The 57,671-nt window shown below is 40.8% G+C and carries 51 protein-coding genes and 3 pseudogenes (1 of these 54 running past the window's edge); 16 read left to right on the forward strand and 38 right to left on the reverse strand.

Features of this window, described 5'->3' with window-relative positions:
• A pseudogene (locus tag B9T38_RS17010) lies at nucleotides 1–310 on the reverse strand (transposase); the annotation flags it as partial.
• Between the two features lie 63 nt (nucleotides 311–373).
• Nucleotides 374–538, reverse strand: a pseudogene (locus B9T38_RS12310) (Dps family protein); the annotation flags it as partial.
• A gap of 535 nt (nucleotides 539–1,073) precedes the next feature.
• Between B9T38_RS12310 and tatA the strand changes: the two are divergent.
• Genes tatA through tatC form a run of 3 tightly spaced genes read left to right on the forward strand, consistent with a single transcriptional unit; the run spans nucleotide 1,074 to nucleotide 2,517 of the window.
• Nucleotides 1,074–1,295, forward strand: a complete 222-nt coding sequence (tatA, locus tag B9T38_RS12315; protein WP_086197086.1) for a twin-arginine translocase TatA/TatE family subunit — start codon at nucleotides 1,074–1,076, stop codon at nucleotides 1,293–1,295.
• 17 nt (nucleotides 1,296–1,312) lie between these two features.
• Nucleotides 1,313–1,750, forward strand: a complete 438-nt coding sequence (tatB, locus tag B9T38_RS12320) for a Sec-independent protein translocase protein TatB (RefSeq protein ID WP_086197087.1) — start codon at nucleotides 1,313–1,315, stop codon at nucleotides 1,748–1,750.
• Complete coding sequence (tatC, locus tag B9T38_RS12325; protein ID WP_086197088.1) at nucleotides 1,747–2,517, forward strand: twin-arginine translocase subunit TatC; 771 nt, start codon at nucleotides 1,747–1,749, stop codon at nucleotides 2,515–2,517. The genes tatB and tatC overlap by 4 nt, the downstream gene beginning before the upstream one ends.
• 928 nt (nucleotides 2,518–3,445) lie before the next feature.
• Here tatC and B9T38_RS12335 read toward each other — a convergent pair.
• The 8 genes from B9T38_RS12335 to B9T38_RS12380 form a co-directional block, all read right to left on the reverse strand.
• Nucleotides 3,446–3,778: a hypothetical protein gene (locus tag B9T38_RS12335; RefSeq protein WP_004973783.1), complete on the reverse strand. Its 333-nt coding sequence runs from the start codon at nucleotides 3,776–3,778 to the stop codon at nucleotides 3,446–3,448.
• Between the two features lie 27 nt (nucleotides 3,779–3,805).
• A complete protein-coding gene (locus B9T38_RS12340) occupies nucleotides 3,806–5,116 on the reverse strand; it encodes an NAD(P)/FAD-dependent oxidoreductase (RefSeq protein WP_086197090.1) in 1,311 nt (436 codons plus the stop codon).
• Nucleotides 5,117–5,544: 428 nt separating this feature from the next.
• Complete coding sequence (locus tag B9T38_RS12345; RefSeq protein WP_086197091.1) at nucleotides 5,545–5,862, reverse strand: hypothetical protein; 318 nt, start codon at nucleotides 5,860–5,862, stop codon at nucleotides 5,545–5,547.
• A 254-nt stretch (nucleotides 5,863–6,116) separates the two neighbouring features.
• A complete protein-coding gene (gene cydB, locus B9T38_RS12355; RefSeq protein ID WP_086197093.1) occupies nucleotides 6,117–7,121 on the reverse strand; it encodes a cytochrome d ubiquinol oxidase subunit II in 1,005 nt (334 codons plus the stop codon).
• Complete coding sequence (locus B9T38_RS12360) at nucleotides 7,118–8,563, reverse strand: cytochrome ubiquinol oxidase subunit I (RefSeq protein ID WP_086197094.1); 1,446 nt, start codon at nucleotides 8,561–8,563, stop codon at nucleotides 7,118–7,120. Before B9T38_RS12360 ends, cydB begins: the two co-directional genes overlap by 4 nt.
• Before the next feature lie 260 nt (nucleotides 8,564–8,823).
• Nucleotides 8,824–9,234 (reverse strand): DUF2946 family protein, encoded by a 411-nt coding sequence (locus tag B9T38_RS12370; protein ID WP_086197096.1) that lies wholly within the window; start codon nucleotides 9,232–9,234, stop codon nucleotides 8,824–8,826.
• A gap of 249 nt (nucleotides 9,235–9,483) precedes the next feature.
• Nucleotides 9,484–10,356: an MBL fold metallo-hydrolase gene (locus B9T38_RS12375; protein ID WP_086197097.1), complete on the reverse strand. Its 873-nt coding sequence runs from the start codon at nucleotides 10,354–10,356 to the stop codon at nucleotides 9,484–9,486.
• 49 nt (nucleotides 10,357–10,405) lie between these two features.
• On the reverse strand, nucleotides 10,406–10,753 hold the full coding sequence (locus tag B9T38_RS12380) for a rhodanese-like domain-containing protein (protein WP_086197098.1): 348 nt from the start codon (nucleotides 10,751–10,753) through the stop codon (nucleotides 10,406–10,408).
• Between the two features lie 345 nt (nucleotides 10,754–11,098).
• On the opposite strand from B9T38_RS12380, the gene B9T38_RS12385 reads away from it, so the two are divergent.
• The 3 genes from B9T38_RS12385 to B9T38_RS12395 all read left to right on the forward strand — a co-directional run bounded on the left by B9T38_RS12385 (nucleotide 11,099) and on the right by B9T38_RS12395 (nucleotide 12,503).
• On the forward strand, nucleotides 11,099–11,569 hold the full coding sequence (locus B9T38_RS12385) for a DUF2946 domain-containing protein (protein WP_121523964.1): 471 nt from the start codon (nucleotides 11,099–11,101) through the stop codon (nucleotides 11,567–11,569).
• Nucleotides 11,570–11,824: 255 nt separating this feature from the next.
• Entirely contained in the window at nucleotides 11,825–12,085 is a 261-nt protein-coding gene (locus tag B9T38_RS12390; protein WP_086197163.1) for a helix-turn-helix domain-containing protein, read from the forward strand.
• Nucleotides 12,086–12,203: 118 nt separating this feature from the next.
• Nucleotides 12,204–12,503, forward strand: coding sequence for a NifB/NifX family molybdenum-iron cluster-binding protein (locus tag B9T38_RS12395; protein ID WP_086197100.1), 300 nt, complete (start codon nucleotides 12,204–12,206; stop codon nucleotides 12,501–12,503).
• 262 nt (nucleotides 12,504–12,765) lie between these two features.
• On the opposite strand, the gene B9T38_RS12400 is transcribed toward B9T38_RS12395, so the two are convergent.
• From B9T38_RS12400 to B9T38_RS12425, 6 genes and pseudogenes are all read right to left on the reverse strand, one after another.
• Nucleotides 12,766–13,509 (reverse strand): SDR family NAD(P)-dependent oxidoreductase, encoded by a 744-nt coding sequence (locus B9T38_RS12400; RefSeq protein WP_086197164.1) that lies wholly within the window; start codon nucleotides 13,507–13,509, stop codon nucleotides 12,766–12,768.
• Nucleotides 13,510–13,576: 67 nt separating this feature from the next.
• Nucleotides 13,577–14,197, reverse strand: a complete 621-nt coding sequence (locus B9T38_RS12405; RefSeq protein ID WP_086197101.1) for a class I SAM-dependent methyltransferase — start codon at nucleotides 14,195–14,197, stop codon at nucleotides 13,577–13,579.
• Nucleotides 14,198–14,226: 29 nt separating this feature from the next.
• Complete coding sequence (locus tag B9T38_RS12410) at nucleotides 14,227–14,562, reverse strand: carboxymuconolactone decarboxylase family protein (protein WP_086197102.1); 336 nt, start codon at nucleotides 14,560–14,562, stop codon at nucleotides 14,227–14,229.
• A gap of 52 nt (nucleotides 14,563–14,614) precedes the next feature.
• On the reverse strand, nucleotides 14,615–15,010 hold the full coding sequence (locus B9T38_RS12415; RefSeq protein ID WP_086197165.1) for a rhodanese-like domain-containing protein: 396 nt from the start codon (nucleotides 15,008–15,010) through the stop codon (nucleotides 14,615–14,617).
• Between the two features lie 239 nt (nucleotides 15,011–15,249).
• On the reverse strand, nucleotides 15,250–16,032 hold the full coding sequence (locus B9T38_RS12420) for a sulfite exporter TauE/SafE family protein (RefSeq protein ID WP_086197103.1): 783 nt from the start codon (nucleotides 16,030–16,032) through the stop codon (nucleotides 15,250–15,252).
• Between the two features lie 70 nt (nucleotides 16,033–16,102).
• Nucleotides 16,103–16,252 (reverse strand): annotated as a pseudogene (locus tag B9T38_RS12425) (MBL fold metallo-hydrolase); the annotation flags it as partial.
• Nucleotides 16,253–16,397: 145 nt separating this feature from the next.
• Between B9T38_RS12425 and B9T38_RS12430 the strand changes: the two are divergent.
• On the forward strand, nucleotides 16,398–16,718 hold the full coding sequence (locus B9T38_RS12430; RefSeq protein WP_086197104.1) for an ArsR/SmtB family transcription factor: 321 nt from the start codon (nucleotides 16,398–16,400) through the stop codon (nucleotides 16,716–16,718).
• A 90-nt stretch (nucleotides 16,719–16,808) separates the two neighbouring features.
• Here the strand turns inward: B9T38_RS12430 and zigA are convergent, their stop codons facing one another.
• Genes zigA through B9T38_RS12445 form a run of 3 tightly spaced genes read right to left on the reverse strand, consistent with a single transcriptional unit; the run spans nucleotide 16,809 to nucleotide 19,205 of the window.
• The gene (gene zigA / locus B9T38_RS12435) at nucleotides 16,809–18,041 is read right to left on the reverse strand and encodes a zinc metallochaperone GTPase ZigA (protein WP_086197105.1); all 1,233 of its coding nucleotides are present in this window, start codon (nucleotides 18,039–18,041) and stop codon (nucleotides 16,809–16,811) included.
• A 14-nt stretch (nucleotides 18,042–18,055) separates the two neighbouring features.
• Nucleotides 18,056–18,466: a Fur family transcriptional regulator gene (locus tag B9T38_RS12440; protein WP_086197106.1), complete on the reverse strand. Its 411-nt coding sequence runs from the start codon at nucleotides 18,464–18,466 to the stop codon at nucleotides 18,056–18,058.
• On the reverse strand, nucleotides 18,459–19,205 hold the full coding sequence (locus B9T38_RS12445) for a D-Ala-D-Ala carboxypeptidase family metallohydrolase (protein WP_086197107.1): 747 nt from the start codon (nucleotides 19,203–19,205) through the stop codon (nucleotides 18,459–18,461). The genes B9T38_RS12440 and B9T38_RS12445 overlap by 8 nt, the downstream gene beginning before the upstream one ends.
• Nucleotides 19,206–19,359: 154 nt before the next feature.
• Between B9T38_RS12445 and fur the strand changes: the two genes are divergently transcribed.
• The 6 genes from fur to thrS all read left to right on the forward strand — a co-directional run bounded on the left by fur (nucleotide 19,360) and on the right by thrS (nucleotide 25,079).
• Nucleotides 19,360–19,776 (forward strand): ferric iron uptake transcriptional regulator, encoded by a 417-nt coding sequence (fur, locus tag B9T38_RS12450; protein ID WP_086197108.1) that lies wholly within the window; start codon nucleotides 19,360–19,362, stop codon nucleotides 19,774–19,776.
• Nucleotides 19,777–19,878: 102 nt separating this feature from the next.
• Entirely contained in the window at nucleotides 19,879–20,784 is a 906-nt protein-coding gene (folE2, locus tag B9T38_RS12455) for a GTP cyclohydrolase FolE2 (protein ID WP_086197109.1), read from the forward strand.
• A complete protein-coding gene (gene hisI, locus B9T38_RS12460) occupies nucleotides 20,778–21,197 on the forward strand; it encodes a phosphoribosyl-AMP cyclohydrolase (protein WP_086197110.1) in 420 nt (139 codons plus the stop codon). The genes folE2 and hisI overlap by 7 nt, the downstream gene beginning before the upstream one ends.
• A 29-nt stretch (nucleotides 21,198–21,226) precedes the next feature.
• Nucleotides 21,227–21,787: a gamma carbonic anhydrase family protein gene (locus B9T38_RS12465; protein WP_086197111.1), complete on the forward strand. Its 561-nt coding sequence runs from the start codon at nucleotides 21,227–21,229 to the stop codon at nucleotides 21,785–21,787.
• Nucleotides 21,777–23,132: a dihydroorotase gene (locus tag B9T38_RS12470; RefSeq protein WP_086197112.1), complete on the forward strand. Its 1,356-nt coding sequence runs from the start codon at nucleotides 21,777–21,779 to the stop codon at nucleotides 23,130–23,132. Before B9T38_RS12465 ends, B9T38_RS12470 begins: the two co-directional genes overlap by 11 nt.
• Before the next feature lie 36 nt (nucleotides 23,133–23,168).
• Entirely contained in the window at nucleotides 23,169–25,079 is a 1,911-nt protein-coding gene (gene thrS / locus B9T38_RS12475; protein ID WP_086197113.1) for a threonine--tRNA ligase, read from the forward strand.
• 529 nt (nucleotides 25,080–25,608) lie between these two features.
• Here the strand turns inward: thrS and B9T38_RS17135 are convergent.
• The 3 genes from B9T38_RS17135 to B9T38_RS12490 form a co-directional block, all read right to left on the reverse strand.
• Complete coding sequence (locus B9T38_RS17135; protein WP_171263236.1) at nucleotides 25,609–25,767, reverse strand: transposase; 159 nt, start codon at nucleotides 25,765–25,767, stop codon at nucleotides 25,609–25,611.
• Between the two features lie 195 nt (nucleotides 25,768–25,962).
• Nucleotides 25,963–29,418, reverse strand: coding sequence for an MASE3 domain-containing protein (locus B9T38_RS12485; protein WP_086197114.1), 3,456 nt, complete (start codon nucleotides 29,416–29,418; stop codon nucleotides 25,963–25,965).
• A 206-nt stretch (nucleotides 29,419–29,624) separates the two neighbouring features.
• Complete coding sequence (locus B9T38_RS12490) at nucleotides 29,625–31,187, reverse strand: sensor domain-containing diguanylate cyclase (RefSeq protein ID WP_086197115.1); 1,563 nt, start codon at nucleotides 31,185–31,187, stop codon at nucleotides 29,625–29,627.
• 460 nt (nucleotides 31,188–31,647) lie between these two features.
• Between B9T38_RS12490 and B9T38_RS12495 the strand changes: the two genes are divergently transcribed.
• Nucleotides 31,648–33,396 carry a hypothetical protein gene (locus B9T38_RS12495; RefSeq protein ID WP_086197116.1) on the forward strand — a complete coding sequence of 583 codons (1,749 nt, stop codon included), beginning with the start codon at nucleotides 31,648–31,650 and terminating at the stop codon, nucleotides 33,394–33,396.
• Nucleotides 33,397–33,647: 251 nt separating this feature from the next.
• On the opposite strand, the gene B9T38_RS12500 is transcribed toward B9T38_RS12495, so the two are convergent.
• The 5 genes from B9T38_RS12500 to B9T38_RS12520 all read right to left on the reverse strand — a co-directional run bounded on the left by B9T38_RS12500 (nucleotide 33,648) and on the right by B9T38_RS12520 (nucleotide 47,005).
• A complete protein-coding gene (locus B9T38_RS12500) occupies nucleotides 33,648–36,482 on the reverse strand; it encodes a DUF11 domain-containing protein (RefSeq protein WP_086197117.1) in 2,835 nt (944 codons plus the stop codon).
• Between the two features lie 23 nt (nucleotides 36,483–36,505).
• Nucleotides 36,506–37,573, reverse strand: coding sequence for an OmpA family protein (locus tag B9T38_RS12505; RefSeq protein ID WP_086197118.1), 1,068 nt, complete (start codon nucleotides 37,571–37,573; stop codon nucleotides 36,506–36,508).
• 3 nt (nucleotides 37,574–37,576) lie between these two features.
• Nucleotides 37,577–43,603 carry an SdrD B-like domain-containing protein gene (locus tag B9T38_RS12510; RefSeq protein ID WP_086197119.1) on the reverse strand — a complete coding sequence of 2,009 codons (6,027 nt, stop codon included), beginning with the start codon at nucleotides 43,601–43,603 and terminating at the stop codon, nucleotides 37,577–37,579.
• Nucleotides 43,604–43,691: 88 nt separating this feature from the next.
• Entirely contained in the window at nucleotides 43,692–46,493 is a 2,802-nt protein-coding gene (locus B9T38_RS12515; protein WP_086197120.1) for a beta strand repeat-containing protein, read from the reverse strand.
• Between the two features lie 41 nt (nucleotides 46,494–46,534).
• Entirely contained in the window at nucleotides 46,535–47,005 is a 471-nt protein-coding gene (locus B9T38_RS12520) for a hypothetical protein (protein WP_086197121.1), read from the reverse strand.
• Nucleotides 47,006–47,517: 512 nt separating this feature from the next.
• Between B9T38_RS12520 and B9T38_RS12525 the strand changes: the two genes are divergently transcribed.
• Both B9T38_RS12525 and B9T38_RS12530 read left to right on the forward strand, forming a co-directional pair.
• Nucleotides 47,518–48,327: a DUF6502 family protein gene (locus B9T38_RS12525; RefSeq protein WP_086197122.1), complete on the forward strand. Its 810-nt coding sequence runs from the start codon at nucleotides 47,518–47,520 to the stop codon at nucleotides 48,325–48,327.
• A gap of 269 nt (nucleotides 48,328–48,596) precedes the next feature.
• Nucleotides 48,597–49,073 (forward strand): hypothetical protein, encoded by a 477-nt coding sequence (locus B9T38_RS12530; RefSeq protein ID WP_143222717.1) that lies wholly within the window; start codon nucleotides 48,597–48,599, stop codon nucleotides 49,071–49,073.
• A gap of 89 nt (nucleotides 49,074–49,162) precedes the next feature.
• On the opposite strand, the gene B9T38_RS12535 is transcribed toward B9T38_RS12530, so the two are convergent.
• The 11 genes from B9T38_RS12535 to B9T38_RS12585 all read right to left on the reverse strand — a co-directional run.
• Nucleotides 49,163–50,224, reverse strand: a complete 1,062-nt coding sequence (locus B9T38_RS12535) for an ArsO family NAD(P)H-dependent flavin-containing monooxygenase (protein WP_086197124.1) — start codon at nucleotides 50,222–50,224, stop codon at nucleotides 49,163–49,165.
• A 110-nt stretch (nucleotides 50,225–50,334) separates the two neighbouring features.
• On the reverse strand, nucleotides 50,335–51,039 hold the full coding sequence (arsH, locus tag B9T38_RS12540; protein WP_086197125.1) for an arsenical resistance protein ArsH: 705 nt from the start codon (nucleotides 51,037–51,039) through the stop codon (nucleotides 50,335–50,337).
• Nucleotides 51,040–51,048: 9 nt separating this feature from the next.
• Entirely contained in the window at nucleotides 51,049–52,089 is a 1,041-nt protein-coding gene (gene arsB / locus B9T38_RS12545; protein WP_086197126.1) for an ACR3 family arsenite efflux transporter, read from the reverse strand.
• Nucleotides 52,090–52,100: 11 nt separating this feature from the next.
• A complete protein-coding gene (locus tag B9T38_RS12550; RefSeq protein WP_086197127.1) occupies nucleotides 52,101–52,571 on the reverse strand; it encodes an arsenate reductase ArsC in 471 nt (156 codons plus the stop codon).
• Nucleotides 52,572–52,577: 6 nt separating this feature from the next.
• Nucleotides 52,578–52,898 (reverse strand): metalloregulator ArsR/SmtB family transcription factor, encoded by a 321-nt coding sequence (locus B9T38_RS12555; protein ID WP_086197128.1) that lies wholly within the window; start codon nucleotides 52,896–52,898, stop codon nucleotides 52,578–52,580.
• 191 nt (nucleotides 52,899–53,089) lie between these two features.
• Nucleotides 53,090–53,329, reverse strand: coding sequence for a thioredoxin family protein (locus B9T38_RS12560; RefSeq protein ID WP_086197129.1), 240 nt, complete (start codon nucleotides 53,327–53,329; stop codon nucleotides 53,090–53,092).
• A gap of 19 nt (nucleotides 53,330–53,348) precedes the next feature.
• Nucleotides 53,349–54,371, reverse strand: coding sequence for a permease (locus B9T38_RS12565; protein ID WP_086197130.1), 1,023 nt, complete (start codon nucleotides 54,369–54,371; stop codon nucleotides 53,349–53,351).
• Nucleotides 54,372–54,659 (reverse strand): ArsR/SmtB family transcription factor, encoded by a 288-nt coding sequence (locus B9T38_RS12570; RefSeq protein ID WP_086197131.1) that lies wholly within the window; start codon nucleotides 54,657–54,659, stop codon nucleotides 54,372–54,374.
• Between the two features lie 117 nt (nucleotides 54,660–54,776).
• Nucleotides 54,777–55,211 (reverse strand): arsenate reductase (glutaredoxin), encoded by a 435-nt coding sequence (gene arsC, locus B9T38_RS12575; RefSeq protein WP_086197132.1) that lies wholly within the window; start codon nucleotides 55,209–55,211, stop codon nucleotides 54,777–54,779.
• Between the two features lie 341 nt (nucleotides 55,212–55,552).
• Nucleotides 55,553–56,317, reverse strand: a complete 765-nt coding sequence (locus tag B9T38_RS12580) for a fimbrial biogenesis chaperone (protein WP_086197133.1) — start codon at nucleotides 56,315–56,317, stop codon at nucleotides 55,553–55,555.
• On the reverse strand, nucleotides 56,314–57,671 hold the 3' portion of the coding sequence (locus tag B9T38_RS12585; RefSeq protein ID WP_086197134.1) for a fimbrial protein. Its footprint extends 190 nt past the window's final position; only the last 1,358 of its 1,548 coding nucleotides appear in the window; its start codon lies beyond the right edge, outside the window — the gene reads right to left on this strand; it ends in the stop codon at nucleotides 56,314–56,316. The genes B9T38_RS12580 and B9T38_RS12585 overlap by 4 nt, the downstream gene beginning before the upstream one ends.

The raw sequence follows: 57,671 nt of genomic DNA on the forward strand, positions 1-57,671 counted from the left end.
ATGTGCTGATTGTCCTGAATAAAGGCGTACCTCATTTGGACTGGCTTGCGAAGTACACCGCGGCCTTTTTTAATATGTCTCTTTCTTCAGTGACCCTTTGCAGCTCTTTTTTTAACTTTGCCAATTCTGCACTTGGATCAGTAGATTCTGTTGTCTTGGGTTGCTGTGGATCATAACGTTTAATCCAGGCATATAAACTATGTGTGGTGGTTCCTAAACGTGCAGCAACTTCGGTCACACTATGACCTTTCTCAGTGACTTGTTTTACTGCTTCAATTTTGAATTCTTCAGGATATCGTTTACTGCTCATAAGCACCTCGTTAATTAGCCATTTTATCTAACTAAAAGGTGTCTACAAAATCGGTGGCTATTCAAACTGTGGTCCGGTGACATTCCAGTGAAAATTATGAGTCATCAAATATAAAGTGTAACTATCAGCGAGTAATCGGGATAAACCTTCGACAATTTTTGCGCGATTATCTTGAGAGATACCAATATCAATTGCTGCCATTTTGGCTTGTTTTTTTTGGCTGCACATAATCAAATTCCTAATGTTTTGAAATGTAATTAGATGACCATAACACTGTTAGATATACAATTTAAAGCAGAAGATAACAAATTATTTATACTTATTATAACATTTTCAAACAAGTACGATTAGTTCTACTTTTTAGAAAGAAAAGCATCAATATTTTAATTGAAAACGTGGTTCCTAGAATCCTGTTTATTCAAATATAGCGAAATTCTAAAAATCATAGCACAGGAGTATTTTCATAAAATATCATTGCACAAGGTTTTTAATATGATACCAAATTAAGTAATCAGCTATACAGTACTAGTATTAAGCTAAATGATGTCTTCGTGCTGATCATCGGATGTAAAGCTCATATATTGAAATATCCAATCATGCTTAATAGCACTTATTGAGAAGTACTATACTTAATAATCAAGGTGCCTTAAACAAATTTCAGCTACGAACAATGTTCAGCTTTCCTTTCAAGCCTGTGCTGAATGACATATACTTAAAATGGCAAGTAATTACGATATAAAACAAAATTATAGGAGAAATAAGGATGGCAGGATTATCTATTTGGCACGTAGTCATTTTTGCAATTGTAGTGATTCTTTTATTTGGCACATCAAAACTTAAAAATTTGGGTAAAGATGTCGGTGGTGCCATTAAGGATTTTAAAAAATCGATACGTGATGATGAATCATCAGTAAAACTGAACGAACAACATAGTCTAGAACAGAAGCATCAGAACAATAACGATACAACAACCAGCAAAAACTGAGTGGATGGAGGGGTCAAATGCTGAATGTAGGCGTGACGGAACTGCTGGTATTTGGCATCATTGCTCTATTGGTGCTGGGTCCTGAAAAATTGCCAGAGGCCGCTCGTTTTGCTGGAAAATGGTACGGCCACCTCAAACGCTTGATCAGTAATGTCCAACATGATATTGATCGTGAACTTCGACTGTCGGAACTACGTGAAGAAATGCAGAACGAAATGCAACGTCTGCACGAGTTGGAACAGCAAATGCAGAACCAGATGCAACAGTTACAGCATGATAAAATCATGACCGATGACCAACAAACGCAGGTCAAACTCGATAATCAGCAAAATAACTTTCCAGTCTATAAATTTCTTGAATCCAAGCCACTGTCCTTATTTACCCAAACCGGTTCTCAAACTCAACAACTTACTCGGCTTCATAAACAGAGCAACCAGATCAGGGAAATGGCATGAAATCCAAAACTACACCACCAAATGTGGAGAAGCAGATTACGCTACAGGATATGCCAATCACCCAGCATTTGATTATCTTGCGCCAGCATCTGATTAAAATTATCGGGTTACTGATTGTACTCTTTTTCTGCCTGTTACCCTTCGCCAATCAAAGTTATCAGTGGCTGTCTGAACCACTACGTGCACAGTTGCCAATAAATTCCTCAATGATTGCCACTGATGTCACGGCAACCTTCATGGCACCATTTAAACTGAATTTTTTTATAGCCTTGATGATTGCCATGCCGTTCATCCTCTATCAATTCTGGGCGTTTGTAAAACCAGCCCTATATCAAAGGGAAAGAAATCTGGCTTTGCCGCTATTGCTAGGTAGTATCGGAATGTTTTATACAGGGATTGCTTTCGCCTACTTCATCGCCCTGCCATCCATTTTACACTTTTTTATCAGCGTTTCCCCGGACACGGTAGCACCGATGACTGACATCAACAGTTACTTGGGCTTTTGTTTAAAGTTATTTTTGGTGTTTGGAATAACCTTTGAAATTCCGATTCTGACCTTAATTCTCATTCTGATCGGAGTGGTCAACACAGAACAACTGATAGATAAACGTAAATTTATTATTGTCGGCTGCTTTTTTATCGCCATGTTTGTCACGCCACCGGATCCATTATCTATGATTATGCTCGCTATTCCGATGTGGCTGCTGTTTGAAACAGGTTTGTTCTTTGGTAAGTTAATTGAGAACAAAAAGATCCATCATGCATAGACTTTATATAAGAACTATATAAATTATTTATTGACAATCTTCAGATTGATTACCAAGAGATATTAGCTGGATGTTTACTTTTTTCGTTCAAAAAAAAAAAATACATAACTTAAGAGAAGGCGTATACTTTATAATAACAAATAGAATCACCTAGGAGCAGACAAATGCCTCTCAAATTTGTAATCCGATTCGCGAGTATTTTGTTTTCATTATTAATTCTGGTTGTTATCGCGACTCAATTTTTATTTTCAAGTAAGGTAACAACGGACATATGGATCATTTCATTTCCTATTATTTTGGCTATTCCAATCTTGACATCTATTGTTTTTGCAAAAAATGATGAATTCAGTATCCATTCTATGGATTAATGTATTTATATGAATTGATAAAGTAATGTCCTAATCACTGAAAAGCTCATTACAAGGTGGGCTTTTTTATTGTCCAATAACAAGAAGAAATAGGATGTACTGAGAATTAATCAATGGTTGTTAAGTCTGGATAAGAGTAAAATGGGTACATTGAGTGCAACAATGCACAAGCCTGTATATCTGTGTTATGGCATGCTAAAATATCAGACCGTATATCGGTCAAATAATCTCAAAGCTTGATTGACGGTCAAGACCATATTTCACCTCAATCATGGCAAATTCTATCTCGACATCATCATTAATCACCGCAAGTATTGTTTCACATACACTGGATTTCACCCAGTCTCTATAACCTTTAAGATAGTATTCCTTTACCTAATTCTGGAGGTAAATCACGCCAGGGACTACCGGTTCGAGCAATCCACTCAGTACAGATTTAAGAAATAGTCTATTATTTTTATCTCTGCACCCGTGGTCTAGCCATTATAGATTTATCATCCTAATTTGGCTAATTCTCAGCAGCCCCTAATAAAAAAGTGGGATTCACCAAATACTTTACCCTATTTAATAGTCTTGTATTTTGCTGTTAATGGCAACCAAACTAAATAGCTATAAACGAAAACAGCTACGACCATCGCGATATGAAATGCCCAATCAACCCAATAACTGAGATCGAACAAAGTAGCGGAAAAGTATAAAGGTAGGAAAAAGAATCCCAATATAGCAATACCTAAAGCTATCCAAGCGCTACGTCGATGATTGAATGTTTTTTGCCTATTTTTGATTAGCCAATATAACCATGGCATGATTAGCAGGGTGAGCAGTATTACAACGAGAAGCCCATTTTCTAGTATGGCCTCCCACAACATCATCAGCATTTGATAAATTATCATTATAATTTCCTGTTCCTGATTGGCAAATTAAACACGCCCTTTCGCTACAGCCATGTAGGCTGGCTTGAGCATCATTTCCTCTAAAAACCAAGCAAAGTAACTTTCTTTCAATGGATCAACAAATGGTACAGTGGGTGTTAAATTATTTTCATAGTCAAATTCAACCAACATTGCTTTACCCTCTTCAATTAAAAGTGGACAAGAGGTATAACCATTAAACTTCTGACTTGGTAACTGACCTTTCATCACATCAATCAAATTTTGTACTACCACTGGAGCAGATAACTTGACTGTAGCTGCAGTTTTACCTTTTGGAGTGCCATTGATATCACCTAATCCAAAAACATTAGAGTAGCGGGTGTGTTGCAATGTATATTTATCAACCTCTAGCCAGCCAATAGAATTAGCAAGCGGGCTGTTTTTTACACTATCTACAGCAACCATTGGTGGCACAAGATGTATAAAATCATACATTTCTGTATGCTGATTTCCCTGTGTATCGACAAAAAATGCAGTTTTCTTATCGACGTCAATACCTGTTAATTTTCGTTCAAAATAAACATCAATTGGTTTTTCAAGTGATTGCCAACGGTTAAGCACATTTTCATTGACCTTAGGAACACTAAAGACTTGTTTGCTTGGACTAAAAAAATCGATTTGGCTATTGCTCAGTGTCCCAGCTTGTTGCAAGCGGTCATATAACATGAATGTCATTTTTAACGGTGCACCTGCACATTTCATATCCGTATGCGCCATAGTCATTACCGCTCGTCCACCACGTTTTCGAAATTTGTCCATCTGATGCCAAGTTGCTAAAGCTATTTCGGGGCTAGCATAGACACTACCAATTCCATTTTTACCCAAATCACTTTTGGATAAACCTTGAATTTGTTCATACCCTAAACGCAGTCCGGTAGCAACCACCAAAAAATCATACTTTATTGTTTCACCTGCCTCTGTCACTATTTGATTTTGGTCAGGCTCAAATGCTTGCACATTAGATTGAATCCAATTCACATCTTTGGGTACAAGGCTTGTATTATCATTTAATACTTTATCAACTGATTGCCATATCCCAGTTGCCAATAAGGTATAACCTGGTTGATATCGATGCGTGGTATTATGATCAATAAGTATTAGCTTGGCATTCGGCAACTGTTTGCTTAAGCGGTTAATCGCTGCCAGCCCGGCCAATCCTGCTCCTACTACAACCACAGTAACCGCATTCGTTTCTGCTGAAGCCTGAGTGGTATGACTTAAATGCAGACCTGCTGTAGTGATGAGTCCGACACCAGCTGCCATTTTTAGAAAATCCCGTCGATTATTACGAATACTCATGTATTCTCCTTTCGAATCTTTTTTATCGTTAAAGTGTTATTCAATGACCGGCTTTAGAATCTCTATTTCATTTCTGATCTTAGGTCATATGTAGATCACTAACATCAATCCATTCTAGTCTTCTGATCCTAATAAAATTCGAATAGATGAGATTATACTATCTAGTTAATTTTGCTTAAAAAACAAAATTTTTCATAGCCGACCAAAGCACTATAATTGATCAATCCTGATGCTGATTTTTTGTATAGGTTCTTTTAGCCTGTTATATTTTTATTTACAAGCAGATTAAATTATATACAAATTTATCTCATTAAATCACTTTTTTGATGCTTGGTTAGTATGTGCTAAGAGCCTAGATTAATATATTAAATTGAAAACAGTACTACAGCATCAGAAAGAAAAAACCAACTGATGCATCACTTACGAAATTAGTATTCGTAGTTATTATTGATTGACCATTCTTGTAATTTTCCAAACTTGATCTGGTCATTAAAAAGCAAATCATTGTTTGCTAGCATCCTACTCTCATCTGTTGGACAGAAACCATCATCACAGTCTGAATCGACGACCCAGCAGCCGCGGACAAATAGGATTTCATTTCCTTCTTGCTCCAGCTGTTTTTCTACCCGTTGAATTGCTTCATCAATGTTTTTTGCGCCTAAATAAGCTGTCACATACGCATAGGATTCCGATGGATCCGATGCTTTTTTAAATTCAATGCCTACACAAAAAAGATGGTTTTTCATCATTTACTCCTCATTTATTTTTAGTCCAAATCTCTCATCAAACTTATTCAGATCCAGCAATTTTTTGCATCTAAAAAAACTGAACCTCTATAGAAAATAGGTCAGTAAGGAAAACCTCACTGACCTGTGTTTAAAACTTAATACGCCAATTTTAACAGAAATCTAAACAGTCCTGCGACCAAGGCCAAGCTTAAAAAACCAGCCAGCCATAAGCCAATAAACCATTTCAATTCAGAAATTTTCATTCAGCCTCCTTAATGATAACCCTCATCACCCACGCGCACTTTATCCCTGAAAACCCAATACGATAGTCCGGTATAAATAAGAATGATCGGAATTAAAATCAGTGCGCCAATAAGGGCGAACAATTGACTACTGGCAGGTGCTGCAGCCTCCCAGATAGTGATGGATGGTGGAATGACATAAGGCCATAAACTAATCAGAAAACCGCTATAAGCGAGAATCACCAAAGCCAAAGTATAAATGAATGGCAGGAACTCTTTGCGCTGCTTACAGGCTTTGATTGCCAGGAAAGTAAACAGCAGAACCAGTACGGGTACCGGGCTAAAATAAAAGAGTTGCGGTTGACTGAACCAGCGTTCTGCAATTTGAGGATGAGCCAAAGGCGTATAGATGCTGACACAAACAAAAATCATCAGTAATGAAATCAGCAGTTTTGGCATCAATTCAAACATGCGGTTCTGCAGCATTTTTTCGGTTTTAAAGATCAACCAGCCACATCCTAGCGTTGCATACAATACGACTACACTTAAACCGGTAAACAGGGAAAAAGGTGTTAACCAATCCAGACCGCCGCCAGTATAGATGCCATTCGTGGTTTCAATCCCCTGAATATAGGCTCCCAAAATCAGTCCTTGGAAAAATGAGCTCAAGATCGACCCCCAAATAAAGGCCTGATCCCATAAATGTTTGGTTTTATTGGCCTTAAACCGGAATTCGAAGGCAACGCCCCGGAAGATCAGCGCGATCACCATTAGAATGATTGGGATATACAGGGCGGACAGTACAGTGGAATACACTAAGGGAAATGCAGCAAATAATCCTGCACCACCCAGTACCATCCAGGTTTCATTGCCATCCCAGACGGGCGCGACGGTATTCATCATAACATCACGTTCCTGTCGATCACCAATAAAGGGAAATAGAATACCGATACCGAGATCAAAACCATCTAGCACGACATAGATCAGCACTCCTAATCCAATAATTAGAATCCAAATTAATGATAAATCGATCATTTTTGATTCTCCTGAGATTGTGTAGGACTTACTTTATCCAGATCGCTCTCCTCATCAATTGTACTTAAAGGACGTTTTGATGCCTGTATGACCGCCTGCTCACTATGGGGTGCCGAATGTATAAACTCCGGACCTTTACGCATCAATTTCAGCATGTAGAAAATGCCAACACCAAACACAATAAAGTAGACCATTACAAAAATGATCAGGGTTAAACCCACCTGTTCCGCTGAAACGGGAGAAAGCGTATCTTTGGTCCGTAAAATGCCATAAACCACCCAGGGTTGACGACCGACTTCAGTAGTAAACCAACCTGCAAGCAAAGCGATAAATCCTGAAGGTCCCATATATAGGGCAAATCTATGCAACCATACCGAGTCATAGAACTTGTCAGTTTTTCTTAGCCATGCACCTAGAACTGCCATTAAAATCATCAGTACACCCAGTCCGACCATAATCCGGAAACTCCAGAATATGACCAGCGAGTTTGGACGGTCTTCAGGTGCAAATTCCTTTAAGCCTTTGACTTCACCATCTAAGGTATGTGTCATGATCAGACTGCCCAGATTCGGAATTCCGATCGCATACTTGGTTTCTTCTGCTTCCATATCTGGAATACCAAATAAATACAGTGGCATGCCATGATCTTTATTGGTTTCCCAGTGTCCTTCCATAGCTGCCAGTTTGGCTGGTTGGTGTTCCAGGGTATTCAAGCCATGCATATCTCCGACAAACATTTGTAGAGGTGCCAATGCCAGAATCATCCACATGGCCATGGAAAATGATTTTTTCACCAAGGCATCACGACGGCCTTTTAATAAATGAAATGCGGCTGTGGAAGCTACTAGCAAAGCAGAGACCAGAAAGGAAGCCATTGCCATATGTGCCAATCGATAAGGGAAAGATGGATTAAAGACAATGGCAAACCAGTCTTGCGGGACAATAATGCCATTTTCAATGGTGAAGCCCTGAGGGGTTTGCATCCAGCTATTCGAGGACAGAATCCAGAACATTGAAATACAGGTGCCTATAGCCACCATCAGCGTTGCGAAAAAATGGGTTTTCGGTCCCACTCGGCCCCAACCAAATAACATAATCCCCAGAAAACCGGCTTCAAGGAAAAACGCACTTAAAACCTCATAAGCGAGTAATGGTCCTGTGACACTGCCGGAAATCCGTGAAAACTCACTCCAGTTGGTACCAAACTGATAGCTCATCACCACGCCAGAGACCACGCCCATACCAAAGGACAGTGCAAAGACTTTGATCCAGAACTTAAATAAGTCCCGGTATACTGGATCGTTAGTTTTAAGCCAACGCCATTCCAGAACGGCCAGAAAACTGGCTAAACCAATAGAAATTGCCGGGAAAATAATATGAAATGATACGGTAAATGCAAACTGGATACGTGCCAGTTCCAGCGCGGTTAGCCCTAAATTCATGCTGCCTCCTGCTGATCAATTGAATACAGGGAGGACATCAACAGCACCGATTGATGCAGTGAAACTGACACCCCTTGCCAGACATCGATCTTCTGGTATAGGGATGAAACCCGTATACCAGATACGCTATAGACTTTTTTGAGGGCGAACGAAACCTTTACGCTGTTAGCGAACAGCGAAAACTGAATTTTCATGATTAAAACTCTTTAAGATGTTGTGTAGTGCAAACAAAACAACTGTTTGACGTGACCAATCATGTCCTAAAGAGCCAAAGGAGGTGCCCTGCCCTGCGGCAGCAAATACAACTTCTGTAAGCTGAAATAGACATGCCGGAAGACAGGCTGATAAAAATTTAGTCGAACCTGAATCCGGTCTAGAACTTCATCAATCCCCAGCTTAAATGGCAGCACTAAATCACCATAAACCGTACAATATTGGCATTGATGGTTATGCTGATTGTGATCGTGGGAATGTTGAGTAATTAAATCCTTGAGCAGCTCATGATGAACTGAGTGGACATGATGATGATTGACAGGCGAAAGAAGATTGTGGGTAATCGACATACAGACCGGAGCAATGTGAAATTTTTCCGGCAGCAGAGGCTGTAAATATACTGCAATTTGCAAAAGTATGGCTGCAAATGCAATAAAGATTCCACTTCGCTTCAGCAAGTTTTCTCTCGACTGGCATCGAATAAGAGGGATACGCTGAATAAAAAGATGAAATTTAAAGATAAATTCCTACGTATTTACTCAACTTTTCATTCTACAAATATATAATATATACTTAGTTTTGAAAAGCAAAATAAATAAATAAAAAGTCAATTAAATTAAATGCTTAAAATTTAAAAAACTTTCTCTTACGGTTGATGCAGGAGAAAGTCATGTATTGTACAAAGAGTGTTCAGAAGAATACTTTGCTTACTTGAAATAATTGAGAGGCAATTTTAAGTAAGATACGCCATTTTGTTCTGGCTGAGGAAAACGTCCTGCATTCATATTAATCTGAATGGATGGCAAAATCAGTTCAGGCATTCTTAAGGTTGCATCACGTTTTTGACGCATTGCAACAAACTCCGCTTTTTCTGTACCAGTATGAATATGAATATTAGACTTTTTCTGAGTTTTGATATCGGTTTCACAGATATAGTCATGACGTGATTCCGGTAAATAGTCATGACACAGGAAAACACGAGTTTCTTCAGGCAACTGATAGAGGGTCTGCACAGAATCAAATAAAGTTTCAGCATTGCCCTTCGGAAAATCACATCGTGCCGTTCCATAATCAGGCATAAACAAGGTATCACCTACAAAAACAGCATCTCCAATCACATAACTCAAGCATGCAGGTGTATGTCCAGGGGTAGGAATATTATAGGCTTGTAAGTTGCCAATATGAAATTTTTCATGATCCTGGAATACATGATCAAATGTCTGGAAAGCATTGAACTGTTTGATATCAATGTTATAGATTGAGCTAAAGGTTTCCTGTACCAATGAAATCCGTTTGCTCATCGCTGTTTTTCCACCGAGCTGCTGTTTTAAATACTGTGCTGCTGTTAAATGATCTGCATGTACATGCGTTTCCAAAATCCACTCAACCAGTAAGCCCTGCTCTTTGACATACGCGATGATTTGATCGGCATGCGTGGTAGATGTCACTGCTGAAGCAGAGTCATAATCGAGAACACTGTCGATAATCGCACATTGTTTTGTACCTGGATCTGAAACTACATAACTGAATGTATTTGTTTTAGGATCAAAAAAATCTTTTACATTTGGTTGAGTCGACATAGTCTTACTCCTTTTTAAAATTTAGAAGCTCACAGAGCATATTTAAAACTTAGTTTTTGATACAAGGCAGGCCATTTTTCCACCAAGATTTCATACCACCTTTTAACTGTGTGACTGAATATCCCATCTTGGCCAATCTGCGTGTCGCTGGAATGCTCCGGTGCGCCGATAAACAAATGGTCACCACGGGCTGATCCAGATTGAGCCCCAATGACTGTATTGTAGATTCATTCAACTGTGTAATAGGTAAATTAACAGCACCTTTTATATGACTGTGTTTAAACTCTTGAGCACTTCGGACATCAACAATCTGTACAATTTCCTGTTTCTGTAATAATTCCTGACAAGTGATTTCAGGCACCTTGCCCCAAGGTAGATACATCAGAATATTAAACATGATTTTCCTCTATTAGAACAGTTGTTATCCGCGACTTATATTTATAAGGATTTAAAATAAAAATAAGTAGTAAAATAAATATAAGCCAATCTTGGGTTAAACTTCAAATCTATCCTCATAGAAAATACAATGACTTTTTAATAACCAAACCTACAATGCAGTCCAACTTTAATAAGACTTTATTCGTTTCAGAATGATCTTACGCTTCCTATTCCGTAAAGAAAAAATAAAATTATGTTTAGTAGCAGATTAAAATCGATTTTATCGTCTATTTTTCAATTATAAATTTTATATTTTGTTATATTATAACCTATGTAATGTCCATAAAAGTGTAGTGAAGTGCTCATGATGTTGGGAAGATTGCTGGGGTTATCAGCAATCTTGTTACAGATCGCTGTGTTCCTGCAGCCTTTATTACCAGAAAAACACAGTGTTTTTTCGGTATGTAAAACTGTTGCCGCAGCATTACATCTGGAAGTTACTAACGTTCTCCCACACCACAGCTTCGCAACATCACATCCGCATAGCAATCAAGCCAGCGGAGCAGACCAAAATCCTGCACATGTCTTCACACATGTGCAGGATCGGCATGAACATCAAGAGCGGGATGATGCACATACCGGTCATGACTGCCAGTTTTGCCTGGTGCACAGCTATACCCTACCGCTACTCGATACCAAACTCAGACTAGTACTGATCAGAACTCAGACCTTACTGCAGTTCTTCAGTACATTTGTCCCATATACGCTGTCCCTACCTGATCTGTGGTTCCTGATTCCTCAGGGTCGTGCTCCTCCTTTAACACTCATCCACTAAATCAGCAGATATGGTATTGCTGAGCAGTCTGCCGCAGTTTCCGATATGGCTGAAAATATTCATCTATCCAGAACATGTGAGCAGCTCACAATTAGCATCTTCAGTCACAGTGATCCTATCCGTAATAATGAATATGGCTTTTAATTTATCTGTATTCAAATTTATTTGAAATCCGGCTGTCACAGTCTCAATGACCTTTGGATTTTTCAAAGTGTTATTACAACTTTCTAGTATATCGATAAGGAGGAGACAATGATGAATCTACTTCAGCACAATCAGGCACATCTCCCAAAAAGTGATTTTAATAGCAGCTGTTGTCTGGATTTAGCACAACAAACTGTAAGGATCCGGCAAGCTCTCAATATTTCACAGACAGAACTAGCATCGAAACTGTGTATTTCCGCCCGTACCCTAGAAAGTTGGGAACGTGGAGTTCGTCATCCCTCAAGCTCAGCCCAAGCCTTGTTAAAACTCTTTATCAAGTCACCTCAGTTTGTTTTGGAAAATCTTGCTTGAATGGTATTAGCTATGTTTTTAAATAGTTTTTGTCACTACAAGTTTAACTTATGAATCATCATGAACCGATGCATACCTATAAAGAGCAGTAGTATCGGTTTGGTTTGGAGAAATCTTTATGGTAATTGTAATTACATCACAGAACCGACGTCATATTACTCCGCATGCCGGGAAATGCCGAAAATTCTGGAAATATGAGCTCAAAGATGGGAAAGTTATGGACAAACAGCTCATTGAGGTGGAGAAAGAAGCATCATTTTCTCAGTCGGGTGAGGTACTAGAAAAACTGTTACCTATGGACATGTTCATAACCACAGGGATGGGTGACAGATTGCGAGAAAAACTCAAAAATATTGGTGTACATGTTATTGTGACGGATGAAATTGATCCTGATAATTTTATTAACAGTTTACTTTAACTCGCCTATGAATAAAATCTAAAACCATAGCTAAAGTTTCCATTAAAAGTTAGTGGGAACTTTAGCTAATAAAATACATCTTACTAACTACTATTTAATCAAAAAATTAAATTGCCTAGGCTTAAAATAAGTTGACACGATATTTCATATAAATACCTGATGAATTTCATCAGGTGTTTTTGATTTGTAAAACAGATACTTCTATATAAATTTTAAAAGGAAAAACCTTCTCAATCAGGTGAAGGTCTTTCCTAAAATTAACTTATTGTGAAGTATAGGAGCCATCTACCACATACTGGCTGCCCGTTACAAAGGATGCATCATCAGAGAGTAAGAAAGCAACGACCTGAGCAACTTCTTCAGGATTTCCTAAACGACCAACTGGGTGTAATTTTATCAGTTCAGCTTCATCAAACTCACTAATTAAAGGCGTTTTAATATAACCTGGATGTACTGAATTAATACGAATACCCTTTTCAGCATATTCTAGCGAAGCCGTTTTAGTAAGCCCGGTTACACCATGCTTAGCTGCAACATAACCAGAAATATTTTCAGTCCCAACTAAACCTAAAATTGATGCTGTATTCACAATCGCACCACCGCCGGCTGCCAATATTGCAGGGATTTGATAATGTAAGCCATAAAAGACCGCATTCAAATTAATATCAATCACACGACGCCAAGCTTCAATACTTAAATCTGCAATTGGCTGAACGTCACCCAATATTCCAGCGTTGTTAAAAGCTAAATGAAGCGCACCATAGGTGCTGACTGAAAATTCAACTGCTGCTTTCATGTCTTCAGGTTCAGCCGTATTGGCTTTATTCGCAGCCGCTTTACCGCCTAAAGATACAATTTCCTCAGCAACTTTTTGTGCTGCTTCAAAGTTAATATCCGATACTACAACACTTGCACCCTGCTTCGCTAAAAGCATAGCTGTGCTTTTCCCAATTCCAGAACCCGCACCAGTAACTAGGGCAACTTTATTTTTGAACCGATTTGACATAATAAAACCTCTTTTTAAAGTACTGCAATGCTGAATATTTGCATCACATTTAATCATTCACTTGTTTTTACTTCATCACTTGTATTGCAAATTGAATAACATGACATTTACCGCAATGTAATTTTCCCTCCTGTCTTTCTTGCTCTCCAACATAAAAATGATGGATATGATCCTGCTTGAAAACCTGCAAAATATCCCACGGATCGTATAAATATTCGATATTTTTAGGGCCACCAGTTTTATAGTTGATCTGCTCCTTTGAATACAGCTCACCGATAAACCATCCACCGTTTAGCAAAGATTTTCTTATGCCTTCTAAAACCTTTGTTTGCGTTTCTGTATCGAAATGACCAAATACACAAATCACGTTTTGATAACGCTCGGATGGCCATTTAGCTGCTGTTAAATCAACATGTCGGAGTTCAAGATTTATCCCTGTGGCTTCGGCTTTGCTGGACAGATGCTTCAAAGCAACATCGGAATAATCCCAAACTTCTGCCGAAAAAGGATAATTATCCTGTCTTGCCTGCTCAGCCAAGTACAGGATATTCCTTCCTTCTCCTTCAGCAATTGCCAGTGTTTTACCTTCAATCCGGATTTTCCGCGCAATTTCCTGGATAAACAGGTTTGCTGCTGTGCCGTATAGGTCCTGCGTCTGGGTATACAATTCATTCCAGTGCTGACTCATTTCATCCCTCCATTTACGCCACTATCCAATCAGTTGGAAAACTCTTTAAATGCTTCCAGGGCATTTGCGGCATACATCAATGAAGGTCCACCGCCCATATACACCGCAACACCCAGAACTTCCTCCAGCTCCTGCAGGGTCATGCCCATTTTGACCAGGGTTCTGACATGAAAACCGATACAACCATCACAACGTGCAGCCACACCAATCGCCAATGCAATCAATTCCTTGGTTTTGGGATCAATCACACCATCATGCATTGCGATCTGGGATAATTGATTGAAACTTTTCATTAAATCAGGTGAATCCTGACTGAGCGTTCTTAAATTACCTGAAATATTCTGGGTTAATTCTTTGTATTTCATGACTTTCTCTCAAACTAAACAATCAACAATAAGGTTTTGCTTATTCAATAGATTATTTTTGTACCGGATAGCCCTGCTCTAGCCATGCTTGAAATCCCCCTTGAACGGATTTAACCTGAGTAAAACCCATATTCTGCAAAGTATCTGTAGCCAGTGCCGAACGGCCGCCTGTACCACAGATCAAATAGATCGGCTGATCTTTAAGATGTTCCAGTGCCTGTAGGGTATCGCAATGATGGCTCGCCAAAGGATGCTGGTGAATCCTCATTTCTAAAACACCACGAGGATAGTTCACTGCACGGTCTATCGCTGCCGCCTGAAATTCATCCGGTTCCCGAACATCAATCAGAATGGTTTTATGATTTTTCATGGCTTCAAGTAAGTCATCTACACTCACTTCCTGAATCCGTCTTTTCGCATTCAGGATCATTTGCTCTGCCGTTTTCATCATTTCTACTCTTCCTCACTCATCAAAATCAGCCTCATCTGTTATAAATGCCAGATCAGCAACTTAAAAGCACTTTGTTATAAACTCTCATTCCAGCACTGTTACAACGATCACACTATTGCAAACAGCCCATTTGCTAAATTCATTTTAGACTCTACACCTGTTTGATATTCATTCAGATGACAGATCATGTAGTCATACATCAACTCATGCATTCTTTATCCATACAATGCACAGGACTAGCCTATGAGTGCTGAATAGATTAAATAGATTGCCACCCCAATCACGGTCGTGGCAAAAACCTTTTGGATTTGATTACTCTTTATCAAAGGTATCAAACTACGCCCAATGAGCATCCCAATGATACAAGCCAGAACAAAAGTCAGCGTAACCGAAACAGGATATTGAAAGCCATCCAGAACGTGGGCAGAAATACTGACACTGCCAATCAGGAAGATAATCATCAGGGAAGTCGCAACGATACTACGCATATCGAGGTCTGTGAATTTACGCAGCGCTGGAACAATTACAAAACCACCACCAACCCCAAGCAGGCCAGTTAATAAACCAGCAACTACACCAATACCGGCGAGGAACGAGGCAGTTTTCAAATTCCAGATCAGGCGACCGGTCGTTTGATTGACTTTACACGGTGGATTTTCATAGTCATTGACTTTGTTAAAGAATATCCGGTAAGCCACAATCAGCATCACTAGGCTGAAAGCCAGCGTCAACCAGACTGGAGAAACTATATCGGCTAAATGCACGCCATAACGGGCTGAAGGAATACTGATTAAGGCGATCCAGAGTGCAGCACGATAACGTACAATACGCTTGAATAAACCTTCGAACGTTCCAACGAATGCAGACAAAGTGACTGCAAGCAAGCCTACAGGTGCAGCCTGTGCAACAGTCCAACCCTGACTCGCCATCAGTGCCGGTACAGCCAGAATACCACCACCAGCACCGGTTAAACCCAATAACCCGCCGATGGCCAGCCCTTCAAGTATCAATACCCACATAGCCACTGTTCCTCTATTTACTAAAGCAATTAAACAACGACAAACCTTTTTGTTTAATCTTGAAAAATGCCTATTTAAAGTAATTGAGTGGAAGTTTTAAATAAGAAACCCCATTCTCTTCTGGCATTGGGAACTGTCCACCTTTCATATTGATCTGAATGAAAGGTAGGATCAGCTTTGGCATACTCAGTCCTGAATCACGCTGGTTTCGCATCTCGACAATCCACCAGTAAAGGAAATTAGATCGTCATGCATAACATACAAAACACACCAAACAATATATTTATTAATAATATATAATTATATACTATATTCAAGTGTTACTTTACTTTTTTATAGAATAAGGTGAATTTTAGGATAAATTTATGAATAACAATGAATTAAAAATAGACTTTTCCAAAGTCAATCTTGTGACTGATTGCTTAAAAGTCTTATCCAATCCTGATCGTCTTAAAATTTTATGTGTCTTAGTTGATGGTGAATTGAATGTTCAAAAAATTGAAATATCTGCTGGGGTTTACCAGCCGACCTTGTCACAACAACTGACTGTACTGAGAAAAAGTAAAATAGTATCAACACGTCGTGAAGGTAAGCAGATTTTTTATCAATTAAGTGATATACGAATATTAAAAATCATGCAGACCCTATATGACTTGTACTGTCAGAGTGATAAAGACTTAGACTAAAACCAGAGATATCCTCAAAATATTTCATATTTTAGATAACAAACTCTTTTGCTCACTTATTCAAACAAAAGAGTCAGTTACACATTCAAATCAATGATCTAAAGATTGGCCTAAATTTTCCCAATCGGGAAATGGGTTAAGCATCAGCTTCCACTGCTCAGGTCCCCCAGCCATTTCCTCATCCGTCAGTAAACATTGGTCAAACTGTTGGATTAAACTATGCTCATCCATATCCATCCCAATCAGTACAATTTCCTGTCGTGCATCGCCAGTACGCTCATCCCAATTTTTGATGATTTCATCACGGCTTTGCTGATCCTCTGGCCAATGCTCGTCAGGAACCGTTGCCCACCAATAGCCTGCAACACCATGTCTAGCCATCGCACCCGCTTGTGACCAAGAAGCAGCAAATTCAGGGTTTGATGCCAGCCAGAAAAAGCCTTTAGAACGGACTACACCTTGCCATTCTGAATTGATAAAATCATAAAAGCGTTGTGGATGAAATGGACGTCTGGCACGATATACAAAACTTTTAATTCCATATTCTTCTGTTTCAGGCGTGTGTTCACCACGCAATTCTTTCAGCCAGCCTGAAGCTTGAGAAGCTTCATTAAAATCAAAAAGTCCCGTGTTTAAAAGCTTATCTAAATCGACTTGACCAAATTCAGAAATTTCAATTTTTGCGCGTGGATTGAGCTTATTTAAAATTGCAAATAAACGTTGCTTTTCTTCTTCATTGATCAGATCCACTTTATTTAAGATGATGACATCACAAAATTCAATTTGATCAATCAGCAAGTCAACGACTGTACGCTCATCTTGTTCACCCAATGATTCTCCACGTTGTTGCAGACTATCATACGAGCTGTAATCTTTTAAAAAATTAAAGGCATCTACAACCGTCACCATGGTATCAAGTCGCGCAAACTCATTCAGTGACACACCATTTTCATCTTCAAAAGTAAAGGTTTCTGCTACAGGTAATGGCTCAGAAATTCCTGTTGACTCAATGACCAATTGATCAAAACGATGCTCTTGTGCAAGGCGACGAACCTCAACCAATAAATCTTCACGCAACGTACAGCAAATGCAGCCATTGCTCATCTCGACCAGCTTTTCATCTGTACGAGAAAGTTCTGCACCGCCCTCTCGTACTAAAGCAGCATCAATATTCACCTCCGACATATCATTGACAATGACAGCAATACGACGGCCTTCACGGTTATTTAAAATATGGTTGAGTAATGTCGTTTTACCTGCACCGAGGAATCCTGACAGCACAGTTACAGGTAATTTTGCTGGGATGGCTAAAGGATGATCCATTGACTTTCTCACTTTTATGTTAATAAAGGGCTGTTATGTTTGGAAAAACATAAAGCACATTGACCTGCGAGCTCTAAATAATGATGTTTAGAGTTAAAATTTTGAGGGAAAATTGACTGTTCGATGGCGTGAGCAAACTGAGGTGAATCAACGATTTGTACTGCCTGACATTCTGTACAAATCGTGACGAGCAAATAGCTTTGCTTCTTCCTCAATTCATACGCTAAATATTTGTTCAATGTATCGAGTTTAAGTATCAGTCCATAGCCTGATAATTTTTTTAGAATACGATAAATCTGTACTGGAGATTGCAATCCGAAAGATTTTGCCTTTTCTAATAAAGCATAGGCGCTCATTGCCTTCTGCTCATTCTGCAAAATTGTTAACACTCTTTGCTGCACAACACTGAGTTTTAATTCATTCATCTCGTGTTCCTTTATTATTCTGATTGGACAAAAGCTGAGTGATACAAGGTGATGAGGTACTTTTATGATCTGGTCCCCATGTACGATATCCAGCACTATCAATATGAATTTGCCCAGAAGTATAAATACCAAGTCCCATATTTAAAGTGACTCCCTTTTCGACCCAAAATTGACACAATTTAGTTTTTGTTTGCTGAATCACTCCAGATTCTTCTGGCGTGGGTTGTTCAGAACCAATTCGAAAATCGAGTGCTGCATTAAAAACATGCCTTGAAGAATCAGCACCACTCGCACAACGGTTTAAGGCAGAGTTACGGTAGACAGAAGTGACTGTAAAATCATCAATCACTTTGACATCAACCAATTCCTTCAAAATTTTTAAGGTCGGAATAATATTGCTCCAAATTTCTTGAGATGGAATTTCATATTCGGATGCATTGCAATTTTGCCAATCTCTCGCAGTTTGAAATAACTCAAACTCAGGTATGACACTGTGTAAGTTATTATTTTTTAAAAACTCTTTATAACGAAGAACTTGATCTTTATTTAAAGGCTGAGATAGCCAATGCTGATAAGAAATTGGTGCAATTTTCTTGAATAATCGATTTGATAGTACAGATTTATGTTTTTTTGTGGCATATTTCCCCGAGGCATTCGATGAGTAAATCAATTGCCCTGTTTGTTTTTGACTACATGCTGAAAGACAAAAAAGTAACCCTATAATTAAAAAATGCTTCATATTCAGTTATTACAATCTCGCAACTCTAAATGTCGTCTTGGCAATTTTAATAAGTTTACCATTAATATTGTTATGTTATAACATAGCTTATGAGTTTAAAAGTTCTTCCTCAAAATTTACATTCCTCCCTATCCTTATCAAATACGGATTATATATGGCGATTAGCAATCAAGACCTGAGAAAAGCAGGACTAAAAGTCACTCTTCCGCGAATAAAAATTTTAGAAATATTAGAAAACTCAAGTCCTCACCATCTGAGTGCAGAGGATATTTATAAAAAACTCTTAGAACAAGATGAAGATGTTGGACTAGCGACGGTTTATCGTGTCTTAACTCAATTTGAAATGGCAGGTATTATTCAACGCCATAACTTTGATCATAATCATGCCCTATTTGAAATAAAACAAGATACTTCCCACGATCATCTTGTATGTCAAAAAACAAACCAAATCATTGAGTTTAAGAATGAAGAAATTGAAAAATTACTTTTAAGTATTGCAGAAAATCATGATTTCCAACTCACAGGACATTCTCTAATCTTATTTGGATATTGTAGAAATTCCAAAAAATAAAATAGAAAATTGAGTATTTATCGGTTCTTATCAAGGCCGGACTAGAAACAATACTCATTATCTGTTATGTTATAACATAACATTTAATACTTGCTTTCCAATATGAATGCCTCGCAACTCCCAGATATCTCGTCTGCGCCTTTTCTTCACACACATACCTATCCTCTTGATTGGGTCGGAATGGAAAATATTGCTTTGCCCATTCAAATTCAAAACACACTGTGTGCCAGTAAAGTAAATGCCTATGTCAGCTTAGATGATCCTCAGGCCAAAGGCATCCATATGTCTAGACTGTATACTCGACTGCTGGAGCTCCATTCACTGCCTGACCTAACTTTAAATCACATTTATCAAACACTTCAGGATTTCTTAGCAAGTCATACTGAGCTCTCTCAACAAGCCCGCCTTGATATTCAAGCGGAGTTTAACTTAGAACAACCTGCTTTAATCAGTGTACTATCGGGCTGGAAAAGCTATCCCTTCAGCTTATGCTGTCAGTTAAATGAGCATACTTTTGAAGCTGAATTAGCAATAGAAATCACCTATTCTTCAACCTGTCCTTGTTCTGCGGCTTTGGCACGAGACCTCATTCAAAAAAGCTTTCAAGATGCCGTTGATACAAAAAAAATAAATCCACAAAACACGGATGATGTCATAGCGTGGTTAGGTACAACAGACGCGATTGTAGCAACACCACACAGCCAAAGAAGTTTTGCTCAGCTACGTTTTAAATTAGCCCCTTGCTTACAGTCCATTCCAATTCGACAATTCATTTCACATGCAGAACAAGCCTTGGCAACACCCGTTCAGACTGCTGTCAAACGTGTAGATGAGCAGGCATTTGCATTAGCAAATGGTCAAAATTTAATGTTCTGTGAAGATGCTTTACGCCGCTTATACCACGCATTTGTCAACTACTCAGGTATTGCAGGATTTAACTTCAAAGTCATCCATGCTGAAAGTTTACATGCCCACGATGCAGTCGCGCAGGGTTCATGGCAATGGTAAGTTCGACAATTTTTCTAGATATCGAACAAGGAAAGATGGGGCAATGTTATGAACTGGCAAGCATTATTGATGCCATTCCTTGGAACAAGGATGGATTAATCACTGCAATCGCACAAGATATACAGAGTAAAGATGTCTTAATGCTTGCTTGGATTAACCGTGATGCACTACTTGAAACCCTGAATACAAGACAGGTTTGCTATTGGTCTCGCTCGCGGCAGCGCTTATGGCGAAAAGGCGAAAGTTCAGGACATCGTCAAAAACTCATTGAAGCCAGACTTGATTGCGACGGTGACAGCATTCTCTTTTTGGTCGAACAGATTGGACCCGCCTGCCACACTGATCGTCCCAATTGTTTTTATCTTGGATTAAACAAACAACACGCCACAATTTTAACTCAGCCCATCATTTAGCCAATTTATACAACATCGAAGACATTACCATGATTCGTAAAAATCCAACTGGTCATCTCCCTATCATTGACCAATCCGCTTATATTGATCAAACCGCAATTATCTGTGGAAAAGTCATCATTGAAGCTAACGTATTTGTCGGTCCTTATGCAGTGATCCGTGCAGATGAAGTAGATGAAAATGGCGAGATGCAACCCATCATTATCGGTGAAAATTCAAATATCCAAGATGGTGTTGTCATTCATTCAAAAGCAGGTGCACAAGTCACAATTGGAAAAAACTCATCCATCGCCCATCGTTCGATTGTTCATGGTCCATGTGTGATTGGTAACCGCGTATTTGTCGGCTTTAACAGCGTCTTATTCAACTGTAAAGTCGGTGATCATAGTGCCATCCGTCATAATGCAGTGGTCGATGGTCGCGATTTGCCTGAATCATTTTATGTACCTGCGATGAGTTATATCAATGCTCGAACGGACTTAAGTCAGTACCCTCCAATCGATATTTCTATCAGTGAATTTTCTGAAAGTGTGGTGAGCACCAATATTGAGTTGGTACAAGGTTATAAGGCATTACAAAATGAATTTTAGACAACCCCCAAATCTAATCATACGTAATGCGAATATGGTTAATGAGGGGCAGCAACAAATCTGTGATGTCCTGATTCAGCAAGGTCGTATTAGTAAAATCCAACCTAATATAACGGGTATATACAATGCTAAAAGCATCGAGGCTGATGGAGCATGGTTACTCCCAGGCATGATTGATGATCAAGTACATTTCCGTGACCCAGGCTCACCACAAAAAGGGAGTTTTGCCTCAGAGTCTTTGGCAGCTGCGATAGGTGGAATTACCAGTATCATGGATATGCCAAATACCAATCCTCCTACATTGGACTTAACTGCACTACACTATAAAAAAGGAATTGCAGCCCAACATAGCATAGCCAATTATGCATTTCACTTTGGTGTAAGTGCACAAAATTTAGAGATTGTTGAAGCACTTGATCCTAAATTGGTCAGCGGTGTTAAAGTCTTTATGGGAGCATCAACGGGTAATATGCTGGTTGATGATCCAAAGATTTTAGAACGCTTATTTGCTAATGTACCCACTATTTTATTAACACATTGCGAATCCACGCCACGGATTAAACAACTGGAAGCGTTTTATCGTGATCAATATGGCGAAGATGTCCCTGCATACCTACATCCTAGAATTAGGGATAAACAAGCCTGTTTTGAAAGCTCTCGGTTAGCCGTATCACTCGCTGAAAAATTCGGTACACAGTTACATGTGCTACATCTGACAACAGCAAAAGAACTTTGCTTATTTAAAAATTTGCCATTGGACAAAAAGCATATTACTGCTGAAGTATGTATACATCACTTAACTTTTGATGAATCTGATTATGCTGATTTAGGCCATTTAATAAAATGTAATCCAGCTATTAAGACTAGCAATGACAAACAGGCGCTTATTGAGGCAGTTTCTAATAGCCATCGTCTTGATATTATTGGTACAGATCATGCACCGCATACATGGCAAGAAAAACAACAATCTTATTTTAATGCCCCTTCAGGCTTACCTCTAGTTCAACATGCATTACCTGCATTATTAGAATTAGTGGCAGATCAAAAACTATCGATTGAAACACTGGTAAGAAAAACCTCACATCAGGTTGCTGATTTATTCCGCATTAAAGATCGAGGTTATATCCGTGAAGGTTATTGGGCAGATTTAGTCCTCATCCGTGAAAATCATCAAAAACAATCTGTAGCTGAACAAACCAATTATATGCGTTGCGGCTGGACACCCTTCCAAAAGAAAACATTCCGCCATCTGGTGGATACAACCATCATTTCTGGTCAACTCGCATGGCATCAACAGCAACCTTATCTTAACTGTCAGGGTCAAGCTTTAGAAATTGACCGCTAATCTGCAATAGCCTTACCCGTATTTAGATGACTCTATATGAATATCCAGTTTAATTTTCTTGGTTCAACTCACCATTTTCAACTCGAACAATCCATGGCGATTTCTGAGGTTTTGTCTCGTTTCAAAATTCAAAGCTATAAAAAAGCTTTTCTCGCTAAAGTTGACGCTCATTTCGTTGATTTACACTATGTTATCCAGCATGACTGTCACATCGAACTTTTCAGTCTGAACGATGACAATCATTTAAATCTACTACGACACTCCTATGCTTATCTATTGGCACAGGCTGTCCATCAGTTATACCCTTCTGCTCACCCCGTAGAATATAAGATTACTGATTATGGTATTTATTGTGACTTCGCCGATACTCCATCCTTTAATCAGGATGATTTGCAACAAATTGAACTGAAAATGCATGAGTGGGTACAACAACATTTAGATATACGCACAGAAAAGATTACGTCCGATCAAGCCGCTGATTTTTTTAAACAGCAAAATTCTGATTTTAAATATCAACACTTAAAAAATATGAGTGATTTAAGCACATTATATTTTCATCAAAATAATGATTTCTCTGATGTTTACTTATGTCCACTTGTTCCAAATACTGAATTTTTAGAACATTTTAAAGTGACTCATGTTTCTGGTGCATATTGGCAAGGCGACTCTACAAACCCTATGTTGCAACGAATTTATGTCACATGTTGGGCTGACCAAAAACAATTAAAAAAACATTTAAAGCAAGTTGAAGAAGCAGCAAAACGAGATCATCGTAAATTAGCACAGCAACTTGATTTGCTACATTTTGATGATAAAGCACCTGGTGCCGTATTCTGGCATGCGAAAGGCTGGAAATTATTTCAGTTATTGACAGATTATTTACGCCAGCAACAAGATGATGCGGGTTATATTGAAGTTAATACTCCCGATGTCATGGATCGTGAGCTTTGGGAAATTTCGGGACACTGGCAAAACTATCAGCAGCACATGTTTACCACAGTCACTAAAGATCAGCGGAGTTACGCGCTTAAGCCAATGAGTTGTCCTGGCGCAGTTTGTCTATATGCACATGAATTAAGAAGTTATAGAGACTTACCGTTACGCATGGCAGAATTTGGTAAAGTTCATCGCTATGAGCCATCTGGCTCTTTACATGGATTAATGCGCGTTCGCCATTTTACCCAAGATGATGCCCATATTTTTTGCACTGACAGCCAGCTTTTATCTGAATGTAAAGATACGATTGCTCTCATTTATAAAATTTATGAACAATTTGGTTTCAATGAAATTTCGATCAAATTATCCACACGTCCTGATCATCGTGTCGGTAAAGATGAAATTTGGGATTTTTTAGAAAATACACTAAAACAATCTCTTGAACAGCTTGATATCCCTTATACCTTAAATATCGGTGAAGGTGCATTTTATGGTCCCAAACTTGAATTTACCTTAAAAGATGCTATTGGTCGTGAATGGCAATGCGGGACGATTCAGGTTGATTTAAATTTACCAGAACGTTTTGATATTCATTACATTGATGAAAATAATCAAAAACAACGACCTGTGATGTTACATCGGGCTTTATTTGGATCTTTTGAACGCTTTATTGGTATTTTAATTGAACACTATGTGGGACATTTCCCATTTTGGCTTGCACCGGTTCAAATCGCAATTTTACCAATTACAGATGCACAACATGATTACGCCAAACACGTCCAAGACTCGCTTAAAAAGTATGGCTTTAGGGCAACATTAGATTTAAGTCAAACGAAATTGAACTATAAAATCCGTGAAAATACGCTACAAAAAATACCTTATCTGATCATCATTGGTGAGCAGGAAGCACAACTATCATCTGTTCGAATACGTGCGCAAAATGGAGTAGATTTAGGAGATTTTCAATACTCTGAGTTACTCGATTTTTTTAATAATACATCTACAAGCTAATCTAAGGTGTGTTGAGAATGAACGAGAGTTAATTACGCTCACACAAATATAAATCATGGCGGCAAAATTTGAGTCTATTTTATCACTACGCATGGCAATACGTTTGAATTCTTTCAATTTTCAAAGTAATTTTCGATGAAATGCCGCCATTTATACATACAACGATCAAATATACGCTGAACTTTACGCTTGGCTTTTCGGAGAATAACTGCTTTTACTCCACGATGATCAAGCTCCTTCAATAACTAAGCTACATCAAAAGCTTTATCTACTAATAATGCCTGAAAATCTATATCTTTAATCAGTGACTTAACTTCAGCAAGATCATGAGATTGTCCGGGCATTAAGCGGAATTTAACCAAATTTCCCAAACTCTCGACTAAGGCAAGGATTTTAGTAGTCATTCCATCTTGTGATTGACCAATCGCTTAGGAATAGCTCTCCCTTTTGCACCATGGCGTATTCAAGATCAGAATCCACATTGACTAATTCAAAAATTCTCGAATACACGGGCTTTCACCCAGCAGTATCAACCTTTTAAAACAGTATTCAATTTGCCAAAATCATATGGTAAATCTCTCCATCGACTACCTCTAAGTGCAGTCCACAATAAAGCTTCTAGAAATAATCTATTATTTGTACCGATCCGACCCCGATCTGTGACTTTACCGAGGCAGAGTAGTTCCATTTTTTCTCATTGAGCATCTGTAAATAGGTATCTATCCATAACGAAACTATAAACGGAATAGTTTTATTGACCTAATTCTGAACACACCTTAATACTTCAATTTAAAGCATTCGAAAATATCGGTCTTCCCAATTCCCATTAAACTCAAAGAGTGAATAACTTTTTGGCTGCTATTCAGCTGGTCTTCAAGCCTGTTTAACTTGGCAGGACATATCCCTTTTCCTTAATTAAACGTACTGCTGCATCACAAACTTCCGTATCATAAATCGTCCCGCGTCCACGTAAGATTTCTGCCAGGGCCACCTCACCCCCCAAAGCCGCACGATAAGGACGATGCGAAGCCATTGACTCAATCACGTCTGCCACGGTCAGAATACGGGCCTCAGGATGGATCTCATCACCTTTTAATCCTTTAGGATAACCGGTACCATCCATCCGTTCGTGATGCTGGCCAATGATTTCAGCAATCGGAATATTGAAAGGAACATCCTTAAGAATTTCATAACCGGCTTGTGCATGGCCTTTCATCATTTCCATTTCCAGATGAGTCAGACGAGAAGGTTTGGTCAGAATCTCGGAAGGAATAGAAATTTTACCAATGTCATGTACCAGTCCAATTTCTTCCATCTGCAGACAGCGTTTTTCATCCCAGCCCATTTCTTTGGCAATCGCACTGGCAATCAAACCGACACGGCGTTCATGCCCTGCAGTATAAGGATCGCGCAATTCCACCATGATCGATACAGCCTGCAAGGTGCCATACATGGTGGCCTCCAGCTGTTCCAGCTGCCGGGCAATCTGGTCCTGTGCCTGCTTTTGCTCGGTAATGTCCTGTGCCATAACAATTTCGGCAGGCAAGCCATCGTCCCAAGTAATGTGACGGCTATGCAAAGAAAATTCCCGGATCTGACCATTTCGATGTCGGAACGGAACGATAGATGGCATACTGAAATGCTCTGCCGGCTGTGCCTTATCCTCAGCCTGGTGAATCAACGCCAGCGTGTCTGTTGTCGGATCAGTAAACTCCAGGATATTATGTCCCGTAAGCTCTGTAGTAGACCTACCCAGCATCTCGGCATAACTCGGGTTTACGTATAAATACTGATTGTCGCGCAGTACATACATCCCGACCACGGTTTGTTCCACCATGCCACGGAAACGCTGCTCGCTGTCTCGTAATTCCTGTTCAGTTTTCCGGATAACAGTAACATCGTTCCAAGCCACAATCACATCATTACCTACAACCGCTAGTGTACGCTGTGCAATACGCGGACTGCCATCTTTTGCCAAAAAAGTGATTTCAGGAAATTGCACCTGTTCGCCATCTTTGGCCAGTTGCAAGGCATCTTTCCAATTCTGCTGCATCACCTGTCTTTGTTCTGCATCAGGTGCCACCTTTTTTAGCCAGGCTTCCCTATTTTGAAAATCGGCCAAGCTATATCCCAGCCATTTTTCGTAGGCTAAATTGACTGCAAGAATGCGCTCATCCTGTATGGAAATAATTTGCATCGGTACCGGCGACTGTAAAAACACCTGCTGGAAACGCTGTTCCATTTGTTCTGAATAGGTTTCGGCGCTCTGAAGTTGCTGCTCTGCCGAAAAACGCTCCAGTGCAAATGAAATATCTCGGGAAAGACTCTTCAGCAGCTGAATTTGCTCCTCATCAAATTCCACCTGACCGGTGGTGTACAACGCGACTAGCCCACAGAAATGGCCTTGAAACAGTAATGGAGTCAAAGCTGCCTGGCAAATTTGTTCCTGTTTTAAATAATGTATCCAGATTCGGTATTCTGGGGAAACACTCTCATCAGGATCATTGACTAGGGCATAAGTATAAACATCCACCTCTGGGCTAGTATTTTTCAGATGATTCAACGGAGTATTCTGATCCTGCTGCAAGGCAGTCTGTAAAGTGGGCAAAATGTTGGCGCTAATATTATGATGGAACTGAATCACCAGTGGACTGTCCGCCTGATCATCAACTTTCAACGCAATCAGAATTTTGGCAAAACTACCGAGCTTCAGCAGTACCTGCTGCAACTCAGTCAGCAACTGTTGCTGGTTCTGACTATGCACAATCACCCGGTTGGTTTCACTGAGCAGCTGGTACAGATAGGTTAAACGTGCTACCCGCCCCTGGGACTGTAACCGGATATAAACATCGGTGATCTGACTGGTGATATGATCGATTAAACTCTGTTCTTCATCCAGAAAAGCGGTCGCATCCTGTGCCGGATCATACCAGACGCTTAAGGTTCCGAATTGTTGAGTGTCATTGGCAAAGATCGATTGCAAACAAGGCGTCTGAGTAGGAGGTACTGTGCCAAAAACACCCCAGTCACTGTCAATCTGAAGATGAACTCGCTCCGGCGAAGAAAAGCCGGAAGGAATCGTCTGCATGACTTTGGGCAACAGCTCGGTCATGTCGAGATGCGTGTGGTTGCAGAGTTGGTTGATCTGGTTCAGACAACGCACTTCTTTTACCCGTTTTTGTACATCCTGCAGTAAAAACTGGCGGTCTGTAATATCGTGCACCACCATGACCCAGACCGTTTTTTTGCCCAAGCGTTCCGCAAATGGTGCGAGATGACATTCAACTGTTTTTTGGTCCGGCAGGTTTAGCTGGATTAAAAACTCTTGCGGTGTTTGCTGCAGTCTAGAACACACTAGACAATCTTCGGCCTTTACCCGAGGATCATGTACCAGCTCATGCACGGAACGTCCGGTCAATTGTGCCGCAGCAATACCGTGTAGCCGGGCTGCCGCCAAATTCACCTGCTGAATGGTTTGGTCTGAATTCACAATATAGGTCGGATCAGGAATGGTGTCATAGGTGCTAGCAGCTTTAGAGAGCATGCTAAAAGGCTCTTTGATGGTCGACTCGACCAGTGCCAGATAGATAAACCAGTAGGAATAGACTTTCAGAATATGCCCCAGCAGATTGGCATCTGCATATACGGATACATATTGAGTAAAAGCAAATTCAGAGGCCATCATGGTCAGCATGGAAAGGCTGACCCCAAACGTCAGTTGGGCCGATAAATATTCGCGGCGGCGCCAGACTAGTATCTGCGCCATTGCCAGCACCGCAATAATCAGATATTCACTGTAAATTTTAAAAGGAGTCAGGCCTTGCCCATCAACAAAGGCGGTGGGGAAAAAACCCAACATGACTGCCATCACAATCCCGACACTGACTAAACCAAAAAACAGGTTCAACGGGATAGGCTTGATCGCGCGTGTCAACATAAACGGTGCGGCAAGCATGGCCAAGGCCTGCAATAATCGAGCGCCAACCCATAATTGTGTGGCCTGATTGGCGCTGTCCACCGGAAGAATCTGCATGCCTTTGTATAGCAGAGTATGGAACAGATCAATAAATCCACACCAGCCAATGGCAATCGCAATGAAAACTACAAAATAATTTTTAGTAAAATGCCGCGATACCACAGTCACTATCAGTGCTGTAAGCGCGATAATGATGGAAATCAGTTCCGCGATGGTATGGGTAAAGACGAAACCAAAACTTTGATTGGTCCACCAGATCAGCAAGGCAAAAATCGTCGGAGGAATGATCATCATATAAGGAGAAATAAACGACTTAAGGTCGAATACATCCGGTGAAAATAAGTCACGAGATGATTTAGGCATAAAGTTCCCCAATAAAGTTCGAAAATGGCCTTATGTCATAGCATTGTTTAAAATTTTGTATTGTCTGAAAATTCACATGTTTATTATAACATTAGGCTGGTGTAAATAATCCGTGAATACCTTCCATGAGAGCTGTCTACAGCTAATCTTATATATCAAATACCTTAACTCTCTCCGTCGTGTTTGCATCAGTTAGATACCTGAAATTAACGCGTGCAGTTACGTCCCTCACGCTTGGCCTGATACAGCTGCTGATCTGCCATTTTCAGTACCTCTTCCACATCCTTAGAACTATGCGGCCAATAAGCAATGCCAATTGAAATGGTGACGATGCCAATTTCCTCGATTTCAGTGATTTCAACTGCCTTTCGTAGTCGTTCTGCCGCCTGAAAAACGGTGATCGGGTCTGAAGCAGCCATTAAAATAATAAACTCCTCTCCCCCTGAACGGCAGCAAATGTCATTGTCACGAAAATGATATTTCATCAGTCTGGCCAATCTTTGTAAGACAATATCGCCTTTGTCATGGCCATAGCTGTCATTTACCTTTTTAAAAAAATCGATATCCACTGCCAACACCGCAAATTCGGTACGCACACGCACAAATTTTTCAAGAAACAGCTTCATCCCTCGGCGATTATATAAACCGGTCAACGGATCGGTATTCACCGACTGATTCAGCTCATCAATTTTTTCCTTAAAATTCTGAGAACTTAGCATCAGGGAATTTTTGAACTGATTAACCTCAAAATATACAGGGTCAATTCTGTTAATTTTTTCCTGAATCTCAGGCTGATTGAGCATACTAGCCATTTTCGCCAAATGGTTTAAAGGTAGTGCAATCAAACCCGATAAACGCCAGACCACAAAGAAAATGAAGAAATAGAACAGGGTAATCCCGATGGATACGCTGATAATGATACTGTTGGCTTGAGCAAACAGCTCGTCAATCGGCTGCTGCGATACCACAATCCAGTTCACACTGGGAATATGTGAAAAACCGATCAGACTCTCTATACCTTGGCCGTTCATCAGACGAAAAGCACCATCTTGTTGCTGAAGCATCGGGGTTAAGCCATCACTGACCTGGACTTTCTGGCCAATTTTCCGAGTATCGGCATGAAAAATGATGCGTTTTTGGTCATCCATAACATAAGTATAATTTTTCTTGTAACCATATTTGGAGGCCAGCATTTCACTGACCAGATTCTTGCTTTGCAGATAAATCGTACCGGCGATAAAGCCCAAGTATTGCCCCTGGGTATCGAAGACTGGTTCAGAAATAATCACGATCAGTCTTTTGGTTGATGACCAGTAGGGAGAAGAAATATAAGTTTGCTTGCGTTTGAGCGACTCGGTGATGCCAAGGGTTTTATGGATCTGTTTAGAATCAATCTTTAAGCTGGTCGGGAAAAATGAAATGATATGCCCTTCCCGGTCAACCAGAAAAACACTGTTGAAATGTCCGGACTGGCTTTTCAGGCGTGCCGTTTCACTATTTCGCAGGCTGGCACTAGCAAAATCTTGACCGAGCAGCTTGGCACTAAAGCGTAAATTTTTTAAGATTTCTTCAAACTGATAGTTGGTATGGGCAGCAATCCTAGAGGAATATTCAGCATTCAAGGCCAGAGAGTTATCGATCAGGCGCTCTTTCACTGTATAGTTAACAAAAAATAAAGCAAAGACGAACAGACAGGTCACGCTTAAAACTGTTAAAAGTAATATTAAGCTGCGCAGATTTAAACGAGGCGCCAGTAAAACCTGTTTCAATAGGGCAGTTCCAAGTCATTATTTATGATACTTATATCACAAAATAATAAAAAAACACGGTTTATTTCAATAACATCGACGTGAGTCAAATCACCCAGAAATGACCGTCAATTTTTCCGGCCTTATTTGTTTTACCGAGCGTTCAACGAATGCACTGCCACTGTAGTACAGAAGGGAGTCAATGCTTGCGAAGTATGCTTTGGGCATTCATCGCTGTTTCTGCCTGAACTGATGATTCCAGGAAAATGGCCTGAACATGCAGGGTACCAGATTACTTGGAGTCGCGGGGTTCCTGCATTTTTACGCTCAGCACAGGTTCAGATCATTTAACCAGCAATGAACACCGCCGATATCGATTTTTTTTATGCTATATTCCCAGTTAAGACTTATATTTGTGATATAAATCACACGACTTATTTTCCCTAAAAGTTTGAACTTATTACAAGGTTTTTGGATTTCCATGCAAACATATATTCCTTATCAGCTGCGGGTAAAGTTAAAACAAATTGATCCTATTCTCGATAAGCATTGGCAACAACAACTACAGTCCATCCTATCGACGACGCCGCAGGCATTGCATCAGAAAATAGAAGACCAGTACCTGAAAGCCAAGAATATCGCATGGAATTACCTAAACCAGACCTTTGAGTTTAAAGGTCATACTAACCTAACAAATCTTCAGCTTGATACGCACAACGCCGAATTACTGCAACTCGCGCACAGAATAAAGAGTACATTCAGCTATCTGCAAGGCTATCAAACCGACTTTCAAATTGCCGATTACCTAGAAAGTATTGTGCGTGAAATTAACCAGATTGATCTGGAACATTCAGCAGACATTCAGGCACAGCAACTGATCAAAAAAGCCTTTCTGTATGATGCTGCCCTGATTATTCGGGACTTAGATTTTACGGTTTCTGAAAATCACCGGCATTTGGATATTGAGCAGGTTCGAACTTTTATCTTTGAAATTTTTATGAAAAGTGAAATTCTGGGAAGCTGGTTTGCCCATATTTTGCCGAGTGAATATGCAGAACAGGAACTGGCAATTTTTCAGGATTATTTTATTCAGCAACAACGCGTTCGCGACTTTGAAATTATCAAAACCTTTCAATATTATTTTGTCCTGAGCAGCACCTACGACAGTTCAGTTTCTGCCTATTCAATTCGCCGTTTTTTAACCGAAGAAAACTTTGGTAAAGAGGATCGATTCTATATCAGTGGTTTGGTTCTTGACCCGCAACAGCTGGATCAAGCGGATTATTTTGCAAATTTTAAACAGCTGATGAACCGAATCATTGGTATTCAGCGCAAAATGAATCCGCATATTGTGGAACTGATTGAATCCCTGCATGAATATAATCAGCAAAATCTCATCCCAAGTTTAAAAGAAATTTTAAATATTCAAAGTTTTTCTATCGACCACCTGGTGAAAGAGCATCTGGAAATCTTAGAAAAAGATTTATCCTTAAATATTCTTGAACCCTTTCTAAAAGGTTTAAAAAACAGTGTGCAACATACCGATGAACTAGAATATTGCTATTTAAATATTTCAAGGTTAATTAATGAGTTTCTGCATCAACTGGAAATTTTATCGCAGCAACCGATGCTACAGTTTAATCAGCATGCACGTCTGTTCAAATATCGCTTAATTGCCTATTTAAAATTACTGGAACAACGTCGTGCCCAAATCTTTATGATCTTTCACGATGAATTTCAGTATCAGCAACAGCTACGAGCAGTTTCAGCCCCCACTCAGGAAATTAGGGAACTGCTCAATAGCGCGATGGAACAAACACGCCAGATCCAGCAGCACATACGCCAGTTAGAACGCGAAATGCAAAATGCCGAAAATAGCAGTTTTCTTAAACGGCTGTTTAAAAAATCTGAAAATCATGAATTGAAGATCAATGAATTAAAACAGAATCTGATCGAGGTTCGAGATCGTTGCTATATTAGAATTATTGCTATTCAAAAACAGGCCTCTCAAGAGAGTGTTTATCTGGAAGCGAAGAATTTAATTTCGGTGATTGACTCTAAAGTACGGCATTATGCCTTTGCTAATGGTGAAAATGGCGTAACACGTTTACCGCTTCTGTTACAGTTACCTGAAGACCGCAATAACTTTAATATGCAGAGCATCCTCATGGCATTAAACTATGATTTTTTGCTCTCTGCAAAGAGTTGGAAATTGTCACAAAAGACCTAAGGCAAGGTTGTGAACTATCAAGAGGAAGGTAAATCAACAAGCTGATTTAAGAGTTGATTTTAGTGCTGCTCAATTGTCTTAATTAAATAAGTAGTTGAAAATAAGAGCTGATTTATCAACTCTTATTTTTTGAAATAATTATTAGTTAGAACGCTAACGTGGATAGGTTCTTTTGATCTCGATGCGTTTTATCATAAGAAAGCCCATGAATCGACAATCAGCACCTCCCATATGTAGGGTAAGCTTAGACATTAGTTTAGCTTAATGCCAAAATATAGTGATTCTTGTTGCTGGGGCAACAATTCAACAAAGGTGGTTTTTACCCTGCTCGCATTATCTTCAACCGCTTCACCACTGCTGGTCATAGGTAAAACTGTCCCTGATTTCCAGGGCTGAGTATAAGCGGGGTACATATCGTTAATGACCACATTGCTTAACGGCGCATTACCCATATTTTTCACCAAGATACGATAAATTAAACATTGATTTGGCTTCAAGTTTTCATTTTGTACCGTATAGGTTGCGTTCATAACTGCTGACTTATCTGGCATATCGCAATTTTCAACTTTCAGCTGCGATTTAAGAATTTTTAATTGGTTTGGGCTAACCGTAATTAAATCGGTATTCATCAGATCAACTAATGCTATTTCTTTTCCTGTATTATCTGGTTTAACAATCAATTTTACCTGGCTGTTCATACCATTCGTCGCAGTAGCAGGTGCTTCAGCCTTTATTAATAAAGTGACGGATTGGTTTGGTCGAATAATATGGCTTAACTCTGTTTCTAGATCGGATAGCAATGTATCGGTCGCATCCAGCATATCATTACCATTTTTATCGACAAATAATGTATATAAAAAACCATCTTTGCCATTCACGGCATTCAGACTGACTTTAACTTTGGTTTCATCTGCTACGCCATAGTTGGTCAAACGATGCAAGAATACGTATGTACCGCCAACACCTACCTGTGCACTCTGGTCATTGGTCAGTTCGAGCAGCCGTTTTTGAGCTGGAGGAATCACAGCATCTAAAATAACGTCACCCAACCCTGATTGCAGTGATTCAATTGCGAACCAGATATTGGTGGTCGCTGTCACAGATGGGGAGACGGTAACCACGGCGCAGACTTGTGCTACGGTATTTGCTGCAACATTCAGTTGGGTAATTTGCTGAGTGTTTAAACCCATTTTACATTGAGCCTCATCCGCCTTATAAAATTCGATTTTCAGGCCGGAGGTAAAAGAATTGATGCCACTCTTGACTAATGTTGAATAGCTGCCAGTACTGAGTGTTGGAGCAATTGCAGTACTAGAGGCATACAGTTGATAGTCCTGTGCCAAGGTCGCTTCATTTTTAATGCTTAAAGGAAAATAAGCCTTATTTTCCTGGCTGGATTTGGTCCAGAGTGGCTGACCATTATTGTCAATCACAAATAGACCTGTTCCGGTTTTGCTAGCATCCGTATTCAATAAATCATTTTTTGCAGCATACAGGTTTTTAGCGATCGCATTATTATTGTCAAGGTTAATATCATTTGATGTCGTGCTGACTTCAGCCTGATTCGCAACATACCCTTTATTTTCACCAGTTCCAGTATCACTCGCACTGACTTTTAAATTAGACAAAGTGAACTTAAACTTTGCTTTTCCTGGTACATTGCCCAAAGCTAAACCTGCAGTAGAAAATAATTGACTTGCTGCATCAGTTGCAGAAGTAAATGCAGGACATGTTGCTGTTGTTCCTTCATTTTCAATTGCAGTACAAGTCAGTTGGGTTGTTGAATTTTTGATTAAATTAGAAATTAATACATCTTTTAGAATGACATTTGATGCGATGCCCCTAGCTTTATTTTCCAGAATTAAATCATAAGAAACAGTGTCTTCCGGCAACGGTGCTTTCTCATTCAAGGTTTTAGTAATACTTAAATCAGTATCATCATCTTGAATTAGATAATTAAAACTCGAAACTGGAGTATTTCCACATAACTCTCCAGTACTAGTAATTACAGCTCCTCCTGATTGAATACTATCTAAACCAAAAGGAATAACTTTATCCCCATCTATTATTTCATTATTTTTTACTTTAATTACTAAACCTTTAACAACGACTCCATTATCATAGTCCAGTAATGGATTATATTTTATAACATAATCAAAAGAATAATTACCATTGATACTATTTACCGTAATAGGAGTTAATTGTTCAGTTCCATTAATTAAATTCACCTGATACAGTTCATAATCTTTTCCTAAAATTGCAGCATTTGAAATAGAAGAATTATCTATTATAAACTTAACAGTTAAATCTTGTTTTACATTACCAACAATATTGAAATCAACAGAATGTGTCTTGCCAATATCACTTTCCAATACAACACCTGATGAGGCAGAAAACTCAATTGCCGGTCTTAATTGAACATTAACGTTATCAATAAAGTTTCCATATGTAATATTATTATAGGTACGGGCTTCAAAAATAAACTCGTATTTACCAGCCTGCGCAATAACTCCTGCTAACGAAAAAATTTTTTTCCCAGTATTGGCCCATGTTTTTGTGGTCGTATGAGTAGGACTCAAACCAATAGACATGACTTTAGAAACTGTTCTACCATTTACCTTACCAATATAGAATTCAGCTTGTTCTGATGCAACACTACGGGTTGCATGATCAAAACTCCAGGTAAAACTATCGTCTGGTAATAAACATATACTTTGATAAATATTTGAAGCTTCTTCGGCATTTAACTCAATGTACTGGTTAGTGGCATTATTAGTTACGTTTGGATTATTACTAATTCCATCAGGGCCTCCACCTTTCCAAAACTCCATTGGATATTCTTTACCTGAATATCTTTTATGCGTAGTTCTCCAGCCGGGTATATATTTCGAGGTGCCCACTAAAGTAGGATTTGCATCCAGCAACTCATAGTTCGCTGTAAGAGTGGGTTTCTGTAAATCCATATTTATGAAACTACGCTGAATTCTTTGATTATTTTTCGGTAAGTTTATATCAGCAGCTTCTGTAGCTACACTATATACCATAAAACAAGTAGCCAGAATATTACGCCAAATAGATTTTTCCATGATTCTATCCCTGCTATCTTTAATTATGGTTCAAGCTGCAAATCTTGCCACTGTGGCTGTACATGCACTTCATTATCAAATTGAATTACCACCCGACGGCTTTTAGCATGCGCAATCTTTTGCTCTACATCTTGAATCAAGGCTAACTTCCCTTTGGCTTGCTCAGACATACGACTTTGCTGTACACCTTGTGCAATTAAATACTCACGCACTGCATCAATACGACGCTGTGAAAGTTGTAAATTATAGGCTTGGCTGGCTCGCGGATCTGTATATCCCACCAAAGTCATCTGGATGTCAGGGGACTCAAGCAAAAAGGTGCTTAAGTGATCCAGGACCGCTTTTGCTTCAGCATTTAAATCGGCGCGATCCACGGCAAAATGCACCACATTTTCAATCTTTGGATCAGGTTCTGTTAAGGCTGGCTTGCTGGTCTGGTCCTGGATAGGAGCTGACACCTTCAATGGCCAGTAATCAGAATTGCCCCCTTGGCAGCCCGGCCCATTGAGCTGCTTCAAACTTGGTAAAGCTTGGCCATCCCATTTCACTGTATCAATATGATCCTGTCGTGTTGCGACAGCCACCTGGTATAGCGCCTGTTCAGCAGCATCAAAATGTTCTCTCGCATGTCGCCAGCCCAGTTCGCAATATTCTGCTGCCGCCCAAACCAGCATCACTTCTGCATGGGCCAATTGCTCAGGAGCTTTTTCCAATGCCCCGCTTTGTTTGAAATATTCCACCTGCCACCATAAGTCCCGGCGCATGACTTGTGAAACAGTTAAAATAGGCGTAGTTAAACTGAGCGGCTTTTTCTGGGCTAATTTTTCTGCAATCTGACGCCCTTGAGCTAGAGCTTCCATTCCGGCAGTCGTTAGACTCCGTTCTGAAAACTCATTTTTCGCATAACTTAACCAGATCTGTGCTTTAGAGGCCTGATAACATGTTTGAGCATCACTGACCTGCTGATAAGGCTGTAACTGCTGGCTTAACACTTCGGCTTCAACAGCAGAGGACTGCAGGGTCTGTGCCTCAACAGAATGGCATACGGGATATAAACAGGCGCTGAGCAGAAACATTGATTTTAATCGCATGAATTATTGCTCCTGCACCGGTTCTAAAGAAGAATTTACTACAGGATTACGGCGTCCAAACAAGTCCTCATCAAATTTGAATCTAAATCTTAAATAGGCCCCTTGACCGCTGGAACTGGTATTGGCTAATTCATCATCCTGATAACCGAGGAAATTATATCCTGCAGAAACCCAGAGATTGGTTGCCAGCAAATAACCCACTTCTGCACCCAGCAAATAACGTGTCCCTGCCCCATGGTTTGCCCAAAGTGAACCGGCTTGTACACTCATATCCCAGCGTTCATTCAAATCATAAATGACCCGACCACTGAGTAACTGGGTTAAAGCCGAACTTGTAACTTTGTCTTCATCCAAGGTGGACCATTTTGCTGCATACTGACCGGACAAGGTCAGCTGGCGATAAGGATGATAGTTTAAATGTGTAGATGACACATAGGATTCACGCTTAAATGCCGCTTCTAGGTCAGTTGCATTATCCTCATAGTAATATTCAATTTTTGACAGGACATCCAGTTGATTGTGCTCATCATCACGCCATGCCAAACCCAGCTGGAAACGGTTTCGCAGATGATCACCGCGCTCGGCGTCTTTATTATCGACAAAATTAACCGTATTTTTGGTCAAAATCGTGGCATCATCTGTCAACTTACGGGCAAAACCAATGCTATTGATCATCGTATCGGAAGTGTCGGAACGACGTGCCTCTAAACGCGTCATAGCTTTCCAATTGTCGTGAACCAAATATTCCAGACCCAGACTTGCTGCTGTTGAATCATTATCGCTATTTTCAATATTTTTAGACAGGCTTTGAATTCGTTCAAAACTGCTACTGACATATACACGCGGCTTAATCTGCCAACGGTTGCGTAAACCCATAGCCGCTTCCGCCTCACGGTTACTCATGCCATCTGCAACACGGTATTCACTAAATGCGGAAGCATCTTTCATATACTGACTGGAAATACCCAATACCGTGCTGTTGGTTTCTTCCGTAGTATTCATGGAATACAAACCGTCAATCGCAGAAATCACTTCATGACGGGCATAGACTTCAGTATTTGGCAGGACTTTAACTGCCCCGCCTACAGAGAGAACCTGTTTATCGGAATTGGAGAGATCCTGTTCATACTCGACAAAGGCTGATGCCCCTTTCCACGGCAAGTTACCGGTAAATTTGATACGCCCGGTAGTACCATTATATGGGCCCTGATTTTCTGTTGCCGAAGTTGCAGCTGTACTGGTTTCGTCATAATGACGTAAACCTAATTCCACGGCGAGAATTTTAAAGAAATTACATTCCAGACTGGCAGACACACCGGTACGTACCCCATTATTGTTTTGGTCTTCAGTACGAATCGCTTCCATACGAGCCAAACCAAGCTTCGCAATCAGTGCTGAAACTTTTATCCCACTTTCTTTACGTCCTGCACTAATAGTGGCTGCATCATTTTGAAATCCGTCTTCTGCTTGCTGGTGATACACTCGCACATGGGCAAAACTTGGTGCATATTCAAATTCTACCCGGGCAGCCATGCCTTCATCCTTCTCGCCAGCTACACCGCTATTGATCTGGGTCACTTGATCTGCTGTAGAATTCGTATTCTTCGACTGTGCCACTTCGGCAATCACTTTAGCATACTGGCCCAGTTTCACCACAGTATTTAAACTGGCAATTTGTTCTTCTTTCAGGGGATCATTACTTTGAACAAATGAGCCGCCAATTTTGAGCTGCGGCTTCATCGCATAACTAAAGCTAAGACCACCAACTTGATATTCTTCACCAATTTCGTCCGCCTCAACCGTAATACGAATAAAGTTTGGATTGAGGTCTCTATCTACACTCGGGACTGCTTGTTTTAAATAAATGCTGTTGCTATAGGTATCGACTTCATAATCAGAAAAACGGGTAAGGGTTTGTTTTGCAATAATCAGGCCCGGGTTATTGCGGTCACGGGTCAGCACTTCAACTTTTTCACTGTTTTCTAAAATCAGATCATTTGAAATTGAACCGAGACTATATGGACCAGAAATACCCAGAGCACGATTTTCAGTGACCACTTGACGCGACTTGGTTTTAGCGACAAAAGCTGAAGATTGGAATTGGTCACCTTCATGCCCCACTTTAAGCCCTGTCAATGAACGGTTATATTGCCCTAAAGCTAAACCTTCATCTTTCTCTGTACGGGTCACGTAGTCACCATACATGGCATAGGAACGTCCTTTGTCTAAACGGACATACAATTTGCTGGTCGATTGTGCTTCAAAGCCTTTTGCCGCAGCATCACCATAAACCGGATAATATTCATCAGGTTGAATATCTCGGAACAGGCGTTGTTTGGAACTTTTATTTGAATCATAGGCAAGAGTTAAAAGATAATCACCTTTAACTTTACCTTTAAGGAACATCGCAGCACGACCATTCAACGAGGTGTCGTTACCCCACTCGGCAATTTCATTCAACTCGTCTTCAAAGCCATCATTACGATTAACACTATGCAGCTGTTTGCTATCAAAATTATTGAAGTTAATCGAGCCTTCAATTAAACCGACTGCAATCAGAGGACGTAAATCTGCCTCAAACTGGATATCTATTTCTTGTTTAAGTAAACCGCTACTGACGCGCAGTTTTCCACGTCCAGCAGTATTCGGTGCAATAATCGGTATAATCATCTCGCCGCCATCAATGAAGGTTTGAATCCCGGGCTCATTTGGATTCAAATCTTGCAGATCAATCATACCGATGTCACTGTCTAAGGTCAGTGCGGTACGTGTAGCGACTTTTATTCCTTGTTTGTCTTGTAGCTGTACCACCAGTTGCATAACATCACGGCCATTTGCCATCACGGATGCTTGAGGTTTTTTTAACTTGATGTCATGAATGTCATCTGGAACAATCACTTGAATCTGCTGGCTTTCCCGGATATTACCCGCAAAATCCAATTGCTCCACACGGATGCTATTTTTACCCGTGCTTAATGCTACACCTACATATTCAACCCCTTGCTTACGCTGCTCATCCAGGATGACCAATTTACCGCGCTGCTTTTCTTTCACAATGACATCATTGACTAAAACACGTTGTGTCGCGCCTGCTGCACCCTGGACTTGAATAGTCGTTTGGGCAAAAGGGAGAACCTGTCCTTCCTTAAGATTTAATATTTCCAGGCTATTGTGATCATTACGCTTTAAATATTCTTCAAGATTCACCAAAACAGGAGGTTTAACTGGATCTATGCGTAATTGCGGTTGCTTTGCTTGAGCAGATTCCCCACGATTGAGCAGGCAATTTTGATCATTCTCACTGGCCAAACAGCCTTGGGAATTTTCTGAACGCGTACTGGTTTGTAGATAGCTCGGCGCATCAATAGAAAGTTGCTTGTTAATCGCCTTTTCAAGATTTAAATTACTGCTATTAATTTTTTCTTGACGCTGTTTTACCACATCCGTTAATGGTGCAGAACATGTGCCTGCTTGATCCACCATTGCGAAATCAGCACGATGTAATTCACCACGTTTTACATCGACAAAACGGCTAGAAGGGTCCCCGGCATTGCGGTTAGACTGGGTGATCAATTCAGCACCTGCCGGCAAAGTGGTGCGATCTAATTTCAGTACATGGGTCTTTGCGGATACGCCATAGAAATCATATTTGCCTTCACGGTCAGTAATCACATAACTGCCATCTTCCATGTACAGCCGTACACCCGGCACACCTAATTCACCTTTGTCCTGGATTCCGTTGCGGTTACAGTCAGTATAAACCTTACCCACCACAAACGCGTCAGCACTGAATACACCTGGGCGAACTTTCACTTTGGCCTGTGCTTCATTGGAACTTAGACCGTAACGATCAACGGCACGTGCCCGGTTAATCCCATCACCATTTAAAGCATTCGGTCCAACCAGAACACGGTATTCAATTTTAGCATTCGCATTTACGGCAAGATCACCTAACCCCAAAGTTAAATACGGACCTTTTCCGCCTTCAGGATCAGCCACTGGCTTGCCATCAATCCGCATGCTATTTGGCACATAACTAAAACCACGCGGTAAGGTATCTTGCAATTTGACATCATGTGCCAGCTGATCACCCTTATTACTCACGGTAATGCTGTAATTGGTGAAATCACCCAGCTCTACCGAACTGTCCCGTACGGTTTTCTTGACCATTAATAGCGATTGATCCAGTAGCGGATCAATCGGTATATCAATATTCAGCGCTGGGCTAGCGGCGGTTAAAGTAAACAGGCCACCATAAGACCATGCCGGATGCACAGCCTTGCCATTAAATGAATCCACCGGATAAAGTGCCTGGTTGCTGGCAAAACTATACTTTCGGCCTGGAATTGTGGTGGTATCCACCATCAGTTTATAGCTGCCCGGCTTGACATGTGGATAAACAAATTGACCGGTCGACGAGGTAACCTGTCGTACAGGAAACGGCTTTAGTTCACCAGTCACCCGATCATGTTCAAATACAACATTATCTGCAACAGGCTGACCGAATTCATCTGTCAAAGTGACGGTTGCACCCTCGACCGCCTGGCCTGTTTTTGCATCAAAGACAACTCCGTAGGGATCAATCAGCACTTCTGTGGTGATCTCCGTTGAGATGTCTTCAATATTTTGGCTAACCTTACCCTGCTCGTCCAAGCAGTCGGTCAGGTGAATACTGACCTGATCGCGCTTGAGCGTCTGTAAAATATGATCGCTGAGGTTTTTTTCAGCCTTTTCCTCAGTATCCACGGTGAACTGAAATATGCCGGTATTTTCACCACTTTCTACTGCATTGACATAAACAATATCGCCCGTCAGTTTGGAGACCAGTTGAATACGAACCTGATCTGAAACAGAGCGGTTGGCATTACAGATGGCGGCATCTGCTTTGACATAAATAGGCTCGTTCACCGTCCCGGTTTCAACGACTTTCTCGAAATTACTGGTTGTGCTTTCAATGACCAACTTGCCTGCAACTTTGGTTTCCACTCGATTAGACAGGGTTTTTTTACTGCCTGTAGCAGAACGGTGTAGCACATACGCTTCATTGCGCAAAGTGGTATAGCTCAGGATTGGATTGGTTTTGACCGTCAAGCGGACTGTGCTTTTTTGCTGAGGCTGAAATGGTTTTTTATAAGCAACGACAGCATAGCCAATTTTATTCTTGTCACTTGGCAAATAACGCGTATATTCCCCTTCTGCAATTCGATGTAGAACTTCAACCTCCTGATTTTTCTCAAGAACCTGAATGTCTTCAAAAACGGTATTGGCTGGAATAGGATCCTCAACAATCACTAGGGACTGTAATTGTCCATCAACCTTTACCTCTGTCGGAGTCACTGCAAGATCAGCGGTATTGGAAATGATCAAGCTATAGTTCAGGGTCTGTGCTTGCTGACTGGCATTGAGCAAGCTTTGGTCCACTTGTTTTTCTATTTTTAATTTTGGCTCAATAATTTGTACAGGATCTTTAACGGTTTTTTGTAGTTGTGGCTCTTCACGAATTTGTGCGACTAAAGGGAGTTCGAGCTTGGTCTGATCAGGTGTCTGTAATGACGTATCTGCAACCACCCACACATGAACGGTCTGATTGGGTTGTAATTGTAATCCATTTTCAATCAGTGTATCTGAAATATCAAATACCCCATCTTGATTGGCATCGAGGTAAATTTTAAAATTTGATAAGTAATTAGTTTGTGTGAGTTCAAAATCAAACCATGCATTTGTATTACTGGTATTGGTCAACTGGTTTAACCAAATCACTTTCGAACCGGCTTCTACCTGTTGAAGTTGATCTGGAAATAACTCGAAACCATAGAACTTGGCAATTTCAACATTTACCGCATTGGATTGAGTCGTTTGCAGCAATTGTCCACCATTCAAATCGCTGACTTGGTAACTTGCATAAGCAATGTTCTGGATGATCTGGCCAGCAACCGGCATTACCGCATGACTTTGCTGTGCAAAGAACAAAGCTGAAGCAAGCGCAGACAAAGATAACGTCTCCACTTTTTTATTCATTGCTTTTTTCATTGCCACGCCCCAAAACAAAAAAATATTAAAATACAAACGATAAAAATGAGTTCCTCCCTTTCGAAAAAGGGAGGTTACAGATTTAGAATTATGGAGTGGCTTTATCCACTGTAACAGCGAATTTCAATGTTGCATAAGCGCCTGGAATTAAAGTACCGACGTTATAACTTACATTACCGCTGGTTTCGGTTGGTGCAGCACCTTGAGTTGATGGATCACGTGCAACTGAACCCGCTTTGTATGTTGTGTATGCAGGTACAGCATCATTGATCATAACCGCAGTTGCATCAGCATTACCCTGATTCGTTGCCGTCACTTTATAGAATACGCATTGGCCTGGTTTGGCGTTTTGCAGATTGCCAGTGTACTCAGAATCAGTAGGTGTTACCGTACAGTCTGCAGCAACCTGTAATTTTTCCAAACGAACTGAACCCAGGTTAATGACTGTGCGATCTGTAATCGACAGGATGCTGTTTGAACCTAAAGTAGCACCAGTTTCAGGATTAATTTGCACTGTAGATGTATAAGATTGACCTGCTGTTGCTGTTGCAGCTGCTTCAACTTTTACATAAACAGTAACTGACTCACCTTGCTGCAAGCCGGCTAGCTTAGATGGATCAAATTTTGCATTTTGTAAAATGCTGTTTAAAGTTCCTGTGCCGGTACCGGTTACCAACTCATTAGTATCAAGTATGCCGTTACCATTTACGTCTACATAAACAGTGACCGTTTCACCTGCTGACGGTGTTGGTAAAGCAAAATCCAGTGTTTTGCTACCATCAGCTTCAGTAACGTTACCAATGTTGGTTAAAGTATGACTGTAAATAATGCTGCCACCTGGTGCTAACTGGCCTTGGCGGTCTGGCGTGAAGCTTATCGCGCGCTGTTCTGCAATCGTCAGGTTAAATCCAATCTCGTCGCTAGTGCCAGTCGATGGCGAGCTGATCTTGACTGTAATGGTTGCTGGAATATTGGTTGCTGGCGTGCCGTCTGGTGCAGTAACGACCAGGCAGTAACTACCTGTACTGCCATTGGCAATCGTGCCAGAGTTGGTGACTTTGGTATTTGTACAATTACCTGACGCATCTTTTCCAAACAGTTCTGCTGTCCAGCCAGTTGGAACACCTTCAACTGTAATATTGTAATTGTCCGGCGTACCGCCTATATTTTTGATCGTAACATCCAGCTGTTTAGATGTACCAGGTACTAAAGCTGTGTCAGGAACACCTGTACTACTCTTCTGCCCATCACCAACATAAACTGGTGAACTTGTTGTGCCTTTGTTATGTATTAAATCCACAGCACTTTTTGTGAATGAATCAACAACCAAAGAAATAGTATCTTTATTGCTGCTGTTGCTAACAGAAGCGCTGGTCATCGTCAGTTTAGTGTCTGCATCAACTGTACCACTGGTTGGCAAAGTAACGCGTACTACAAATTTTAAGCTTCCGCCAGCTGCAATCGGGCCAGTGTTGTTATCTGTTACCGGTGTTTTACCATCAGCTTTCAGAATTTCGATAATGCTGCCGGCCGGCAAAGATGAACCTGCCGCAGCTGCAACACTCAGGTTATAGCTGTCCGTCGTTGTCCCTGAGTTATGAACATAAATAACATCACCGTCTGTGGTGTTATTACCAAAGACAATCGCCTGACCTTGCACAGCCGCTGCATGGACTTGGTCATCAATGCCTGCAGCGCTACCGGTTGGAACATTGTTGTCAATCCAGGAAACAGATGCATCATCGTTAATCGAGTGAGAAGTTGTACCCAGTACGGTGACATTGTTCGGGTTTGATGGAACTAGTGTTGTATCCGTCGTTGTCGGTGGAACTGTTGGGACATTATCCGGTGTTAATGGTGTATTTGTGCCTGATGTATAGCCGTCAGTATCCGCATATGCTGTGTTGGTAATTTTTTCACCATTTTCCGCAGCATTTTTGACCTTAACGGTAAAGGTTAATTTACCCGTCGATCCTGCAGCAAGCTTGCCTGCATTAAAGGTAAAAGCTTCTTTCTCATCACTACGGGTCTTAAAGTAGAAACCGTCAGCATCAGTATTGCCAGAATTAAGCGCGGTTGAGCTGCCATTGTAATAAGCAACCAACTTTGCATCAGCTGTGGTTGATGTATCAAATGTTACATTACTTGGCAGTACGTCATAAATAATGACATCTGAAGTTGCCGCTGCTGTACCTTTGTTTTGGAAAGTCAATGTATAGGTGATATAGCCATTTGCACCAATTGTGCTGACGCTAGCTTCTTTTTTAATTTCAATGACAGCGCCAGTAATAATTGTCGCTTTATCTATATTTGATGCGGTATCTTTGCCAGTATCATATAAAGCTGCTGTTTTTGCTGTTGCAGTCAATGTGAGGCTGTCATACTGACTTGCAGTTGCAGCTAATGGTGTTTTAGCAACCACAACCAGACCGATAGATTCACCGGCAGCTAATTCAATTGCTGTTGTTTCTGTTAAAGCCACATCATTATCAGCTATACCATCCTGATTGCGGTCAACATAAACATTATAACTGGCCCAATCAAAAGTGCCGGTATCATTTGCAATTTTAAGTGTGAATGAGTCTGTGCCATTACCCGTGTTGGTCAAAATATGCGGGAAGCTTACACTACTGTTCGCAGCTGTTTGACGTTCATTAGACTGCACCAGGGTAAAGCTACCTACTTGTGCTACCAGGGTCTTAACCACATTAGATGTGACCACACGTTCAGTATTTGTATTATCGGTATAAGTTGCTGTTGCCACGTTACTGATATTTTGACCCGCTAAAGGCGTAGATGTTGCTGCCATCGCAGAATTGCCAAATAGCGACACCCCACCCACAACAGCTAAAGCAGTCGCGACTTTACTTAATTGAAAATGTTGTTTCATAAAAAAATCAACCATAAAACGTTTAAAACGACGTGAAAAAATTATTTAGAAGTGTTGACACGAACTTGAGCCGAAACAGTGATTTTTTGTTTCGCTTTTAACTCATTCACATTCCATTGCAGAACACGATATTCATTTAGTGGAACATTCACTTTTTTGCCATTTTCCACTCGGGTCAGGGGTGCTTTAGCAAAAAACTTGCCATCAATCGAAGCATAGGTATCTTTTGGAACACTTTGGCCGGTATAAGTGACAAATTCAGGAAGCGGTAAATTTAATTTCAAATTTTTCAGGCTATTCGCAGATACATTTGAATATTCGACCTTATATTCAAGCAATGTATTTGGTTTAACTTGATCTGAAGGCTTTAATTCCTTTTTCTTGTTCAATTGATCCACTTTATATACTTTCATGTCAGCGGTTAAAGCTTCTGTCGCTGCATAGGAAAAGTTGACCAAGGCACCACCTATTAGTAAGAACGATGCTTTTTTAACTGAGTTATAGATCTTCATGCCAAACCCCTAAATGTGCAATTTGCACATTAATTTATCAATGGCGGCAAATTTACCACAAAAAAATGTTCATTTTTCACATTTTTATATAAAAATAATGAATACTGGGTCACATTTTATTATTTTTTAATAGATTAAATCTTACAAATGGCTTTAAAGCCAACTTGAATAGTTAAGTTAAACTTACAAATATACTGGAGAAATGTTGTAGAGCAATTGAAGAAAATTTATGTTAAAAATAAATAGAAATATAAATTGTACTTAGCTCAAACCCCATCTGACAGTAACCGATTTTTACTGGGCCTATCATTCAAAAAAATCTAAAATGATTTAGTATTTTATTTGAGTTGGAGTTTCCATTGAGAATGAATTATCAAAGCAATTTAGACTGAAAAATTGCGATATAAATCAAACATTATTTATTTTTTCTTAATTTATATGTGTTGAATGCTGGTATCATCTCTTTCTTAAATTATAATTCATAAGTTGAGTTTTTATATAGGATTACATCTATGCCTGATTCCAACCTCCCTAGTTCAGACACTGCACTTTTAAATGTCCTAAAAATTATGGAGCCATTGGTATCTTGGTTATTAAAATCGGGTGTAGGCTATAGCGAATTTTCTCATGCTTTAAAATCTGTGTTTTATCATGAAGCTGAAAAAGAATTAGAATATTTACAACAGAAAAAAACTGACTCGTCCATAAGCTTGTTATCTGGACTCAATCGCAGAGAAGTGAGTACATTTAAGCAAAGGTCTTCTGAGCAAGCTCATCATAACCATTCTCCCCCAAGCCCAAGCGTACCTGCGCGCATTGTGACTTTGTGGATTCAAAAAAATTGGCATAAACAAATTGCTTTCAGTGGGCAAGACATCAGTTTTGAAAACTTAGCCAAAGAAGTTTCTCAAGACAAACATCCACGTGCAATGTTACTGGAACTGCAGCGTTTAGGCTTAGTGACTGAATTAGCCAATACGGTTATTTTACATACAGAATCTTTTACGCCCAGCAATAGTCTTTATGACAGCCAGGTACTTCTTTCTCAGTCTGCATTCGACCATCTCTGCTGCGGTATAGCGAATATTTTCATATCATCGAATGAGTATCTTGAACAAAGCTTACGAGCAGATGAATTAACCGAAGAGTCTATTCGTGAGCTTCGAGAGTACGGTACTCAGCTATGGCAGGAATATGCTCAGAAAATGTTAAGTAAAGCCGTAGAATGCTCTCAACAAGATGAAGGAAAAGTAGATGCTTGTCACCGATTTAGCTTGGGAATCTATCAATATGATGAAAATATTGATATCAAAAAAAAATAATATGTATTTCTTATAAATAAAAAATATTAAATTAATATATTGTCATATTGTATAATTATTGTGACGTAGTCTAACAATCCTAAAGGTATAAAATTTTGAAGTTAAGCAATTTGTCTCTTTACTGTTTTATTCCTTGTGTTCTATTAGGATGTGGCGAGGGTGATTCTTTTTCAGTTGGTGGCGTTTCTTTAGGGGGTACAGGGCTGCCGTCTACAGGTGGTAGTAATCCACCAATACTTAGTTCACCGATGCCAGCAGAGGGAGAAATATTGCCAGATGATAATCCATTCATTTTATGGTCGAGTGGTACCATAGAGAAAACTTGCGACCAAATTAACCTTAAAATGCAATTAATCAATCTTGAAACAGGCTCTATACTGGAGACTCAGCAAGGCATTCCACTGCATCCCAATCTAGAGGAAAATATTGGTGTCATGATTCAAGTCACCAATAACAATTCGGGAACAACCACGGAATACTTTGAAAATTGTCAGCCTTCTATTCAGATCATAGGACAAGATGGGCAACAACTAGCAACTCATGATAACTTCGAATGTGCAGCCAATGATTTAACACTCGCGCATAAGCCACAAGAGTCAGCGACTTATCAGTACAAGTTTAATTTACCGAATGAACCGACATCCTGGAATTTAAACTATCATCATATTTATTCTCTGGAACAAAACGCAGCATTTACCGAACGTAAATCTTGTGACATATCCTATCCATTGAATGTGGGTATTTGACATCCTCGCCTCTTTAAACTGAGGCGAGTCCTACTTAGACGTTTATGCCCAAACACAAGCACGTTTTTTGCAGGATTTAAATCACGCTGTTATCCTAAAAACGAGGCTATATCTTCCGCCACCACCCTAGCTGTCCGGGAAACACCGACTAGCGTTGCCGAAGCGGCACCGGTCCATTCACCATAGCCCACCAGCCATAAATTTGACAGCTGAACCGAGCGGCCATTCTGAACTGCGATGGTCTGGTCCGGCTGGATAATCCCGAGGCTGCTGAGATGATTCAGCGCCGCCTTAAATCCGGTACACCAGATCACCACATCCACTTGCGCTGTGCTGCCATCTTCCCAAATCACGCCATGTTCTGTAAATGCCGAAAATGGACACCTGCTCTGTAAAACACCTCGCTCACGTGCATCTTTGACTGAATCAATCATGACAATATCACCCAGCCCACCAATGGGCTGCTCAATCTTTCTGCCTTCCTGCTGGGCTTTCAGGCGCTCAGTCGCCCTTAAGAACAGGACACGGCCATCGACATCATCTGCCAGAAACTGTGGCGGTGTCTGGGTGATCCAAATCGTTTCGGCCACCTGAGATACTTCTGCCAAGATTTGTGCACCAGAGTTACCGCCACCCACCACCATGACTTTCTTGTTTTTAAATAACTCAGCATTTTTATAATCTGCGGAATGCAGTTGCACGCCCTGAAAATGCTCACGGCCGGCATACTCGGGAATAAAGGGTTGACTCCATGTTCCCGTAGCACTCACCACCGCTTTGGCTTTCCAGGATTGTTCCCCGGCATAGACCTCTAAATATGTTCCCTGGTTTTCCACGCGATCCACGTGCACTGGACGAACTATGGGAAAGTGATAGCGCTGCTCATAGGCCGTCAAATAGTTGATCACTTCATGACGGGTCGGATAGGTCTGTTCGGTCGCCGGCATCATCCAGCCTGACAGGGAGCTCCAGCTATTCGGGGAGAAAAGACGCAAGGACTCCCAGGCATGCTGCCAGGCCCCTCCAGGCTGAGGCTGATCATCAAGGATAATAAACGGAATGTTCTTACGCTTTAAAAAATAGGCCGTGGACAAACCGGCCTGTCCAGCACCGATGATGATCACATCTGTTTCAATCTGTTTTGTGTCCAAAGCCTTTCCCCTTGCATTTTTCTGTTGTTCTTGATGCAAAAGCCCGCTTTTACAGCGGGTTTCTGCTGATTTATCTGATTTACAGGACAGCCTGTCAAGTAAATCCGGCCTTACAAACTACGCTGATTCACCCGTTTAGAGAGTTCTTCAGCCGATTCCTTACGCTCCGAGTAACGATCCGTGAGGTAAGCACTTTGCCCACGGGTCAGCAAGGTAAACTTATACAATTCTTCCATCACATCGACAATCCGATCATATAAGGACGACGGTTTCATGCGGCCCTCTTCATCAAATTCCAAAAAGGCCTTGGGAATCGAAGACTGGTTCGGAATCGTGATCATGCGCATCCAGCGCCCCAAAATGCGCATCTGGTTGACGCTATTAAAAGACTGTGACCCGCCGCTGACCTGCATCAGTGCCAGGGTTTTTCCCTGCGTGGCACGAATGGCACCCGCTGCCAGTGGAATCCAGTCAATCTGTGCCTTAAAGATCGAACTCATCGAACCATGTCGCTCCGGTGAACACCAGACCATGCCTTCAGACCAGGCCAATAGTTCATGCAGTTCTTTGACTTTAGGATGTTCCAGATCGCCATCTTCAGGCAAAGGTAAACCTTTGGGGTGAAAAATTTTAACCTCACAGCCAAAGCGTTCCAGAATACGACCGGCTTCCATCACTGCCAGTCGGCTGTACGAACGCTCACGGTTTGAGCCATAAAGCAATAACATCCGCGGTGGATGGGTCAGTTCTTTGGCCTGCACCTCAGCAAAAGTAGGCGTCGGCAAAAGATCAGATTCAAGATTTGGGAGAGTCATATCAGCCTCTTAAGAATTTGGATAATATTTTTTCTTCAGCCACAAAGACACGCTGACCAAGGAAATCAGCACCGGCACTTCCACCAAAGGCCCAATAATTGTAGTGAAGGCAATTGGAGAAGCTAGGCCAAAAGTGGCGATTGCGACCGCCAAGGCCAACTCAAAGTTATTGCCTGCTGCAGTAAATGAAATAGCCGTGGTTTTCGGATAGTCATTGCCCATCCATTTACTCATAAAGAAGCTGACAAAGAACATCAGCACAAAGTAAAGCGTCAATGGAATCGCGATACGTAACACATCCATCGGCAAACTCACCACATCGCCACCTTTAAGGCTAAACATCGCCACAATGGTGAACAATAAAGCCAGTAAGCTGAGCGGGCCAATTTTTGGCAGTAATTTCGTCTGATACCAGTCCAGCCCTTTAGCTTTGACCAAAGACAGACGGGTAAGGAAACCCATCAGGAAAGGAATGCCCAAATAGATCAAGACGGCATTGGCAATGGTCCAAAAATCCACATGGATCATATGACCTTCCACCCCAAAAAATGGTGGTAAATAGGTCAGGAAGAACCAGGCATAACTACTAAAAAACAGAATCTGGAAAATACTGTTAAATGCGACCAGCGCGGCACCATACTGGTTATCCCCACAGGCCAGACCATTCCAGATCAGCACCATGGCAATGCAGCGCGCCAGACCAATCAGGATCAGACCGGTCATGTATTCCGGATAATCGCTGAGAAAGACGATGGCCAGCACAAACATGAGCACCGGGGCAATCAGCCAGTTCTGGATCAGGGACAAGGCCAGGGTCTTTTTATCCTGAAACACCTGTGGCAAAGTCGCATAGTCGACTTTAGCCAATGGCGGATACATCATCAGGATCAGGCCAATCGCAATCGGCAGATTGACCGAATTGATACTCATGGCATCCAGTGCCGTTGATACTTGTGGAAATACCACCCCAATCGCAACACCCAATGCCATGGCCACAAAGATCCATAGCGTCAGGTTACGATCTAAAAAGGACAATCCGGATTTAGACATGATCTGCTCGATTAAAGATGGGAAATTTGATTGATTGCGGCAATAAGCTCAGGACGGCTCATTTTTTTGGTATCCAAGGCAAATAAAGCATCCAGACGTTTATTGATGTGCTCTACCGTGGTCAGGAAAGCCTGTAATTTTTCTTCTTTGGGTAAATCCAGGTGTGAAGGATCAGATAAGCCCCAATGGGCCTTGATCGCTCCACCCAGATACAGTGGACACGATTCCTGTGCCGCAGCATCACAGACGGTAATCACCACATCTGGCTGGTACTGTTCACAGGCATCAATGCTTTTGCTGGATAGACCTTCAGTCGATAAACCCAGATTGTGTAGGGTTTCAATCGTCAAGGGATGTACCTGACCGGAAGGTTTACTACCGGCACTGTAAGCTACCCAGCCTTCTGGCGCACGACTATTGAATAACACTTCAGACAGAATGCTGCGGCAACTGTTCCCCGTGCATAAAAATAAAAACTTCATGAAAACTTACTCGCAATGGCTCTGAATCGATAGAGCGGAAGAATTAAATAAAACCGGAACTTCGCTACGTTTCAGTACATCTAGAATTTCAAAACACCAGACCGGTAATTGCGGATTGATGCTGTAATACACCCATTGGCTCTGCCGGCGATCGTTAAGCAAACCACAAGAACGTAACAAAGCCAAATGGCGTGAAATTTTCGGCTGGCTTAACTGCAACTTATCGGTCAGATCACAGACGCATTGCTCTTTGTTTTGTGCAATCAGCAGGACAATACTGAGACGTGTTTCATCAGATAAACATTTAAAAAACTGAACGTGGTCCATAGCTACTCCCATTCTATTATGCAAATATATACATATCCATATATATAGTAAATAGTACAAGTTAAAAATTATATCCGGATCAGAATATCGCAGCCAGAAAGCGCTGGATTTAACAGTTTCCCTCTTCTCCCAATATAGAAAACCAGCGGCTTGAACCACTGGTTTTCTTCTCTATAACTTCAATTTTGAAGTTATTTATTTTTCTCGATCAGTTCCGCGACAGCCTGAGCTTCCAACACTTTACCACTCGATACGATTGTATTGTTAATCATTAGACCTGGAGTGCTTAACAGTCCAGTTTCGGTAATCTGCATCATATCGGTGACATACTCAATTTCTGCTTGCACACCGGTACTTTTTACGGCTTCTTCGGTTGCAGCCAACAGTGCTTTACATTTACGGCAACCTGTACCTAAGACTTTAATTTGCATCTCTTATTCTCCACACGTTTTATAAAAACCAGTAACCCAAAGTATTTAGGCTATAGCCAATAATCAAGATTCCCACAAAAATAATGCCAACAAACAGGCTGAGTAAAGGAAGTTTCACTACCTGTTTTAACAGGATTAGGGATGGCAGGGAAAGTGCGGTGACCGCCATCATAAAGGCCAATACTGTACCTAGCCCCACACCTTTCGCTACCAAAGCTTCAGCAATCGGCAAGGTACCAAAAATATCCGCATACATCGGTATGCCTACGATTGTAGCAATCAACACAGAATACCAATGCTCCTGACCAAGCAAGGCGGTAATCCATTGTTCAGGAATCCAGTTATGAATCGCAGCACCAATCCCTACCCCAATCAACACATACATCCAGACTTTGCTAAAAATCTCCACCACCTGTTCCCAGGCAAATGCTCGCCGCTCTTTAGCAGTCATACTGAAATCTTCATCTTCTCCCTGAATCGCCTGATAATGGGTCACAAACTCAGCCACATACCTTTCCATTTTCAAATAGCTAATCAATGATCCACCCAATACCGCCAGCACTAAACCCAGTAGCACATAGACCACGGCGATTTTCCAGTTAAAAATACTGGCCAATAAAATAATCGAAGCCAGATCGACCAGCGGAGATGAAATCAGAAATGAAAAGGTCACCCCCACAGGCAATCCGGCACGGGTAAAACCGATAAACAGCGGAATGGAAGAACAGGAACAAAATGGGGTAATGGTGCCGAGCAAGGCCCCCATGATATTGGCTTTGATCCCGGTCATGCGGCCTAAAATCTGCTTGGTACGTTCAGGCGGAAAATAACTCTGGATATACGACAGGGTATAGATCAGAACCGAGAGCAGAATAAAGATCTTGAAGACATCATAGATAAAGAAGTGAATACTGCCACCCAGACGGGTTGCGACAGATAAACCGAAGACATTTTCAACCAGCCAGCGCACACCCTCTGACAACCAGGTCATTTTGAGCAGAGCGTTATTCAACCAAGCAAAGAGGGCAATTATTTGATCCATTTAAATCTCCTGGTCTTGGGGGAATAATAGTGCTTGTGTAAATAGAGACAGTTCTTGAGCACGGATGGGATTCAGTGAATAGTGTATCCAGCGTCCGTTTTTTCTGCCTTTAACCAGACCCGATTCAGTCAAACACTTCATGTGGTGAGATAAGGTTGATTGACTAATCGACAGATTCTTGAGTAATTCACATGCACAACACTCCCCTGCCTGTAACATTTGCAAAATCTGAAGACGGGTCTTATCCGTCAAAACCTGATACAGGGAAACTGCTTGCTGATGATCCAATTCCTTTATCCATCAAGGACCTATTTCACCAGTATGTAAATTATATTGATCATCGTCAATGTATTTTCACAAAAAAAAGCCCTAATCAAGTTAGAGCTTTTTGCTATCCAAGACGCTTTATTTCAGCCGATTGCCCTGTTCATCAATAATGAATTCACCGTCTTCTTTGGCAAAGGCTCCTAATTGCGGCAAAGGCAGAATATCCAGCACGACTTCGGAAGGACGGCATAAACGCGTTCCGAACTCGGTGACCACCAACGGACGGTTGATCAGGATTGGATGCTGCAGCATGGCATCAACCAGTTTCTCATCGCTCCAGCTCGCATCATCCAGATTTAGCTCGGCATAGGGATCGACATTTTTACGCAAGACTTCACGAACCGTTAAACCGGCGTCCCGAATCATATTGACCAGCTGATCTTTAGAGGGTGGCGTAACCAGATATTCATTCACTTCTGGCTCAATCCCTGCATTGCGAATTAACGCCAATGTATTACGTGAAGTTCCACAGGCCGGGTTATGATAAATTTGCACTTTTGGCATTTGATCCATGAGATTTACCCTTATCAATGAATCATGTCTTTATATATGAATATACGCATATTCGCAACATGAAATATATTCATTTGTAGCATTCACCTGAGAATGAAAGCCCACAAGCATTTCCAAGTGTGACCATCACATATTTAGATTATTGGGTCAGGCTATAGATTTATTCAAATACGCTACAAAAAACCTTAAAACAATAAGTCAGTATTGACCATGAAACAACAATAATTGCTAAAACAACTTCTACAACTTTCCCTAGTCTATTAATTTTTATTTAAACAACTGTTTTATATAAATAATTAGTAAATTTTCGGCAGACAACCCTTGATTGTTGCTAAACAATTTTATTTTAGCTGCGTGCGATTCATTTTCGGATCAAATAGACCATTGCGCATGGTTCCCTGATCATCCAAAAGTGTGAATTCTATGCGATTAAATTCGGTAGACTGCGGAGCCTGCTCTAAGGGATAGATACGATTCGCTTGTGCAGGGGTCATCATATCCATCTGTTTTGCAACAACTCTGGATTGCTGATCCTGGATCACTTTTAGTCCGGTAAATGAAATATGGTAGGGTGTAGGATTATGACAAAGTAAAAACCACTGCCCTGCAGATTGTTGTAAGGAAAAGCGTAACTGTGCAGCAATTTGTTCAATATTCATTTTGACCAAGTGTGCAGGGCGATAGAAAATTTTCAGCTGAGTATTCATTGCCAGATCTAAACGTGCCTGATTTTCGCTGACTGGCTGACTTTGTTCAGGGGTCTTCCCCGAAATTTCATACAGATTGAGCCAATAGACTGATTCACGATCGGCAGGCATGGCATCGCCATTCTGCACAATGCGTATTACCTGTATACCTTTGGGGTTCATCTTAAATATTGCTGGCAATACCACAAATGGGGCCTTAGCAAGATTAAGGTTGCCCGAGCCATCATCTACCCATGTTTGTACTACAACCGGATAGTCATTGCTATTGGCTAGGAGCAAGGATTGTTCTCTATTCTGTTCTGCATAAATAACCCTGCTAGAGGCAGGCACAATACCTGCCTGTGCAACAATACTGTGAGCGAATAAGCTTATATAACATAAGTGTAGAATGGACTTCATTGCATTTTTACCAGCACATGGGCGGTTGCAAGCACGGAGCCCGCCGTCACTGCACCAGCAGAAGGAAGTTTTTTTAGCACTGCTCGTAATGGAATATTGGTGATCTTGTCTCCAGAAGATTGCGTAAGCTCTGAAAATACATACCATCCTGCATCGTTGCCATTTGGGTAATTAATCGCATTCCCTAAATAGCACACATTCGTGCCATAACCTGTTCCGGGAATACTCGGATTTTGCCAATCACAATCATAACGTATGCCAATTCCTCCACCACTGTTAGTGGTATCAGGAAAGCCGCTCCCTGTATATCCTGGCTGTCCGACAAAGTTCATAGGTGTACTGCCACCATCTTTGTAGAGGAAAATCCCGACATTTTTAGCTCGAGCTGCATTGGTAGCATAGTCATCCGAAACTAGTGCAGTCACCCCCTGATTAGTATTGACCAATCCTAAAGCTTGTGCCTGAGTGTAACTAGCTTGGGAAGCCTGAATCCCGACAGCAAATTGCCCCGTGTTAAGTCCGGCGGTCACATTTCCTGTACATTCAATCTGGATTTGAAAATCTTTAAATACCTTTCCACCTGTATCCATATGAGCCGTCGTGGTCCACGGTAAAGTAACGGTCTGAGTATTAGCTGTAGTCGCCCAGCAGGTTTTTACTGCAGGGACAAGATATGCTGCATTATATAAGGTATAACCAAAACCATTTCGAAGGTCATAAAAACTAAAACTAATTGCCGAATCTTCTCCTGCAAAATCATGGGGGAAAAGCACAGGACCAAACAGACTATCATCTGCTAGCTGAATATACGCTGAGGGCTGCCCACACAAATAATTGCCCGACTCACCCATACCACTCGTTCCACCCACCGTTACATTACTGCAGTAATCAGAAACAGAAATTGATGGTAGACCATTCACTTTAAAAAATTCGACATTCAAATTTGGGATATGCTTTAAACGGATACAATACCAGCCCGAAGGACATTGAGTCGCATTGCTGACAGTACCTGTATATGTCCCTATATCATAGGTTACCGGTACAGTTTGCCAATATTTCGTTAAAATCTTACCTGACATCGTCTGCCGGATGCCGATTCCTTTAAACCAGGTATAATAAACATTTGACTCGCCACCCACATCACTAGGGTTCACCACTTCGTGCCCTCCAACCCTGTCATCACCATTGGTGGCAACCAGGAACGTGAGCTTATTCATATCATTAGTGCCGGGATCACAACGCCATAAAATCGTTTCAGGATTCACATTGTTAATTTTATATTCTGTTGCAGCAACAGACATCTCTGCAAGCTTAGTCCCTACCGATTGAATCGTATTATTATAAAGATGTAAAT

This window comes from Acinetobacter sp. ANC 4218 (assembly GCF_002135245.1).
In the GTDB taxonomy this organism is placed as follows: Bacteria; Pseudomonadota; Gammaproteobacteria; order Pseudomonadales; family Moraxellaceae; genus Acinetobacter.

What these genes read in the sequence shown, in the direction of transcription:
- tatA (WP_086197086.1), top strand. Translation starts at nt 1,074, where the DNA reads ATGGCAGGATTATCTATTTGGCACGTAGTCATTTTTGCAATTGTAGTG.
- tatB (WP_086197087.1), top strand. Translation starts at nt 1,313, where the DNA reads ATGCTGAATGTAGGCGTGACGGAACTGCTGGTATTTGGCATCATTGCT.
- tatC (WP_086197088.1), top strand. Translation starts at nt 1,747, where the DNA reads ATGAAATCCAAAACTACACCACCAAATGTGGAGAAGCAGATTACGCTA.
- B9T38_RS12335 (WP_004973783.1), bottom strand. Translation starts at nt 3,778, where the DNA reads ATGATAATTTATCAAATGCTGATGATGTTGTGGGAGGCCATACTAGAA.
- B9T38_RS12340 (WP_086197090.1), bottom strand. Translation starts at nt 5,116, where the DNA reads ATGAGTATTCGTAATAATCGACGGGATTTTCTAAAAATGGCAGCTGGT.
- B9T38_RS12345 (WP_086197091.1), bottom strand. Translation starts at nt 5,862, where the DNA reads ATGAAAAACCATCTTTTTTGTGTAGGCATTGAATTTAAAAAAGCATCG.
- cydB (WP_086197093.1), bottom strand. Translation starts at nt 7,121, where the DNA reads ATGATCGATTTATCATTAATTTGGATTCTAATTATTGGATTAGGAGTG.
- B9T38_RS12360 (WP_086197094.1), bottom strand. Translation starts at nt 8,563, where the DNA reads ATGAATTTAGGGCTAACCGCGCTGGAACTGGCACGTATCCAGTTTGCA.
- B9T38_RS12375 (WP_086197097.1), bottom strand. Translation starts at nt 10,356, where the DNA reads ATGTCGACTCAACCAAATGTAAAAGATTTTTTTGATCCTAAAACAAAT.
- B9T38_RS12380 (WP_086197098.1), bottom strand. Translation starts at nt 10,753, where the DNA reads ATGTTTAATATTCTGATGTATCTACCTTGGGGCAAGGTGCCTGAAATC.
- B9T38_RS12385 (WP_121523964.1), top strand. Translation starts at nt 11,099, where the DNA reads ATGATGTTGGGAAGATTGCTGGGGTTATCAGCAATCTTGTTACAGATC.
- B9T38_RS12390 (WP_086197163.1), top strand. Translation starts at nt 11,825, where the DNA reads ATGAATCTACTTCAGCACAATCAGGCACATCTCCCAAAAAGTGATTTT.
- B9T38_RS12395 (WP_086197100.1), top strand. Translation starts at nt 12,204, where the DNA reads ATGGTAATTGTAATTACATCACAGAACCGACGTCATATTACTCCGCAT.
- B9T38_RS12400 (WP_086197164.1), bottom strand. Translation starts at nt 13,509, where the DNA reads ATGTCAAATCGGTTCAAAAATAAAGTTGCCCTAGTTACTGGTGCGGGT.
- B9T38_RS12405 (WP_086197101.1), bottom strand. Translation starts at nt 14,197, where the DNA reads ATGAGTCAGCACTGGAATGAATTGTATACCCAGACGCAGGACCTATAC.
- B9T38_RS12410 (WP_086197102.1), bottom strand. Translation starts at nt 14,562, where the DNA reads ATGAAATACAAAGAATTAACCCAGAATATTTCAGGTAATTTAAGAACG.
- B9T38_RS12415 (WP_086197165.1), bottom strand. Translation starts at nt 15,010, where the DNA reads ATGAAAACGGCAGAGCAAATGATCCTGAATGCGAAAAGACGGATTCAG.
- B9T38_RS12420 (WP_086197103.1), bottom strand. Translation starts at nt 16,032, where the DNA reads ATGTGGGTATTGATACTTGAAGGGCTGGCCATCGGCGGGTTATTGGGT.
- B9T38_RS12430 (WP_086197104.1), top strand. Translation starts at nt 16,398, where the DNA reads ATGAATAACAATGAATTAAAAATAGACTTTTCCAAAGTCAATCTTGTG.
- zigA (WP_086197105.1), bottom strand. Translation starts at nt 18,041, where the DNA reads ATGGATCATCCTTTAGCCATCCCAGCAAAATTACCTGTAACTGTGCTG.
- B9T38_RS12440 (WP_086197106.1), bottom strand. Translation starts at nt 18,466, where the DNA reads ATGAATGAATTAAAACTCAGTGTTGTGCAGCAAAGAGTGTTAACAATT.
- B9T38_RS12445 (WP_086197107.1), bottom strand. Translation starts at nt 19,205, where the DNA reads ATGAAGCATTTTTTAATTATAGGGTTACTTTTTTGTCTTTCAGCATGT.
- fur (WP_086197108.1), top strand. Translation starts at nt 19,360, where the DNA reads ATGGCGATTAGCAATCAAGACCTGAGAAAAGCAGGACTAAAAGTCACT.
- folE2 (WP_086197109.1), top strand. Translation starts at nt 19,879, where the DNA reads ATGAATGCCTCGCAACTCCCAGATATCTCGTCTGCGCCTTTTCTTCAC.
- hisI (WP_086197110.1), top strand. Translation starts at nt 20,778, where the DNA reads ATGGTAAGTTCGACAATTTTTCTAGATATCGAACAAGGAAAGATGGGG.
- B9T38_RS12465 (WP_086197111.1), top strand. Translation starts at nt 21,227, where the DNA reads ATGATTCGTAAAAATCCAACTGGTCATCTCCCTATCATTGACCAATCC.
- B9T38_RS12470 (WP_086197112.1), top strand. Translation starts at nt 21,777, where the DNA reads ATGAATTTTAGACAACCCCCAAATCTAATCATACGTAATGCGAATATG.
- thrS (WP_086197113.1), top strand. Translation starts at nt 23,169, where the DNA reads ATGAATATCCAGTTTAATTTTCTTGGTTCAACTCACCATTTTCAACTC.
- B9T38_RS17135 (WP_171263236.1), bottom strand. Translation starts at nt 25,767, where the DNA reads ATGGAACTACTCTGCCTCGGTAAAGTCACAGATCGGGGTCGGATCGGT.
- B9T38_RS12485 (WP_086197114.1), bottom strand. Translation starts at nt 29,418, where the DNA reads ATGCCTAAATCATCTCGTGACTTATTTTCACCGGATGTATTCGACCTT.
- B9T38_RS12495 (WP_086197116.1), top strand. Translation starts at nt 31,648, where the DNA reads ATGCAAACATATATTCCTTATCAGCTGCGGGTAAAGTTAAAACAAATT.
- B9T38_RS12500 (WP_086197117.1), bottom strand. Translation starts at nt 36,482, where the DNA reads ATGGAAAAATCTATTTGGCGTAATATTCTGGCTACTTGTTTTATGGTA.
- B9T38_RS12505 (WP_086197118.1), bottom strand. Translation starts at nt 37,573, where the DNA reads ATGCGATTAAAATCAATGTTTCTGCTCAGCGCCTGTTTATATCCCGTA.
- B9T38_RS12510 (WP_086197119.1), bottom strand. Translation starts at nt 43,603, where the DNA reads ATGAAAAAAGCAATGAATAAAAAAGTGGAGACGTTATCTTTGTCTGCG.
- B9T38_RS12515 (WP_086197120.1), bottom strand. Translation starts at nt 46,493, where the DNA reads ATGAAACAACATTTTCAATTAAGTAAAGTCGCGACTGCTTTAGCTGTT.
- B9T38_RS12520 (WP_086197121.1), bottom strand. Translation starts at nt 47,005, where the DNA reads ATGAAGATCTATAACTCAGTTAAAAAAGCATCGTTCTTACTAATAGGT.
- B9T38_RS12525 (WP_086197122.1), top strand. Translation starts at nt 47,518, where the DNA reads ATGCCTGATTCCAACCTCCCTAGTTCAGACACTGCACTTTTAAATGTC.
- arsH (WP_086197125.1), bottom strand. Translation starts at nt 51,039, where the DNA reads ATGACTCTCCCAAATCTTGAATCTGATCTTTTGCCGACGCCTACTTTT.
- arsB (WP_086197126.1), bottom strand. Translation starts at nt 52,089, where the DNA reads ATGTCTAAATCCGGATTGTCCTTTTTAGATCGTAACCTGACGCTATGG.
- B9T38_RS12550 (WP_086197127.1), bottom strand. Translation starts at nt 52,571, where the DNA reads ATGAAGTTTTTATTTTTATGCACGGGGAACAGTTGCCGCAGCATTCTG.
- B9T38_RS12555 (WP_086197128.1), bottom strand. Translation starts at nt 52,898, where the DNA reads ATGGACCACGTTCAGTTTTTTAAATGTTTATCTGATGAAACACGTCTC.
- B9T38_RS12560 (WP_086197129.1), bottom strand. Translation starts at nt 53,329, where the DNA reads ATGCAAATTAAAGTCTTAGGTACAGGTTGCCGTAAATGTAAAGCACTG.
- B9T38_RS12565 (WP_086197130.1), bottom strand. Translation starts at nt 54,371, where the DNA reads ATGGATCAAATAATTGCCCTCTTTGCTTGGTTGAATAACGCTCTGCTC.
- arsC (WP_086197132.1), bottom strand. Translation starts at nt 55,211, where the DNA reads ATGGATCAAATGCCAAAAGTGCAAATTTATCATAACCCGGCCTGTGGA.
- B9T38_RS12580 (WP_086197133.1), bottom strand. Translation starts at nt 56,317, where the DNA reads ATGAAGTCCATTCTACACTTATGTTATATAAGCTTATTCGCTCACAGT.